The following is a 56,106-nucleotide window of genomic DNA, read 5'->3' as shown; positions in this document are numbered from 1 at the left end:
ACCTCGTCGGACCGGCTGTCCGTGACCGTTCCCTCGGTCTCGCTGTAGTAGCCGGAGGTCTTGGCCTCGTCCACGCTCTGGGCGCTGTCCGCCGTGCTGTCCAAGGCGACCGGCGCAAGGGCCTCCGTGAGGTATTCGGTGGCCTGGTACTGGTTGCCGGCTGCGTCTTGAAGCACCATCGTGCGCACGAGAGGGTCGGAGTCGTCTGTGGAGAGCACAGTGACCGGACGACCGTCTACCGTGATGCGTACGTCATCGCCGGAGTAGGTCGCGCTCAGGCCCTCCTCATTCGCCGTGGCCGGGAGGCCGAGCCCCGCGATCGAGCCAGTGAGAAGTGTTGCGGTGGTGAGGAGCCTCAGGGCGGTGCTGGGACGCATGATCGTCTCTCTGATTGGCGCACTGTCGGCGCGGATGGAAGAAACTTATGGTTCTCGGTCTCCGCAGGGTCTCCACCCGGGGGGGGATATGGGGGTACTCGGTGCGGGCGGCTTGCCGCCTCGCCACCGGCCGCTGATCCAGCCGCCCTTCCGTGCGAGGGTGGGGTGCATGACCTCGCCCCTCGTGCAGCGGATGCAGCCTTTCGGTACGTCGATCTTCGCTGAGATGACCCAGCGGGCCGTCGCGGCTGACGCGGTGAACCTTGGCCAGGGTGCCCCGGATTCCGGCACGCCGCGGGAGCTGGTCGAGTGGGCGCACGAGGCGATGCTGGAGGGCCGTAACCAGTACCCGCCGTTCTGGGGCGTGCCGGCGCTGCGCGAGGCGGTCGCCGCGCACCAGGGGCGCTTCCACGGGCTCGCTGTCGACCCGGCGCAGGTGCTGGTGACCGTCGGCGCCACCGAGGCGCTGACGGCATCGATCCTGGCCCTCGTCGAGCCCGGCGAGGAGGTTGTCGTCATCGAGCCGGCCTACGACTCCTACGCCGCGGCCGTGGCGCTGGCCGGGGGTGTGGTGCGCCCGTTGCCGCTGGCGCTGCCCTCGTTGGAGCTGGACCTCGAGGCGCTGGGGGCGGCCTTCTCCGACCGCACCGCGATGGTGGTGGTCAACACCCCGCACAACCCGACCGGTGCGCAGTTCAGCCGCGAGGAGCTGGTGGCCGTCGGGCGCCTGGCCGAGCGCCACGACGCGGTGATCCTCTCCGACGAGGTGTACGAGCACCTGGTGTACGACGGGGGTTCCCACCTGGGCCCGGCGATGGTGCCGGAGTGCGCCGACCGGACGCTGACGGTGAGCTCGGCGGGCAAGACGTTCGCGGTTACGGGGTGGAAGGTGGGGTGGGTGCACGGCCCGCAGGCGTTGGTGGATGCGGTGGCGAAGGTCAAGCAGTTCACCACCTTTGGCGTGGGGACGCCCTTCCAACCGGCGGTCGCACGCGGGCTGGCGCTGCCGGACGCGGTGTTCAGCGACCTGGCTGCGCTCCACGAGTGTCGGCGGGACAGGCTCGTGGCCGGCCTGCGCGATGCGGGGTTTGCCTGCGAGGTGCCGCCGGCGGGGTACTTCGTCATCGCCGACGCGGCCCCGTTGGGTGTCACGGACGCGTTGGCGTGGTGCCGCGCGATCCCGGAGGAAGCCGGGGTGGTGGGTGTTCCGGTGCAGGCGTTCTGCAGTGATCCCGAGCACGCGCCGAGCTACGTGCGGTTCGGGTTCTGCAAGACCGAGGACGTCATCGCCGAGGGCGTGGCGCGCCTGAAGGCCTGGTCCGAGCGCCAGGGCTGACACCAGCCGCTCACGCCGACGCCCCGGGAGCCGTGGTGGCTTCCGGGGCGTCGGCGTGAGGAGGACCGCTCGTCAGGCGCGGTCGGGCGTCGCGCCCGCGCTCCCGGCATCGGCGCCGGCGGTGGCACCCGGGCCGCGGCCGTGGCGTGCCAGCACGTCGTCCCACACCGGGGCGTTGTCGATGCCGATGTCGCGCGGGTTGAACACCGGGTCCACGCCCTCCTTGCGCTGACGGTCGTAGTCGCGGAACACCTTGAGCACCACCGGGCTGAGCATCACCAGGGCGATGAGGTTGACCCACGTGTAGAAGCCCAGGCCCAGGTCGGCCCACGCCCACGCGGTCTCCGAGCTGCGCAGCGAACCCAGCACGATGGAGACGGCCAGCAGCGCGCGCGCCACCGCGATGGCCACCGGCTGCCAGCGGTGCTCCTTGAGCAGGTAGGCCACGTTGGTCTCGGCGTAGAACCCGAAGGACAGCAGCGTGGTGAACGCGAAGAAGAACATGGCCACGGCCACGAACGCCGGCCCGAACCCGGGGAACACCGAGTCGATGGCGGCCTGCGTGTAGTTGGCGCCCGGGTTCTCGCCGGGCATGTACTCCACGATCATCTTGCCGTCCGGGTCGGCCACGTTGTAGCTCTTGGTGAGCAGGATCATCAGGGCCGTGATGGTGCACACGAACAGCGTGTCCACGTACGCCGAGAAGCCCTGTGCCAGACCCTGCTTGACCGGGTGCGAGACCTCCGCGGCGGCCGAGGCCTGCGCGGCCGAGCCGGTCCCCACCTCGGAGGAGTAGATGGCGCGCTTGACGCCCCACATGATGACCGCGCCGAGCATGCCGCCGAACATCGCCTCACCGCCGAAGGCACTGCGGAAGATGAGGCCGAACATGTCGGGCACGTCGCCGGCGCGCAGCACCATCATCGCCAGGCCCACGAGGATGTAGGCGCCCGCCATGAACGGCACCACCATCTCGGTGACGCGGCCCAGGCGGTGCATGCCGCCGAAGGTCACCAGGCAGAACAGCGCGGCCACCACGGCGCCGCTGACCCACATCGGCACGTGGAAGGCGGCCAGGTTGGAGTCCGAGATGCTGAACGACTGGATGGACGGGCCGGTGATGGTGGTGGCGAAGATCGTGCCGATGGCGTACAGCACGGCCAGCCACTTCCAGCCCAGCCCCTGCTCGATGTAGTAGGCCGGGCCACCGCGGTACTCGCCGTTGACCTCGCGCTTCCAGACCTGCGCCAGGGAGCTCTCGGCGATGGCGACGGTGGCGCCCAGGAAGGCGGTCACCCACATCCAGAACACGGCGCCGGGGCCACCGAAGTGGATGGCCGTGGCCACACCCACGATGTTGCCGACGCCCACGCGCCCACCCAGGGCGATGGCGAACGACTGGAACGGGGAGAGGCCGCGCTTGGAGTCACCACCCTCCTTGAGGGCGGTGATCATGTCCGGGAGGCGTCGGAGCTGCGGGAAGAGCAGCAGCAGACTGAACCCCGCGCCGAGCGCGAGGATCAGGAAGATCATGTACTGGGACCACAGCCACTCGTTGGCCGTGGTGAGGAAGGACTCCATGGTGTGCCTTTCGTCAGGTACCGAACGACCCTAGCCACGAGGGGCGCCGATGTCCGGGGGTTCGGCCGGGGTGATGCCGGTTCCGGCGGCGGATGCGGCTGTGGCACGGGAGGTTCTGCGGCCCCTCGCGATCCGGCCGGACGGACTCCGGGAGCCCGGCCGGTTGCGGGAGGTCCTGCACCGGGGCCCCGGGGACGCCCGGGCGTGTGCGTACGATCGCGGTAGACCGAGGGAGAGGGGCGACGGGGTGGAGTCGACGGTGCAGGGGCCCGTTGCGGGGGAGGCCGTGCCGGGACACCGCCGCCGGGGCTGGCGCCGGGGAGCAGCTGCCGTCCTGGCCGCGCTCGTGGGGCTGGCCCTCGTGGCCGCCGCGGTCCTCGTGTGGTGGCCGTCCGTGGGCTTCTCCCGGTGGTTGAGCACCCGCACTCTGGTGGCGCACGCGCTGTCCTTCCCGGTCCCTGCCGGGGTGGCCCTGGGGCTGGCGGGCCTGGTGCTCCTGGCCGTGGGGGTGTGGGCGTGGCGCCGCCGGCACCGGGCCTGGTGGTGGTGGCTCGCGGCGTCCGTGCCCGGCCTCGCTGCCGCGTTGGGTCTGGTCCTCGCGCCGGCCGGTCCGCCGTGGGCCGCGCCCGCGCCGGACACGGGCAGTGCATCGGCTGACGGCACCACTCTCACGGTGGTGACCTTCAACAGCCTCGGCGCGTTCACCGCCGCGGACCTCACGGCCCTGGAGACCCGCTTCCACCCCGACGTGGTGGTGCTGCCGGAGACCTCCCACGCCCGGGCGCAGCGGGCCATGCGCGCCGCCGGCTGGCGCGGCACCCTGCACACCAGTGACGCCTCAGGCCGCTGGGCGCCGGAGGACTCCGGCATCGAGGCCACGTCGGTGCTGCTGCGCGAGGGGCTGCCGGAGTACACCCCGCGCTCCGTCACCCCCTCGATGCAGGGGAGCGTGCGCCTGGAGCCCACCGACCCCGCGCACCCGCTGCTGCTGGCGGTCCACCCGGCGGCGCCCGTGCCCGGCTGGATGGACGAGTGGCGCCGCGACCTGGACGGGCTGGTGACCGAGGCCGAGACGGCAGCAGAGGAGGGGCCGGTGCTTCTGGTGGGCGACCTCAACGCCACGGTCCGCCACGGTGGGCTCGCGGGGATGGAGGGCCTCGCCGACACGGCCCGGCGGTGCGGTACGCCGCAGGGCACGTGGCCGGTCGGGTGGCCCGCCTGGGGGCGCAGCGCCATCGACCACGTCATCGTGAGCCACACGGCGACCGTCGACTCCTGCGAGGTGCTGGAACTGGGCGTCTCGGACCACCTGGCCTACGCGACCACGGTGCACCTGCCACCTGCGTGACGGGCCCTGGTGCGCGAGGCGGGACTCGAACCCGCACGCCGGAGCACACGGACCTAAACCGTGCGTGTCTGCCAGTTCCACCACTCGCGCGCGGCGGCCATTGTGCCCCGTCAGACGGCGCTGGTGAGCGGCAGCCCCAGCTCGTTCTTGCCCAGCGACGCCACGTGCCCCTTGGCCCGCACGTTGTACCGCGCGTGCTCGATGCGCCCCTGCTCGTCGATGACGAACGTGCTGCGGATGACGCCCTGCACCACCTTGCCGTAGTTCTTCTTCTCGCCGTACGCGCCGTAGGCCTTCAGCGTCTCCAGCTCCGGGTCGCAGAGCAGCGGGTAGCCCAGCTCGTACTTCTCCGCGAACTTCGTGTTCTTCTCCACCGTGTCCTTGCTCAGGCCGTAGACGGCGTACCCGGCATCGGCCAGGGCGGCGGCGTTGTCACGGAAGTCACAGGCCTCCGTGGTGCAGCCCGGCGTGGAGGCCGCGGGGTAGACGAACAGCACCACCTTGCGTCCGCGCAGGTCAGACAGCGAGACGGTGCCTCCCTCGGTGCTGGCCAGGGTGAAGTCGGGGGCGGCGTCGCCGGGCTCGAGGCGGGTCATGACGGGTCTCCTTCGGGTCGCTTCTGGGTTAGAGTTTCAGGGAGTTTCCCAAGGAAAGGCAATCTCGTGGCCAAGCAGCCCAAGGACACCCGTTCCGTCGAGCAGATCACGCGCGACATCGACGCCTCCCGCCTTCGCCTTGCGGGCGACGTCGACGAGCTCGTGTACCGCGTGCACCCCAAGGAGGTGGCACGCCGCGCCCAGGAGGACGCGCAGATCAAGTTCAACCAGACCATGTACGACGAGGGCGGCCAGCTCCGCGGTGACCGCGTGGCCATGGGCCTCGGCGGCGCCGGTGCCACCGTCTTCACCCTCGGCCTGCTGCGCCGCCTGTTCCACAAGGGCTGACGCGCGCCACACCGAGAGCCCCCACGACCGGTCGGTCGTGGGGGCTCGGCCGTTCCCGGGGCCGACGCGTCCGCTCAGACCACGCGCAGGATCGCGATGTCGTCGTGCACCTTGTGTCCGCCGGCCCGCAGCCGCTCGGCGTGCTCGGTCTCGTGCGCCCGGATGCCGTGCGCCAGCGCCCACGGGTCGCGCGCCACGGCCTCGGCCCAGGCGGGTGCGTCCAGGGTGCGGAACATCTCGATCGGCCGCGTCGCCCCGTCGGTGGCGAGCCAGGCGGCCTCCACCTCCTCCAGCGCGAACGACCCGGTGAGTCCCTCGTCGGCGGCGCGCACGTCGGCGCGGGCGCTCCACCACCCGCCGGGGGTGTTCATGACCGATGCGGGGGAGGGCCCGGTGCCGGCCCAGCCGCCCACCAGCGCGTCGAGCCGCCCGTCGATGACCTGCAGCACCTGGCCGTCGGTGAAGCGCACCACCAGCGAGGAGTCGCACAGCACGAAGTACTCCAGTCGGTCGCCCACGGCGCGGGCCACGGCGAGAGTGGCCCACGGTCCGGTGTCGGCGTCGCAGCCGGGGTGGGCGCCGCGCACGCACTCCAGGGCGCCGGCCACCGCATCGGCCAGGGTGGGCGGCTCGCCCACCACAGGCCCGAGGGCGTCCGCCGGTGCGAGGCGTGCGAGCACGGCATCGACCAGGCGGGTGCTGAACCAGTCCACGGGGTGCTCGCAGCCGGGGCGCAGCTCGGGGCCCACCCCGGCGCCGTCGGCCACCACACCCACGGCCGCGCGCCCGCCCGCGGCGGGCAGCGCGCGCCACGCGGCGGCGTCCTGGCAGTCGATGGCGGTGTGCGCCGCCCAGCGGACCCGCCCGCCGGGCTCCAGGGGCGCCCCGTGGCTGGGCCCCACCTCGGGGGAGACAGGACCCAGCATGCGGCGGTCGATGCCCATCAGGCGCCCGCGACGGCCTCGCGGGAGTCGACGAAGGCCTGCACGCAGGCGCGCACGTCCTCCTCGGAGTGGGCCGCCGAGAGCTGCACGCGGATGCGCGCCTCGCCCTTGGGCACCACCGGGTAGCTGAACGGGATGACGTACACGCCGCGCTCCAGCATCGCCTCGGCCACCTGGCCGGCCTGGCGGGCGCCGTCCTCGCCGGGGAACATCACCGGGATGATCGGGTGGCTGCCCTCGAGCAACTCGAAGCCGGCCTCGGTCATGAGCTCGCGGAAGAGCTTCGCGTTGCGCTCCAGCTGGGCGCGCAGCTCGTCGGAGGACTCCACCAGCTCCAGGGCCTTGAGCGAGCCGGCGGCGGTGCTGGGCGCCACGGCGTTGCTGAACAGGTACGGGCGGGAGCGCTGCTTGAGCAGGGCCACCACCTCCTTGGGGCCGGCCACGAAACCACCGGAGGCGCCACCCAGGGCCTTGCCGAAGGTGCCGGTCACCACGTCCACGCGGTCGATGACATCGAACTTCTCCGCGGTGCCGCGGCCCTTCTCGCCGGTGAAGCCGGTGGCGTGGGAGTCGTCCACCACCACCATGGCGCCGAACTCCTCGGCCAGGTCGCAGATCTCCTCCAGCGGGGCGTAGTAGCCGTCCATGGAGAACACGCCGTCGGTGACGATGACGGTGCGGCGCGCGCCGGCGTCCTTCGCGGCCTGCAGCTGGGTGCGCAGGTCGTCCATGTCGCGGTTGGCGTAGCGGTAGCGCATGGCCTTGCTCAGGCGCACGCCGTCGATGATGCTCGCGTGGTTCAGCGCGTCGGACACGATGGCGTCCTCCTTGCCGAAGAGCACCTCGAAGAAGCCGCCGTTGGCGTCGAAGCAGGAGGCGTACAGGATCGCGTCCTCGCAGCCCACGAAGGCGGCGATCCTCTGCTCCAGCTCGGTGTGCAGGGTCTGGGTGCCGCAGATGAAGCGCACCGAGGCCATGCCGAAGCCCCACTCGTCGAGGGCGGACTTGGCGGCGGCCTCGACCTCCGGGTGGTCGGCCAGCCCGAGGTAGTTGTTGGCGCAGAAGTTCAGCGCTTCGGCCTTCTTGGTGGTGACGTGGGCGGACTGCGGGGAGGTGAGCTCGCGCTCGTCCTTCCACAGGCCGGCGTCCTTGATCTCGGTGAGCTCGGAGGTCAGCTGGTCCTTGAACGCGTACATGCCGGCAGTGTCTCAGGGGGCGGGGGTGCCGCGTGACCCAGTCCCGCCGGGCGCGCGGGGACGGCCTCCGCGCCGCGAGGAGTGGGAGCTCAGGCGATGTCGAACACGCGGCCGACGTGGCTCTTGCGGTAGCGGGTCGGCAGGGACGTCGCCGCATCGAGGGCGTGCACGTCGTCGCGCATGGCCACGACGCCCCGCTGGTCGGTCGAACGGCTCACGGGGTCCACGGCGTCGTCGAGGGCGGTGCCGGAGACCTCGTCACGCAGCAGGCTGGACGCCACCACGTCGACCCGCCGCCCCAGAGCCATGCTCAGTTCCTCCCCGATGGCGGCGAGTCGCATCAGTTCGTTCCCGCCACCCGGAACGAGCTCCACGAGCAGGTCGATGTCGCTCGATGCCGTGGCCTCCCCCCACCGCGCGGGAGCGGCCACCCCCTCGGTGGCCGCTCCCTCACCCCTCCTGACGGGGTCGTCGCTCAGTCCGCGCCGTACTCCATCGCCGCGGCGTCCAGGGCGTCGTCCTGGGCGTCCAGGTCCTTCCACTGCGGGTTGCTGGCGATCTGCTGCGCGCCGCCGGGCTCCAGGGTGCCCAGCAGGTTGCCCTCCTGCACCACCACGTGGCCCTCGTCGTGCGGCTGCTTGGCGTACATCTCCAGCATCGAGCGCGAGTCGGCGATGTCCAGGTTGCGCATGGTCAGCTGCCCGATGCGGTCGGTGGGCCCGAACGCGGCGTTCTCCGTGCGCTCCATGGAGAGCTTGTCCGGGTGGTACGAGAAGTTCTCGCCCTCGGTCGCAAGGATCGTGTAGTCCTCACCACGCCGCAGGCGCACGGTCACCTCGCCGGTCACCAGCGAGGCCACCCAGCGCTGCAGCGCCTCGCGCATCATGAGCGCCTGCGGGTCGAGCCAGCGGCCCTCGTACATGAGGCGGCCCAGGCGGCGGCCGTCGGCGTGGTACTGCGCGATGGTGTCCTCGTTGTGCACCGCGTTGAGCAGCCGCTCGTAGGTCAGGTGCAGCAACGCCATGCCCGGCGCCTCGTAGATGCCGCGCGACTTCGCCTCGATGATGCGGTTCTCGATCTGGTCGCTCATGCCCAGGCCGTGGCGCCCGCCGATCTTGTTGGCCAGCAGCACCAGCTCCACCGGGTCCAGCCGCTCGCCGTTGATGGCCACGGGGCGCCCGCCCTCGAAGCGCACCGTGACGTCCTCGGTCTCGATGGCCACCTCGGGGTCCCAGAACTTCACGCCCATGATCGGCTCCACCGTCTCCAGGCTGACGTCCAGGTGCTCCAGCGTCTTGGCCTCGTGGGTGGCGCCCCAGATGTTGGCGTCGGTCGAGTACGCCTTCTCCTGGCTGTCGCGGTAGGGCAGGCCCCGCTCGGTGAGCCACTGGCTCATCTCGGTGCGGCCGCCCAGCTCGCCCACGAAGTCGGCGTCGAGCCACGGCTTGTAGATGAGCAGGTTGGGGTTGGTCATGAGGCCGTAGCGGTAGAACCGCTCGATGTCGTTGCCCTTGAAGGTGGAGCCGTCGCCCCAGATGTCCACCCCGTCCTCCTGCATGGCGCGCACCAGCAGGGTGCCGGTCACCGCACGGCCGATGGGGGTGGTGTTGAAGTAGGTGCGGCCGCCGGAGCGGATGTGGAAGGCACCGCAGGCGATGGCGGCGAAGCCCTCCTCCACGAGGGCGCGGCGGCAGTCTACGTGGCGGGCCAGCTCGGCGCCGTACTCCATGGCGCGGGCGGGCACGCCGGCGATGTCGTCCTCGTCGTACTGGCCCAGGTCGGCGGTGTACGTGCAGGGCACGGCGCCCTTCTCGCGCATCCAGGCCACGGCCACGGACGTGTCCAGGCCGCCGGAGAAGGCGATGCCGACGCGCTGGCCGGAGGGGAGGGAGGTCAGGACCTTGCTCATGGGGGTCTCCTCGGGGTTCTGCGGTCAGGGGGTCTCGGGTGGTGGGGGAGCGGCGCCGGGTCAGTCGGCGCGGTGCTCCCACAGCCAGGTCAGGATCGCCTTCTGGGCGTGGCGGCGGTTCTCGGCCTCGTCCCAGACCGCGCTCTGTGGGCCGTCGATCACCTCGGCGGCGATCTCCACCCCACGGTAGGCGGGCAGGCAGTGCATGACGATGGCGTGGTCGGCCGCGTGGGCGAGCAGCTCGGGGGTGAGCGCCCACGGGCCGAAGGTTGCCACGCGCTCGGCCTTCTCGTCCTCCTTGCCCATGCTCACCCAGGTGTCGGTGACCACCACGTCGGCACCGGTCACGGCCTCGACGGGGTCGTCCACGAGGGTGACCGAGCCGCCGGTGGTGGCGGCGATCTCCTGCCCACGGGCCACCACGTCGGGGTCCGGCAGGTAGCCCTCGGGGCCGGAGAGGCGCACGTGGAGCCCGGCGGTGGCGCCGGCGAGCACCCACGAGTTGCCCATGTTGCAGGCCGCGTCGCCGAGGAAGGCCACCGTCTGCCCGTGCAACCCGTCCTGGTGCTCGGCGATGGTCTGCAGGTCGGCCAGCAGCTGGCAGGGGTGGAAGTCGTCGGTCAGGGCGTTGACCACCGGCACGCCGGCGTACCGGGCCATCTCCTCCACGTCGGCCTGCATTGGCGTGCGCCACACCATCGCGCCGGCCTGACGTCCGATGACGCGGGCCACGTCCGCGATGGACTCGCGGGTTCCGGCGGCGGCCAGTCCGGCGTCGATGGCGAACTCGTGGCCGCCCAGCTCCGCGACGCCGGCTGCGAAGGACAGCTGCGTACGGAGGGTGGGTCGGTCGTAGATGGTCGCGACGGTCACCGGGCCCGCGAGCGGCTTGGGTCCGAAGGGGTCTGCCTTCAGGGTCGCGGCGAGGGCCAGCACCTCGGCCTGCTCGGCCGGGGTGAGGTCGTCGTCGCGGAGGAAGTGGCGGGTCATGACGCATGACCTTACATGGCATGGCATGAACATTCACAATCCGGGTGCGCGTCCTCGGTCACGCGCTCGCGTCCACCGGGCGGCGGGGCTCGTGCGCAAGGAGCGGCACACCGAGTGCCGGCGTGCCGCTCCTTGGCGATGGGGGTGGCGCTCAGTCCACCTGGATCTCGCCCATGGGGCCCCAGCCCTCGGACTCCACCTGCTCGCTGACGATCTGCGGGGTCGCGGCGAGGTACTGCGGGAACTCGGCCTGCATCTGCTTGAAGTGCTCGGAGTTCACGTGCGGCTCGGCGCCCTCGTCGGTGAACGCCTCGATGAGCACGTAGGTGTTCGGGTCCTCCACGCTGCGCGACCACTCGAACCACTTGTTGCCCGGCTCGGCACGCGTGGCCTCGGTGAACGGGCGGCTGATCTCCGGCCAGTCGTCGGCGTGCTCGGGCTTGACGGGGAACTTCACGTTGATGAGGATCATGCGCCCCATTCTGGCCCCGCACTGCGGGCTGTGTCGGGCCGGGGGAGCCGGTACGGGGGTCGGTAGGATCGCCGGTGGCCGCCACCACACGGGCGCGGCCGGTTGACCACACTCGCACCACGAAGGACGGGACACGACGTGACCAACAGCGCATCCGAGCACCAGCAGAAGTGGGCCGCCCAGGAGGGCGCGGCGGAGGACCTGGTCCCCGTCGCCGGGCGCCTGGCCCGCACGAACGGTGTGGACGCCCGCGTGAACGGCCGTTCCCTGGCCCGTCAGAGCGCCACCGGCATCCTCGGCGCCCACGCCGAGGCCGGTGAGGGTGCCGACGTCACCGAGACCCTCGCCCTGCTCCAGGCCGTCGAGGGCATCGAGGCCGGCGCCTCCGTGCTCGACGTCGTGGCCCTGCAGAAGGCGTACAAGGACTCCGGCTCCTCCGACCTCGAGGGCTTCCTGCGTGAGCAGCTGTCCGAGGTCGCCGGCCAGGCCGGTGGCGAGAAGAAGACCCAGGACGTCGTGCTCTACGGCTTCGGCCGCATCGGCCGCCTGCTGGCCCGCATCCTCGTGGGCCAGGACCACGGCACCGGCCTGCAGCTGCGCGCCGTCGTCGTGCGCAAGGGCAAGGCCGCGAACGACCTGGTCAAGCGCGCCGACAACTTCCGCGTCGACTCCGTGCACGGCCCCTTCGACGGCACCGTCGAGGTCGACGAGGCTGCCGAGACGCTGCACCTCAACGGCACCGCCGTCAAGGTCATCTACTCCAACTCCCCGGCCGAGGTGGACTACACCGCCCACGGCATCACCGACGCCGTCGTCATCGACAACACCGGTGTGTGGCGCGACGCCGAGGGCCTCTCGCAGCACCTGCAGTCCAAGGGCGTCAAGCGCGTCGTGCTGACCGCCCCGGGCAAGGGCGACATGGTGAACGTCGTGACCGGCGTGAACGACGAGATGATCGGCGACGCCGAGATCGTGTCCGCCGCCTCCTGCACCACCAACGCCATCACCCCGGTGCTCAAGGTCCTGGCCGACGAGTACGGCATCGTCGGTGGCCACGTGGAGACCATCCACAGCTACACCAACGACCAGAACCTCATGGACAACTACCACAAGGCCGACCGCCGTGGCCGCGCCGCCGCCATGAACATGGTGCTCACCGAGACCGGTGCCGCCAAGGCCGTGGCCAAGGCCCTGCCGGAGCTCAAGGGCAAGCTGTCCGGCAACGCCATCCGCGTCCCCACCCCGGACGTGTCCATGGCCGTGCTCAACCTGACCCTCGGCAAGGCCGTGGACCGCGAGACCCTCAACAAGGTCCTGCAGGACGCCGCCGCCTCCGGCCCGCTGGCCGACGCCATCGGCTACGTGGACCACCCCGAGGTCGTCTCCACCGACCTCGTGGGCGACACCCACGCCGGCACCGTGGACGGCCGCGCCACCATCGCCGGCGGCGACGAGCGCGTCGTGGTCTACGTCTGGTACGACAACGAGTACGGCTACTCCTGCCAGGTGGTGCGCATGGTCGAGCGCATGACCGGCGTCGAGCTGCCCGCCTTCCCCAAGGCCTGACGCAGCGCACGCGAGAGGGGGCCAGTCACCTGGTGGTGGCCGGCCCCCTTCGTCGTGCCCGGTGGGGTGCCCCTGCGGTCGCGCGCCCGGTGGGTGCCCCTCAGAGCTCGTAGTCCACGACCACCGGCGCGTGGTCGCTGAGCCGCTCCGCGCGGCTGGGCTCCTTGTCCACACCCGCGGTCACGGCGGCACGGGCCAGGGCGGGGGAGGCCAGGTGGTAGTCGATGCGCCACCCGGTGTCGCGCTCGAAGGCCTGCCCCATCCACGACCACCACGCGTACGGGCCCTCGGTGTCCGGGTGCTTCGAGCGCACCACGTCCACGAGGGTGCGCGGCGAGAGGATCGAGCCGAACCACTCGCGCTCCTCGGGCAGGAAGCCCTCGGAGTTCTTGTTGCCCCGCCAGTTCCTCACGTCGAGCTTCTCGTGGGCCACGTTGAAGTCGCCCATCACCAGGAACTCGCGCCCGGCGGCCTTCGCGGCCCTCCGGGAGCGGTCCAGCTGCTTGGCGAACCCGGCCAGGAAGCGCATCTTGCGCTCGTACTTGGCACCGCCGTCGGGCTCCTCGCGCATGCGGCCGGCCATCTTCTCCTGCAGGTCCGCCGGCAGGCCGCCCTTGGGCAGGTAGAGCGAGGCCACCGTCAGCGGCGCGTCGGCCAGGTCCACTTCCACGTACCGGCCCTCGCCGGCGAACTCCTTGAGCTCCCGCGGCAGGGTGGGCCCGGCATCGGCCGGCACGAGGTCCACGTGGTCCTCACCCGGGGCGCGCTGCAGCACGGGCTCGCCGAAGGTGCGCACGGCGGCCGGACGCACCCGCGTCAGCAGGGCCACGCCGTTGCGGCCGGCGGCGGTGCCGGCGTCGTAGGTCAGGTACCGGTCGCCGAACACCTCCAACGGCAGCTGGGCGACCGGGCAGCGCACCTCCTGCAGCGCCACCACGTCGGGGTCGCGGCGTTCCAGCCACCCCTCGAAGCCGCGCTTCTGGCAGGCCCGGATGCCGTTGACGTTGAAGCTCGCGATGCGCAGCGCCACGGCTCAGCTCCAGTCCAGCAGGACCTTGCCGCACTTGCCCGAGCGGGCGGTGGCGAAGGCCTCCTGCCAGTCCTCGGCGGCGAACTTGTGGGTCACCACGCTGCGCACGGCGGTCACCAGCTGCTCGTTGTCCTGCAGCAGCTGGGTCATCTTGTACCAGGTCTCGAACATCTCGCGGCCGTAGATGCCCTGCAGGGTGAGCATGTGGGTGATGACCTTGCCCCAGTCCACCTCGTAGCCGGTACCCGGCAGGCCCAGCATCGCGATGCGGCCGCCGTGGTTCATCGTGTCGATGGCCTCCTGCACGGCCGAGCCGAAGCCGGACATCTCCAGACAGACGTCGAAGCCCTCCTTCATGCCCAGCGGCTTCATCGCGTCGGCGATGCGCTCGTGCGACACGTTCACCACGCGGTCGGCACCGGCCGCCTTGGCCAGCTCCAGGCGCTCGTCGCTGATGTCGGTGGCCACCACGTAGCGGGCGCCCACGGCCTGGGCCACGGCCACCGCCATCACGCCGATGGGGCCGGAGCCGGTCACGAGCACGTCCTCGGCGGCCAGCGGGAACTTCAGGGCGGTGTGCACGGCGTTGCCCAGCGGGTCGAACAGGGCACCCAGGTCGGCGTCCACCCACTCGGGCTGCACCCACGCGTTGTCGGCGGGGATCACCACGTAGTCGGCGAACGCGCCGTCGCGGTTCACCCCCACGCCGATGGTGTTGCGGCACAGGTGGCGCGCGCCGGCCCGGCAGTTGCGGCACACGCCGCAGACGATGTGGCCCTCGCCGGAGACCTTGTCGCCGACCTTCAGGTCGCCGCGGGCCTCCACGCCGTCGCCCAACTCCACGATCTCGCCGTAGAACTCGTGACCGATCACCTGGGGCAGGTTCATGGCGCCCTCGGCCCACTCGTCCCAGCCCTCCAGGTGCAGGTCCGTGCCGCACAGGCCGGCGCGCTCCACGCGGATCTTCACCTCACCCGGGCCGGCGGTGGGCTCCGGGGCGTCGATGAGCTGCAGCCCGGGTCCGGGCTCGGTCTTGGCCAGTGCACGCATGGCGACTCCTTGGGATCGAGGGGGTGTGCTCCCCATCCCATCACGCCGACCGGCCCGCCCCGGAGCCCCGCCTGCTCAGCCGGGGAACCTGTGGATGCTGGGTGTTACACCGACGTCCCTGGGGATACCCTGAGGGCATGCCCACCACACGTCCGCGCCACCTCGTCACCGAGTCCGACGAGCTCGGTCAGGCCCTCGACCACGCCGCCCGCCGCTGGCCGGACCTGTCCCGCGGGCAGCTCGTGGCGCGTCTGGCGGTGGAGGGCGGGCGCCGCCTCGCGGTGGACGAGGGGGTGGAGGCCGAGCGGCGGCGACGCCTGCTGGAGGTCGCCGGCGGTCACCTGGCCGGGGTGGGGGACAGCAGCCGGCTCAGGACCCAGCGCGATGCGGAGTGGCCGGAGTGATCCTCGACGCCAACGTGGTCATCGCTGCCCTCAATGCGGAGGACGCCCACCACGCCGACGCCGTGGACGTCCTGGCCGAGGCGGCTGGTGAGCCGCTGCGGATGCCGGAGCTGACCCTCGCCGAGGCGTTCGTGGCCCACGCTCGGGCCGGCACCGCGGCCCGCGCGGCGGCCGTCCTCGACGAGCTGGGGGTCGAGATGGCGCCCGCGGCGGGCGACCCGATGGCGCTCGCGCGGCTGCGCGCCGAGTCGGGCCTGCGGATGCCGGACTGTGTGGTGCTCCAGTGCGCCGAACGGCAGGGCGAGCCACTGGTCACCTTCGACCGACGGCTCGCCCAGGTGGCCGTGGAGCGCGGTGTGCGGGTCCTGCCTGCCTGACGCTCAGCCCTCCAGGGCCCAGGCGCGCACGGCCTCGGCGTCGGCGTCCAGGGCCGGGGGTACGGTGTGCGTGGTCCGCGTGGTCTCCACCTCGCGACGCGCCTCGCCCTCGCCGGTGACGTCGAAGAAGCGCAGCGGCGGGCCGGGCAGCTCCACCTCGCCCAGCACCGGGTGGTCCACGGTGGCCACCAGGCCCTGCGAGCGGGTCTGCTCCCAGGCGTACACCTCGTCCAGCGTGCGCACCTTGCCGCTGGGCACGCCCGCCGCGCCCAGGCGGGTCAGCAGCTCCTCGCCGGTGTGCTCGGCGAACGCTGCCTCCACCGCCTCGATGACGGCCGGGCGGTGCGCGTTGCGCTCGGCGTTGGTGGCCATGCCCTCGGCGGCCGGGTCGAGCCCGAACTCGGCGCACAGCTTCTGCCACAGGTTCTCGTTGCCGCAGCTGATCTGCACCGCACCGTCCTTGCAGCGGAACAGGCCGTACGGGGTGATGCTCGGGTGGTGGTTGCCCTGCGCCGCGGGCACCTCGCGACCGACGGTCCAGCGCGTGCCCTGGAAGGCGTGCACCCCCACGATGCTGGCCAGCAGCGAGGTGCGCACCACCTGCCCGCGGCCGGTCCGCTCCCGCTCGAACAGTGCCGTCATCACGCCGTAGGCGCCGTGGATGCCGGCCAGCAGGTCGCCGATGGGGGTACCGACGCGCTGCGGGTCGTCCGGCCCGGACCCGGTGAGGCTCATGAGCCCGGCCTCGCCCTGCGCGATCTGGTCGTAGCCCGGCCGCCCGCCCTCGGGGCCGTCGTGGCCGAACCCGCTGATGCTCAGCACCACCAGCCGTGGGTTGAGCTCCAGTAGCCGCTCCATCGAGAAGCCCAGGCGGTCCATCACCCCGGTGCGGAAGTTCTCCATGAGCACGTCGGCCTTGCGCACCATGCCCTCCAGCACGGCCTTGTCGGCCTCGTCCTTGAGGTTCAGCGCCACGGACTGCTTGTTGCGGTTGCACGAGAGGTAGTACGTGCTGATGTGCTCCTCGCCGCCCACGAACGGCGGGCCCCACGAGCGCGTGTCGTCGCCGGTGCCGGGGGTCTCCACCTTGATGACCCGCGCACCCTGGTCGCCGAGCATCTGCGCGGCGTGCGGGCCGGCTAGGGCCCGGGTCAGGTCGATGACGGTGATGCCCTGCAGTGCGCCGGTCACGGAGTGCCTCCTGGGTGCTGGGGGACGGTCTGTGTCGCGGGTCACGCTACGTGGCGCGCTCCCACGCCGGCCGCCCGGCCCCGCGACAGGCGCCGTGGGTGCCTCTGCCACACTTCCCTGCGACGCACGTCACACCCCGGCGACCGGCGGGCCGAGCCCGCGGAAGGAGCTCCCATGGCCGAGCTGCAGGACCTCTCCACCCTCGAGGTCACCCCGTACAAGATGTTCATCGGCGGCGAGTGGGTCGATGCCGTGGACGGCGCCACGGTGGACGTCATCACCCCCATCGACCGCACTGTCACCATCGCCACCACGCCGCGTGCCCAGCAGGCCGATGCCGACCGCGCGGTCGAGGCGGCCCGTGCGGCCTTCCCCGCGTGGGCGGCCCTGCCCTCCGCCGAGCGCCAGAAGGCCCTGCTGAAGTGCGCCGACGCGCTCGAGGCCGCCAGTGAGGATCTGGCCCAGCTGACCGCCCTGGACACCGGTAACGCCATCCGCACCCAGGCCCGCCCGGAGGCCGCCACGCTGGTGGCGCTCTTCCGCTACTTCGCCGGTGTGGCCGGGGAGGTCAAGGGCGTCACGCTGCCCGGCGGCGACGGCTCCCTCCAGTACACCCAGCGCGTGCCGCTGGGTGTGGTGGCCGGCATCCTGCCGTGGAACTCGCCGCTGCTCATCGCCGCGTTCAAGACCCCGGCCGCTCTGGCGGCGGGCAACACCATCGTGCTCAAGGCGGCCGAGGACGCCCCGCTGACCATCCTCAAGATGGCCGAGGTGTGCGCCGAGTTCCTGCCCGCGGGTGTGCTCAACGTGGTCACCGGCTACGGCGCGGAGATCGGCGAGGCCCTGGTCACCCACCCGGGCGTCGACAAGGTCTCGTTCACCGGCTCCTCGCTGGTGGGCAAGATGGTGGGCGGCAAGGCGGCCAACCGCATGGCGCACCTCTCGCTGGAGCTGGGCGGCAAGTCGCCGTGCATCGTGTTCCCGGACTCCTGCACCGACGAGGTCGTGGACCAGGTGATGCTGGCCACCCGCTTCGCGCGCCAGAGCCAGTCCTGCACCACGGGTTCGCGGGTGTTCCTGCACGAGGACATCGCCGGGGAGTTCCTCGCCAAGATGGTGGAGCGCACCCGCGCGATGACGGTGGGCGACCCGCGCGACGAGGCGTCCGACATCGGCTGCATCATCAACGCCAAGCAGTACGACCGCGTGCAGGGCTTCATCGACGAGGCCCTGGCCGAGGACGGCGTCAAGGTGGAGTACGACGGCCGGGAGGACCTGCAGGTCGGCGAGCCGGGCTTCTTCCACGCGCCCATCATCATCAGCCAGGTGGACCCGTCCTGGCGCGTGGCCCGCGAGGAGGTCTTCGGCCCGCTGCTCAGCGTCATCACGTGGAAGGACGTGGACGAGGTGGTGGCCATGGCCAACGACTCGCACTACGGTCTGGCCGCGTACGTGTTCAGCAAGAACCTCGACGACGCGCTCACCACCGCGCACCGCATCGACTCCGGCTGGGTGCAGGTCAACCAGGGCGGCGGGCAGATCCCCGGCCAGTCCTACGGCGGCATGAAGGAGTCCGGTGTGGGCCGTGAGGCCTCCCTGGAGGGCATGCTCGAGGGCTTCACCCAGATCAAGCAGGTCAACGTGAAGCTGGGCTGAGCCCTGTGGATGCATGGTGAGGCCTCGCGGAGTCGCACTCCGTGGGGCCTCACCATGCACCGGGCGTGGGCGGAGCGGTCGTCAGCCCTGGAACCCGATGAGCCAGCGCACCCCGTACCGGTCGGTGACCTGACCGTCGTGGTCGCCCCAGGGGCGTTGCTGCAGTGGGTCGATTTCGCTCCCGTCGGCGGCCAGGGCGTCGAACCATCCCCGCTTCACGTCGGATCTTGGTCGTGGTCCAACGTGACCTGACGATCATCGCCTGTTCATGGGGCGCCGTCAGGACGATGCTGCCAAGACCAAGATGAGAGAACGTGATTCGTGAGGACTCTTTTAGCGCCGGTCGCAAAGAAGTCTCCGGTGCGGGCCACCCCTAGGGTGACCCATCACAATCCTCGTCGTTATCAGATCGTCACGCGTCAGGGCTTGCTCGTGGCTAGACTCGTGAGGGAGGGGTCCCCCTCTGCACACAACGGAATGAGAAGGATGATCACTCATGAGAACAAAGTTGTTTGCTGCGCTGGCTGTAGTAGCGGCATGGGCGGCGGCCCCTGTCGGCGCCCATGCCGCATGTGCGCCAATGGTCGAGCCACGTCACGCGGAGGCACCGCCCTCGGTCACGGCTCCGGCTGAACGGCCTGTCCCTCTGATGACAAGTCCGGGTCGTCAAATGAATCGCGACGAACCGGCACCTGCGGACCTGCGGGAACAGGAAGTGCCGACTACCTACGAATCTTGGGCCGGTCGGTCGGAGGGTGACGACGTATGGGTGCAGTGTGGGAGTTACAAGAAGTTCACTGGTGGGAATTTCCCTCACAACCTCGGAGTCAGGGCCGGCACCGGGAACATCTCATCACCAAAAGGTTACCATGCGCACCATAATCTGCCTCAGAAGTTTCAGGGTTACTTTTCTTCTCGGGGGTTGAATATTCACAATCCCAAATACGGCTGATGGGTGTGGTCAAGCAAGCATTTGGCGGATGCGCGTAGGTTCAATGCGCACTGGGAGTGGTTCCGTACCACGTATCCACACGCCTCGATGTATCAGATCGAGCAATATGGACGGTTTCTGGCTCGCGAGTTTGGGTACAGGATCTACTTCTGATGCAACAGCGCACTGAACCTCACTTCTTCCTCGTGGACCTGGACCCCGGTAGCGGGTTGAAGATCACTGTGGAGGGGTTGACGCCAGTCAGTCGGTCGTCGGCCGCGCTGGATATGACGACGGTTAGTGCCGGGCCGGTGCCCGAGGTGGCGGGTCACGAGATGTGGACGGTGGTTCACGACGATCTCCGTCAGGTGGTCGAAGCGACCGGTGCCACCGGCGTCAGGTTTCATGCCGCGCCCGAGCCGAGCCCTGCATTGCAGGAGATTCACCCAGGTTACTGGTATCACCTCGAGGTGACGGGGACCTCGCCGGGGGTGAGCCGTGGCTTCCATGACGACCACGTGTCCTTCGAGCGCATGCCGGGCGGGATGTTGAGCCTGGTTCACCCCTGCATGGACCCCTCCCCGCAGGGGTGGGACGGGTCGGACGTCTACATGCCGGCCGGTACGCGGCTCATCGTGGTCACCGAGCCCGTGGCGCGAGCGATCCAGGATGCCGGGTGCTCGGTCGAGCTGGTCGAGGTCGGCCGAGCCCGCACCCCGGGTGGGATGGACGTCGTCATGGAGCTGTCGGATCGTCTCGGCGAGGAGGAGGCCAGCCGGATCCTTGAGCAGATGACGCCCGAGGACCTCTGGGAGCAGCGGACCGGGCGAGACCGTGAGACGTGGGAGGGACCCGGCTACTGCCCTGACGTCGTCCGTTGACGGGACCGGCGCCCTCTCGGGGGGCCGCTTCGGTCTGCGCTGCGACGGTCAGAACAGGCCGGCGCCCTCGGCGATGAGGACCAGCCCGAACAGCGCGAAGAGCGCCGCGGCGCCATAGGTGATGACCTTCTCGGGGAGCTTCCTGCCCAGCACCGCGCCCACGACGATGGCCAGCGCGTCGGCGGCCACCATGCCCAGCGTGCTGCCGATCCACGTGCCCAGCCAGCCCTCGCGGGTGGCCAGGGTGATGGTGGCCAGCATCGTCTTGTCGCCCAGCTCGGCCAGGAAGAACGCCGTTCCCACGGCCAGGATGGCGGCGCCGGTGGCGTGGCGGGCCTTGTCGGCCTCCTCGTCGGTGAGTTCGTCGCCGCGCAGGGTCCACAGGGCGAAGCCGAGGAACGCCACACCGGCGGCGACGGCGATCCAGTGCTGGTAGTTGGCGAACGCGTCGCCGATGAAGTAGCCGATGCCCACGCTGGCCAGGTGGACGATCGCGGTGGCCACGGTGATGCCGATGAGCACGTCGCGGGCCTTGTAGCGGGCGGCGAAGGTCATGGCCATGAGCTGGCTCTTGTCGCCCAGCTCGGCGATGAAGATCACCGCGGTGCTCAGGAGGAAGGCTTCCATCAGGGGGTCTCTTTCCGCCCGGTCAAAGGCGGTGGACGCTGTCCCGTGGACGCCTTCGACCGGGCACACGTCTCAGGCCCCGTCGGGCGGGGGAGGGGTGCGTCGTTCCGGTCGAAAGTCTCGTCCGCCACCGGTGGTGGCCTCCTGCGCCGGGCCGATGGTGCTGGCCAGTCTGTCGACGCAGGTGTTGGGGACTACTCCCTTTCAGGGGTGAAGGGTACCAACCGTCGGGCCCCCTGCGTGACGGAGCCGGTCGGGCTCACCGTCTGCTGCTGCCGGTACGGCCTGCCCTCAGGCCTCGCGGCGGAAGACCGGTTCGTCGCGGGTGGAGACCTCCGGCGCGTAGGCGTAGCCGGCCGCGTCGAAGCGGGTGAGCGCCTTCACGCTGCGGGCCCGCTGCTGCACCATCCACGCCGCCATGGCGCCGCGGGCGCGCTTGGCGTGGAAGGAGATGACCTTCCACTCGCCGGCCGGGGAGCGGTCCTCGAAGCGCGGGGTGACCACGCGGGCGTCGAGGCGGCGGAGGTCCACCGCCTGGGAGTACTCGCCGGAGGCCAGATTGACCACCACGTCCGGGCCGGGGGAGTCGGCCAGGTCGGCGGCCACCTGCTCGGTGATGGCGTCGCCCCACCAGGCCACGAGGCTGGACCCCCGGTCGGTCCGCAGCCGCGTACCCATCTCCAGGCGGTAGGGCTGCATGAGGTCCAGCGGCCGCAGCACGCCGTACAGCCCGGAGAGGATGCGCACGGTCTTCTGCGCCTCGGTGAGGTCGCGGGTGTCCAGGCGGGCGGCGTCGAACCCCTGGTAGACGTCGCCGGCGAAGGTGAACACCGCCGGTCGGGCGTTCTTGTGCGTGAACGGCGTGTGGAAGTCCGCGTAGCGCTTGGCGTTGAGCTGCCCCAGCTCGGCGGAGATCCCCATCAGCTCGGAGAGGTCCTCCGGCGACTTGGCCCGCATCACCTCCACCAGCTGCTCGGCGTGCTCCAGCAGCCGGGGCTGGGTGTGCACCCGGGTGGGCAGGCGGGAGTCGAGGTCGAGGGACTTGGCGGGGGAGAGCAGGGCCAGCACGCCCCGGACCGTATCCCAGCCCGCCCAGGTGGGCCGCGGGGTCTCGGCTCGGGCGTCAGCCGGCGGCCCAGGTCACTGGGCCGTCCAGCCGCCGTCGATGACGAGGTTCGCCCCCGTCATCGAGGACGAGTGCGGACCGCAGAGGAACAGGGCGGCATCGGCGATGGCCTCCACGGACGCGAACTCCTTGAGGGCCTAATTCTTCAGCAGCACCTTCTCCGCCACCTCGTCCTCGCTCATGTGGTGGCTGGCGGCCTGGTCGGCGATCTGGGCCTGGATCAGCGGGGTCCACATGTAGCCGGGGTTGATGCAGTTGCTCGTGACGCCCTTGCCGGCGCCCTCCAGGGCGGTCACCTTGCTCAGGCCCTCCAGGCCGTGCTTGGCGGCCACGTAGGCGGCCTTGTACTCGCTCACCCGCAGGCCGTGGGCGCTGGAGATGTTGACGACGCGGCCCCAGCCGGCGTCGTACATGTGGGGCAGGGCGGCGCGGGTCAGCAGGAACGGTGCGGTGAGCATGAGCTGCTGGATGAGCTGCCACTTCGCCACGTCGAACTCGTGCAGGGGCTGCACGTGCTGGATCCCGGCGTTGTTCACCAGGATGTCGATGTCCAGGGACAGCGCCGCCAGGGCGTCGGCATCTGAGAGGTCGAGTTCCCAGGCCTCGGCGCTGCCGCCGGCGTCCTGCACCTTGCCCACCACGCGCTCCAGGCCCTCGCCGTCGATGTCGGCGAGCACCACGTGCGTGCCGGCTCCGGCCAGGGCGCGCCCGATGCCGGAGCCGAGCCCGCCGGCGCCGCCGGTGGCCAGGGCGCGCTTGCAGGCGAGGTGGGTGGGGGAGGTGTTCGAGGTGTCCATGCGGTGACTCCAGGAAGGCCCACCGACGACGTCGCCGGCTGCTCCGGCACGCCCGGGAAGGTCACGAGATGGCGTCGGCTTGGCAAGGATTTGGTCAACGCCGGCGGGCCCGTTGGCGTGGTGGAGGGCCGGGTTCCAGTCCGTCCTCCCGGGAAATCGCGTTCCCGGGAGGCTGCCAGCACGCCCCCGCTGCCCGTGGGTGAACGGGCCATAACGATCCGCCCAGCAAACGTTCAGGGTGGCTCTCGGGGCCTGTGGACAACGGCGGACGCGGGGGTGCGGTCCTTCCGTAGCGTGCCCCACGTTCCCCTCACATCACCACCGGAGCCGAACCGGAGCCGCCATGCCGCACACCCTGCAGGACGTCGCGCCCACCCCCGCCGGGCCCGTCGCCGAGGACCGTCCCACGTTGCGTTCCCTGGAGGACCGCGTGCGCGACGTCGTGCGTCGACGGGAACTCGACCCGGACACCGACGTGCAGGAGGTGCGCGACCTCGTTGACGAGGTGGTCGAGGCCCACCAGCAGGCTGCCGGTGCGGGGCGTGGGCGCCTCATCGTCGACGAGCCCGCGGTCCGCCGACACCTCGTCGATGCCGTGAGCGGCCTGGGCGAGCTGCAGCAGTACCTCGACGACCCCGAGGTGGAGGAGATCTGGATCAACTCGCCCCAGCACGTGTTCGTCGCGCGGGGTGGACGCTCGGAGCTCACCCCGGTGCTGCTCACCGACCAGCAGGTGCAGGACCTCGTCGAGCGCATGCTCAAGTCGAGCGGCCGCCGCATCGACCTCAGCTCGCCGTTCGTGGACGCCTCCCTGCCCGGAGGTGAGCGCCTGCACGTGGCCATCCCGGACATCACGCGCCGCCACTGGTCGGTCAACATCCGCAAGTTCGTCTCCCGCGCCCACCACCTCGAGGACCTCGTGGCCCTGGGCAGCCTCACCGCACCGGCGGCCTCCTTCCTGCGGGCGGCGGTCGCCAGCGGACTCAACGTGCTCGTCTCCGGCGGCACGCAGGCCGGCAAGACCACGATGCTGAACTGTCTCGCCGCGGCCATCCCTCCCCACGAGCGGGTGGTCACCGCCGAGGAGGTCTTCGAGCTCCACGTGCCCCTGCGGGACACCGTGGCGATGCAGTGCCGCCAGCCGAGCCTGGAGGGCACCGGGGAGATCACGCTGCGGCGCCTGGTCAAGGAGGCGCTACGCATGCGGCCCTCGCGCATCATCGTCGGCGAGGTGCGGCAGGAGGAGGCGCTCGACCTGCTCATCGGCCTGAACTCGGGCCTGCCGGGCATGGCCACGGTCCACGCCAACGGCGCCCGAGAGGCCGTGCTCAAGATGTGCACGCTGCCGCTGCTCGCTGGTCCCAACGTGGCCAGCTCGTTCGTGGTGCCCACCGTGGCCAACGCGGTCGACCTCGTCGTCCACTGCGCGCTGGAGCGTGACGGGCGCCGCCGGGTGCAGCAGATCTGCGCCCTCCCGGGTCGCGCGGAGGGGGACGTCATCGAGATCGCCGACATCTTCACCCGGGTGGAGGGCGAGCTGGTCCGCGGTGACGGCTTCCCGCCCCACACTGAGCGCTTCGCCCGAGCGGGCTTCGACGTGCGCGAGATCCTGGGGGCGTCGTGACCGGATGGCTGGTGGGGGCGCTCGCGGGTCTCGGGCTCGCGCTCGTGTGGGACTCGTTCTGGCCGGCGCGCCCCCGGCAGGCGGTCACGCGCACGACCTGGCGGGACCGGGTGGCCGACGACCTCGCGGTCGCCCGCTGGACGGGCGTCACCCCGAACGGCCTGGTGCTGGCCACGCTCGCGGCGGGGTTCGTCGTGTTCGTCCTGGTGGCCGGCCTCACCGGCGTCCTGCCAGTGGCCCTCGCGTTCGGCATCATCGCGGTCGCCACGCCGTGGATGGTGCTCTCCGGGGCGGCGGGTCGCCGCCGCACGCGCCTGCGGGACGCCTGGCCCGACTGCGTGGACCACGTCGCCAGCGGTGTCCGGGCCGGCATGGCGCTCCCGGAGGCCCTCGCGCAGCTCGCGGTCCGTGGTCCCGAGGAGCTGCGTCCCGCCTTCGCGGCCTTCGCCCACGACTACCGGGCCACGGGTCGCTTCCACGTGAGCCTGGACGCCCTCAAGGAACGCCTGGCCGACCCTGTGGGCGACCGTCTGGTGGAGGCCCTGCGCATCGCCCGCGAGGTGGGTGGCAGCGACCTGGGCGTTGTGCTGCGGACCCTCAGTGCCTTCCTGCGCGAGGAGGCCCACACCCGGTCTGAGATGGAGGCCCGCCAGAGCTGGACGGTCAACGCGGCCCGGCTGGGCCTGGCCGCCCCGTGGGTGGTGCTGGCGCTGCTCGCCACGAGGGGCAGCTCACTGGCGGCCTACGAGTCGGTCACGGGCGTCGTCGTCCTCGTGACCGGGGCCGGGGTCTCCCTGGGGGCCTACGCCCTGATGATGCGGCTCGGGCGCATCCCGCAGGCCGAGCGGGTGCTGCGATGAGCTGGTCGTGGCCGGGCGCCGCCGTGGGCATGCTCGTGGGACTCGGGCTCCTGCTGGTGCTGTACGGAGTCCCACGGTGGCGCACCCCCTCCCTCGCGATGCGGGTGGACCCCTACGTCCGGGACGAACCCGCGCCGGTGCGCCTGTTCAACCTGGCCCCGCACGAACAGCTCACCGTGCACCATGTGGTCGACCCGGTCACCCGGCGGCTGGGGGCGCGGCTGGGGGAGTGGCTCGGCGGCGAGGAGGTGCTGGTGCGGCGCCTGGAGCGGGCGGGGCTCGTCCCGGACGTCCCGGGGTACCGCGCCCAGCAGGCCGTCCTGGCCTGCGTGTTCGCCGCGGCGGGCGCGGCGCTCGGTGTCCTCCTGTGGAGCACGGGCCGGGCGGCGCCCCTGCTGGCGCCGGCGCTGGGGCTCTCCGGGGCCGTGGCCGGCGTGCTGCTCCGCGACCACCTGCTCTCCCGGCGACTGGCCCGGCGCGAGCGACGTGTGGTGGAGGAGTTCCCGGCCATCGCCGAGCTCCTGGCGCTGGCGGTGGCGGCCGGTGAGTCCGCCTCGGCCGCCCTGGAGCGGGTGGCGCGCCTGAGCCGCGGTGAGCTCTCGCGGGAGCTCACCCAGGCGCTCGCGGAGGCACGGGCGGGGGCGAGCCTGCCCGTCGCGCTCGAGGGCATCGCCGACCGCACCGGCGTCCCCAGCGTGGCGCGTTTCGTGGACGGCGTCATCATCGCCGTGGAGCGCGGCACACCCCTGGCCGAGGTGCTCCGTGCCCAGGCCACCGACGCCCGGGAGGCCGCACGCCAGGCGATCATCGCCGAGGGCGGCCGGCGCGAGATCCTCATGATGATCCCGGTCGTCTTCCTCGTGCTCCCCGTCACCGTGGTCTTCGCCATGTTCCCGGGCCTGGCCGCACTGCAGGTGAACCTCTGATGCGCCGCCCGCCTGCCCCGCACCGGGGCCCCACGAGCTCGGTCACCGTCCCGGTGGCCGTGGGGAGCCACGGCTCCCTTCCCGTTCCCTGCGGGGGACCCCTCGACGGGAACCGTTCCCGTTCGCAGCACACACCCAAGGAGACCAGGCATGACCACCTTCCAGAGCATCTACGCCCGTCTCGTGACGGCGTACACGCGGATGACCCAGGACACCGAGCGCGGCGACGTGCCCGGCTGGGTGCTCATCACCATGATGACGGCGGGCCTCGTGACGGCGCTGTGGGCCGTGGCCGGCCCCACGCTGAACGGTCTGTTCACCAGTGCGGTGAACGGGGTCCAGGGCCCGTGAGCCGGTGGAGGGCCGGTGAGCGTGGCTCCGCGACCACGGAGTTCGTACTCACCAGCGGGCTGGCCCTCCTGACGGTCATGGCCGTGCTGCAGCTGGCCTTCGCCCTGCACGTCAAGAACTCGCTCACCGCCTTCGCCGTCGAGGGGGCCCGCCACGGTGCCCGCGCGGGGGCCGCGCCCGGTGACGGGGTGGCCCGCACGCACTACCTGGCGGACCAAGCCCTCGTCGGCCGGGCGGTGAGCGAGGTCTCCGAGCACCACGAGGTCGTCGGCGGGAGGCAGGTGGTGGTCGTGGACGTCCGCGCCGACCTCCCGCTCGTCGGCCCGTGGGGCATCGGCCAGGACCTCGAGGTCCGGGGCCGTGCCCTCCGGGAGGGGACGTGAGCCGCCATCCGTGGGCGCGCGTCGTCCTCCGTCGCACCCGGGGAGGCACGGACCCCGAGGTCGGCAGCGCGATGGTGGAGTACCTCGGCGTGGTGGCCTTCGTCCTCCTGCCGGTGCTCTACCTCATCGTGCTCCTGGCAGAGATCCAGTCCGCGGCCTTCGCCTCCACCGCGGCCGCGCGGGAGACCGCGCGCGTCGCCGTGGCCGGCATCGCCACCAACGCGCCCGACGCCGAGGCCAGTGCCCTGGCCGCAGGCGACCTGACTGCGGAGGACTTCGGTCGTACGGGGGAGTTCACCGTCGCCTGCAGCGGCTGCGGCGACCCGGAGGCGGACGCCGCCGTCACCGCCACTGCCGAGGTGGTGGTGGAGCTCCCCGCGGTGGCCAGCTTCGGCATCGACGCCCCGTCGGTGATGACCTTCACCGCCACCCACACCGAACCCGTCGACCGCTACCGGGAGCAGCAGTGAAGCACCCTCTCCGCTCGCTCCTGCGACCGTGCTCCGTCGGGCGTCCCACGCCCGCCGGCCCCCGGCACGACCGCTCCGAGCACGGCGGCATGCTCGTGATGCTCATGGGCTTCGTCGCCGTCATCGTCTCGATGGTGATGGTGGGCATCGACAGCACCAACGTGTACCTGGCCCGCATCGAGACGCTCAACGTTGGCGACGCCGCGGCCCGCGGTGCGGCCGACGCGCTCTCCGAGGAGGGCTACTACGCCGACGTCGACGCGCCGCTGGACCCCCAGCAGGTGCAGCGCGAGGCCCGCGACGCCATGGAGCGTCAGGTCCCCTCGCGCCGCATCGAGGCGTGGACCCTCGATGCGGCGACGCCCAGCGGCGATGGCCGCCAGGCCACCGTCCGGGTCACCAGCCAGGTGCACTTCCCGGTCACCGACGTCGTCCGGGCCTGGGTGCCGCACGGCACCACGGTGACCGTGGAGTCCACCGCCCGCGGCAGCACCGGCAGCGAGCGCTGACCGTCCGGCATCCCCGCCCCTCCTGGTCGCCGCGTTCACATCCCGCGTGCGCACCGAGACGCGCCACACCCCGCTACCGTGGGAGGCCCGCCGGGGACCACGGACGCCACGGGGGTGGGGGAGCAGCAGACGATTCCCGCGGCGTCCGGACACAGACTGGGAGGACACCATGACCACCATCAGCCGCCGGGAGCTCGCCGGTCTCACCGCCGGGGCCGTCGCCGCCGGCGTCGCCGCTCCTGCACCCACCCTCGCCGCACCGCTCGACACCCCCGCGGGCGATGCCGTGCGTGCCCGCCTGCGCGCCCTCATCGGCCACACCGCCGTGGGTGCGGTGGTCTCCGTGCGAGGGCGCCACGGGGCGCTCGACGCCGCGGCCGGTCGCCAGTCGGTCTCGGGGGCCGCGGCCACCATCACCTGCCGCGGCCGCGTCTCCAGCATCACCAAGATGCTCGTCACCACCGCGGTCATGCTGCAGATCCAGAAGCGCACGTGGACCCTGCAGACCACCATCGACGACGTGCTCCCGGGCCTCTGGCCGGGCCGCGGCCGGGTCACCCTGCGCCAGCTGCTCAGCCACACCTCGGGCATGCCGGACGTGCTGGACGTCATCACCCCGGGCAACAACATGTACGAGCAATCCCCGGCGGCGCTGGAGGAGGCCTGCTCGCGCCAGTACACCGATGCCCAGCTCGTGCGCATCGCCCGCGGCATGACCTGGCGCTTCACGCCGGGCGAGGGCTACTCCTACTCCAACACCGGCTTCGTGGTCGTCGGCATGATGCTGGAGAAGGTCACCGGAAAGCGGCTGGAGAACCTGCTCCGCACGCAGGTCTTCCGCCGCACCGGCATGGGGCAGACCAGCCTGGAGCGTGGGTTCTCCGTGCCCAGCCCGCAGCTGTCGGACTACATCGTGGAGCCCGAGGGGCGCTACCGGCTGGAGCGCGTCAACCTGAGCACCTTCTCCGGCGCCGGCGCAGTCATGGCCACCTCGGCCGACGTCACCGACTTCATGTACAACCTCTTCCGCGGCAACATCATCAGCCAGTACCTGGTCGACAAGATGTGCACCCCCTACGGCGCCGCCAAGGAGTACTCCTACGGCCTGGGCCTGCGCGTCGTGCCCGATGACGTGGCGGGCACCGGCAACCTCTACGGCCACACCGGGGCCGGTTGGGGCTCGGTGGCCCACGCTCTGTCCACCCGGGACGGGCGGCGCCGGATGGCCTACGTCGCCACCGGGCGTCCCTACTGGTGGGGCGGCAAGGGCACGATGGACCTCAACCGTGAGGCCCTCCGCAAGGCGGCGCTGCGGGCGACCTCCCACACCGCTGCCCGGGCCACGGCCGGCGGCCTGGACCCCGTCGTGGTCCGTGGCGCGGCGCGCTACGACGCCGAGGTGGCGCCCTTCTTCGGCTGAGGCCCCACGCGGCCGGGTGCCCCCGTGGTCCCCTCGGCAGGGGCGGCGGGGGCGCCCGATCTCATCCCGTGGGCGGGTGGTGCGCGCACCGGCGCACTGATGAGGATGGGTGCGGCCCACACGGGCCAGGACCTTGATCCCACGACACAGGAGAACGCCATGAGCACCGCCCTGTCCCGCCGCCAGTTCGCCGGCCTGGCCACCGCCACGGCCGCGACCGCTGCGATGACCGCTCCCGCCGGTGCGGCGACCGTCACGCCGCAGACCATCGCCACCGGCCCCAACGCGGTCGCCCTCAAGAAGGCGCTCCAGAGCACCATCGGCCGCCCGGTCGTCGGTGCCGTCTGCTCGGTGTCCGGCAAGTACGGCCGCATGGACATCGCCGCCGGCCGCTTCTCCCTGGGACGCAAGGAGCTGGCTCGCGAGAACGCCCGCGCTCGCATCTCCTCCATGACCAAGCCGCACGTGGCCACCGCGGTGCTGGAGCTCGTGGAGAAGGGCACCTGGACGCTCAAGACCACCATCGACGACGTGCTGCCGGGCCTGTGGAAGGGCCGTGGCCGCGTCACCATCGGTCAGCTGCTCAACCACACCTCCGGCATGCCGGACCACATCAACGACTACGTGACCCGCTACGTCGAGGAGCACGGCTTCACCCTCGACTGGTGGGAGGACTTCACCAACGACCAGTGGACCCACGCCAAGATCATCCGCGAGGCCAAGAAGCTGCCCTGGCACTTCGCGCCGGGCACCGGCTGGTCCTACTCCAACACCGGCTACGTGGTGCTGGGCATGATGCTGGAGAAGGTCTACCGCAAGCCCATCGACAAGGTCCTGCGTGAGCGCATCTACACCCGCATGAACATGAACCAGACGTTCCTGTTCAACTCCGCCAAGGTCGAGAACCCCAAGCTCCAGCTGGAGGACGTGGCCATCCTGGGCAAGCGCAAGGAGCGTCTGGAGAAGAACAACCTCTCCATCTTCTCGGCCTCGGCCGCAGCGATGGCCACCTCCGCGGACATCACCGACTTCTGGGCGCTGCTCATGCGTCACAGGGTGCTGTCCAAGACGATGGTGGACCGCATGATCACCCCGGTGGGTGCGGCCAAGGAGGCCCAGGCCGGTTACGGCGTGTTCGTGCTCGACGACGTCTGGACCGGCAAGGGCAAGGTGTACGGCCACGACGGTGGTGGCTTCGGCTCCACCGCCATGTCGTTCACCTCGCGTGACGGCTGGCGTCGCATGGCGTTCATGATGACCGGGCGCCCCTACGACGAGCAGAGCAACCTGCTCCTGGACGGCCAGGCGAAGGTCATGGACGCCTGCATGGCCGTCTCCACCAACCGTTCCGGCCGCCCGAAGGGCTACTCGGCCGCCGCCGTGCAGCGTGAGGTGCTCCCGATGCTGCAGCGCTCCGCCTTCCGCATCGGCTGACCGACCTCCACGGCCCTCGGGCCGTGTCCCCACCGGGGCCCGCACCACTGGTGCGGGCCCCGGTTCGTACTCGGTGGGCCGGGGCCGGTGACAGCGCTACGGTCGGAGGAGGTGGTCCGTGGGGGCCACCGTCCACCCACCAAGGGAGAGTGCTGTGAAGGCTGCCGTCGTCCCCGCCCTGAACGCCCCGCTGGAGATCCGTGAACTCGACCTCCCCGAGCCCACCGCTGGGCAGGTGCGGGTCCGCATCGAGGCCAGCGGGCTGTGCCACACCGACATCCACGCCGCGCGCGGTGACTGGCCGGTCAAGCCCAAGACGCCGCTCATCCCCGGCCACGAGGGGGTCGGCATCGTCGAGGAGGTCGGCGAGGGCGTGGACTCCGCGATGGTGGGGCAGCGCGTGGCCCTGCCCTGGCTGGGGCGGGCCTGCGGCCGGTGCCGTTACTGCATCGGCGGGCACGAGACCTACTGCACCTCCCCGGAGTACATGGGTTACACCATCGACGGTGGGTACGCCGAGTACGCGATCGGCTACGCCTCCCACGTGGTGCGCGTGCCCGAGGGGGTGAGCGCCTTCGACGCCGCGCCCATCACCTGCGCGGGCGTGACCACCTACGCGGCCCTGAAGTCGGCCCGTCCGCAGCCGGCGGAGTCCGTGCTCGTCGTGGGCACCGGGGGTCTGGGCCACCTGGGGCTGCAGTACGCCAGGACCTTCGGGTGCCGGGTGATCGCCGCGGACGTCACCGACGAGAAGCTGAACCTGGCCACCGAGCAGCTGGGCGCCGACCACGCGGTGGACGCCCGTGGTGACCTCGGGCAGCAGGTGGGTGCGCTGGGTGGTGCCGACATCGCCCTGGTGACGGTGCCCAGCCCGGCGGCGATGGCGGCCGCGCACGCCGCCCTCAACCCCACCGGTCGCCTGGTGCTGGTGGGGCTGCCGGCTGACAACCAGCTGACCCTGCCGGTGTTCGAGACGGTCCTGCGGGGCATCAGCGTGCACGGCTCGCTGGTGGGCACCCGCAACGACCTGGCGGAGTGCTTCGAGCTGCACGCCATGGGGCGCACCCAGGTCATCGCGGAGTCGCGGCGCCTCGAGGACGTCAACGAGTGCTTCGAGGAGGTTCTCTCCGGGTCGGTGCCGGCGCGGCTGGTCTTCGAGTTCTGAGGGACCGACCCCCCATCCGACGCGTCCCGGGAGCACCCACCCCGACATGCTCCCGGGCCGCGCCGTCGTTCGTCGGGGGAGGGGCGGCAGCGCACCGCGTAGACTGCCCCACTGTGGCTGTCGACTTTGCGCAAGAGATCCGGGAACTCCGCACGACCATGGAGTCGGTGCGGGAGGTCATCGACCTGCCGAAGCTGAAGGAGCAGCTGGCCGACCTGGAGGAGCAGTCCAGCGCGCCGGACCTCTGGGACGACCCGGAGAACGGTCAGAAGGTCTCCTCGGCCATGTCGCGCGTGCGCGGTGAGGTCGAGCGCGTGGAGGGCATGGACGCGCGCATCGACGACCTCGAGGTGCTCGTCGAGATGGCCGAGGAGGAGTCCGACGCCGAGACCCGCGCCGAGGCCGAGAAGGAGCTCGCCTCCATCCAGGCCGCGGTGGAGAAGCTCGAGGTGCGCACCCTGCTCTCCGGCGAGTACGACGAGCGCGAGGCGGTCATCACCATCCGCGCCGGCGCCGGCGGTGTGGACGCGGCGGACTTTGCCGAGATGCTCATGCGCATGTACCTGCGCTGGGCCGAGCGCCACGAGTACCCCACCAAGGTGCTGGACACCTCCTACGCCGAGGAGGCCGGCCTGAAGTCGGTCACCTTCGAGGTGAACGTGCCCTACGCCTACGGCAACCTCGCCGTCGAGGGCGGCACGCACCGCCTCGTGCGCATCTCGCCCTACGACAACCAGGGCCGCCGGCAGACCTCCTTCGCCGCGGTGGAGGTGGTGCCCGTCATCGAGCAGACGGACTCCATCGAGATCCCGGAGAACGAGATCAAGGTGGACGTGTTCCGTTCCTCGGGCCCCGGTGGGCAGTCGGTGAACACCACCGACTCCGCCGTGCGCATGACCCACATCCCCACCGGTGTGGTGGTCTCGATGCAGAACGAGAAGTCGCAGATCCAGAACCGCGCCGCCGCGCTGCGCGTGCTGCAGTCGCGCCTGCTGCTCATCCGCAAGGCCGAGGAGGCCGCGGAGCGCAAGGAGCTGGCCGGTGACATCAAGGCCAGCTGGGGCGACCAGATGCGCTCCTACGTGCTGCACCCCTACCAGATGGTCAAGGACCTGCGCACCGGCCACGAGGTGGGCAACACCCAGAACGTGTTCGACGGCGACATCGACGGCTTCATCGAGGCCGGCATCCGCTGGCAGCGCGGCCAGGACAAGCAGGCCGACTGACGCGGCGCCCGGCCACCCGGCCGTGACGAGGAGGGGCGCACACCACGTGGTGTGCGCCCCTCCGACCTGTGCGGTCCCGGTCAGACGGCCACCGGCTCGGCCGGCACCGCCGGAGCGGTCTCGCTGGCCGCGGCCGCCCGGTTCACCGCGCAGGTGATGGCCCGCAGCGAGGCCGCCGTGGTGTTGGGGTCGATGCCGGCGCCCCAGAACACCTGCCCGTCCACCTGGCACTCCACGTATGCCGCGGCGCGGGCGTCACCGCCGGTGGACAGCGAGTGCTGCGAGTAGTCCACCACCTGCACGTCCGTACCGGCCCGGCACAGTGCGTCCAGATAGGCCATGACCGGCCCGTTGCCGTGGCCCTCCAGGGTCTGCTGCGCCCCGCGCAGGGTCACCGAGGCCCGCAGCGCCACCTGCCCGTCGTCGCCGGTGCGCGTGTCGGCGTCGTGGAACTCCAGCGGGCCGGTGCGCGCCAGGTACTCCGCGTCGAAGCACTCCTTGATGGCGTCCGGCGTCATCTCGCCACCCTGGCTGTCGGTGCGCTGCTGCACGGCGCGGGAGAACTCGATCTGCATGCGCCGCGGCAACTGCAGGGAGTGCTCGGTGCGCAGCACGTAGGCCACGCCACCCTTGCCGGACTGGCTGTTCACCCGGATCACCGCGTCGTAGCTGCGGCCCACGTCGCGCGGGTCCACCGGCAGGTAAGGCACCGCCCACGGGTGCTGGTCCACCGGCACGCCCGCCGCGGCGGCCTCGGCCTCCAGGGCGGTGAACCCCTTGTTGATGGCGTCCTGGTGCGATCCGCTGAACGCGGTGAACACCAGGTCGCCGCCGTAGGGGTGGCGCTCGGCCACCGGCAGCTGGTTGCAGCGCTCCACCGTGGCCCGGATGCGGGGCATGTCCGAGAAGTCGACCTCCGGGTCCACCCCCTGGCTGAACAGGTTCATGCCCAGGGTCACCAGGCAGACGTTGCCCGTGCGCTCGCCGTTGCCGAACAGGCAGCCCTCGATGCGGTCCGCGCCGGCCAGGAAGCCCAGCTCGGCGGCGGCCACGGCCGTACCGCGGTCGTTGTGCGGGTGCAGGCTCAGCACCACGTCCTCGCGGTGGTCCAGGTGGCGGCTCATCCACTCGATCGAGTCGGCGTACACGTTGGGCGTCGACTCCTCCACCGTGGCCGGCAGGTTGACGATCAGCGGCTTCTCCGGCGTCGGCACCAGCACCGTCATCACCGCGTTGCACACGCGGACCGCGAACTCCAGCTCGGTGCCGGTGTAGCTCTCCGGGGAGTACTCGTAGGTCACCTCGGTGCCCTCGGGCAGGCGCGCCTCGGCCTCCTTGCACCAGCGGGCGCCCTGCAGGGCGATGTCCACCACCTCGTCCTGGGTGGCGCCGAAGACCACGCGGCGTTGCAGGGTGGAGGTGGAGTTGTACAGGTGCACGATGGCGTTGTGGGCGCCGCTGATGGCCTCGTAGGTGCGGTCGATGAGGTGCTTGCGCGCCTGCACCAGCACCTGGATGCGCACGTCGGCGGGCACCAGGTCGTTCTCGATGATGTGGCGCACGAAGTCGAAGTCGGTCTGGCTGGCCGCGGGGAAGCCGACCTCGATCTCCTTGTAGCCCATCTCCACCAGCAGCTGGAACATCTCCAGCTTGCGCTCCGGGCTCATCGGGTCGATCAGGGCCTGGTTGCCGTCGCGCAGGTCCACCGCGCACCAGCGGGGCGCACGGGTGGCGCGGCGGTCCGGCCAGGTGCGGTCCGGCAGGTGCACGGCCGGGGCGGGGGAGTAGCGGCGGTGCGGCATGGCGCTGGGCCGCTGCGGCCACCGGGCCTCCACGGCCTCGCGGGAGGGGGTGGTCACCGTGCCGCGCGTGGTGGGCCGGTGGGTGGGGCGGCGCGCCTCGTGGGCGTCGATCTCCTCGGCGTGGTCCAGGGTGACCGCGATGGCGTCCTTGCCCTCGGCCAGGCGGCGGGCCACGTGGTCGTCCACCTCGAAGGTGGTGCTCACCGCCCCGCAGGTGACGGTGCGGGCGGGCAGGTCGACGGTGACCTCGCGGCCGGGCTCGGCCTCCAGCTCCGCCCAGATCGCCTCGACCTCGGCCGGCGCGACGACGGCGGCCAGCAGGCCCTGGTTGCCGGCGTTGGCGCGGAAGATGTCGCCGAAGCGGGGGGCAAGCACGACGCGGATGCCGTACTGCATCAGCGCCCAGACGGCGTGCTCGCGGGAGGAGCCCGTGCCGAAGTCCTCGCCGGCCACCAGCACGGAGCCCTCTCGGTAGCCCTCACGGTTCATGACGAACTGCGGGTCCTCGCGCCAGCGGGCGAACAGGCCCTCCTCGAAGCCGTCGCGGCGCACGCGCTTGAGGTAGGTGGCGGGGATGATCTGGTCGGTGTCCACGTTGCTGCGACGCAGGGGGATGCCGGCGCCGGTGTGGGTGGTGAAGGTCTGCATGGCGGATCTCCTCCTCAGGCGGTCAGGTCGGCGGGGGCGGCGAAGTGGCCGGCCACGGCGGTGGCGGCGGCGACGCCGGGGGAGACCAGGTGGGTGCGACTGCGGGCCCCCTGGCGTCCCTCGAAGTTGCGGTTGGAGGTGGAGGCGCAGCGCTCGCCGGGTGCGAGGGTGTCGGGGTTCATCCCCAGGCACATCGAGCACCCGGCCAGGCGCCACTCGCCCCCGGCCTCGGTGATGACGCGGTCCAGGCCCTCGGCCTCGGCCTGCAGGCGCACCCGGGTGGAGCCGGGCACCACCAGCATCCGCACGCCGTCGGCCACTCGGCGCCCGCGCAGCACGTCGGTCACGGCGCGCAGGTCCTCCATGCGTCCGTTGGTGCAGCTGCCCACGAACACCGCGTCCACGGGTACCTCGCGCACCGGGGTGCCGGGCTGCAGGTCCATGTAGGCCAGGGCGTCGGCGGCGGCCTCGCGGGCGGCGCCCTCGAAGGCCGCCGGGTCCGGCACGGCCTGGTCCAGCGCCACGGACTGGGCCGGGTTGGTGCCCCAGGTGACCTGCGGGGAGACCTCGGAGGCGTCCACGTGCACCACGGTGTCAAAGGTGGCGCCCTCGTCGGTGCGCAGCCGGGCCCAGTCGGCCACGGCGTCCTCCCACGCGGCGCCGGCGGGGGCGTGCTCGTGGCCGCGCACCCAGTCCAAGGTGGTCTCGTCCGGCGCGATGATGCCGGCGCGCGCCCCGGCCTCGATGGACATGTTGCACACCGTCATGCGGCCCTCCATGGAGAGCGCCTCGATGGCCGGGCCCCGGTACTCGATGACGTGGCCCTGGCCGCCGGCGGTGCCGATGCGGCCGATGATCGCCAGCACCAGGTCCTTGGCCGTCGCGCCGGCCGGCAGCTCGCCGGTGACCTCCACCGCCATCGTGCGGGGGCGGGTCAGCGGCAGCGTCTGGGTGGCCAGCACGTGCTCCACCTCGGATGTGCCGATGCCCATGGCCAGGGCGCCGAAGGCCCCGTGGGTGGAGGTGTGGCTGTCGCCGCAGACGATGGTCATGCCCGGCTGGGTCAGCCCCGTCTCGGGGCCGATGACGTGGACGATGCCCTGGCTGGTGGACCCGCGGCCGTGGTGGGTGATGCCGAACTCGGCGCAGTTGGCGCGCAGGGCGTCCAGCTGCTCGGCGCTGGTGGGGTCGGTGACCGGGCCGGCCTGGGTGGGGACGTTGTGGTCCTCGGTGGCCACGGTCAGGTCGGGGCGGCGGACGGTGCGTCCGGCGGCGCGCAGGCCGTCGAAGGCCTGGGGGCTGGTGACCTCGTGCACCAGGTGCAGGTCGATGTGCAGCAGGTCCGGTGCACCGTCGGTGCCGGCGCGGACGACGTGGTCGTCCCAGAGCTTGTCGGCCAGGGTGCGGGGGGTGGTGGGGGTGTGCTCGCTCGTCACGGGGGCTCCTCGCTGGGTCTGTGCGTCCGGGGTGCACGACGACTCCGCAGCGAGGGGCCCGGACTAGAGGGCCTCGCTGCGGCAGCGAAGGAGGAGCGACACGAAGTGCATGGGCGGCACACTACCCACGGCTCGCGCCGACACAACAGCCTGTGAGGAAGCGCACAACACCGTGTGCGGGGCACCGGTCGTCCCCGTGCGGTGGAAGCATGCGCCCATGGCACACCACGACCTGGCGATCATCGGTGGCGACGGCATCGGTCCGGAGGTGACGGAGCAGGCGCTCCGCGTGCTCGACCTCGCCGAGCAGCGGTTCGGCTTCACCACCACCCGCACCGAGTACCCCCTGGGCGCCGAGCACTACCGCGCCACCGGCGAGCTCCTCACCGACGAGCTGGCCGAGCGCATCCGGCAGCACGACGCCATCGTGTTCGGGGCCGTGGGGCACCCGGACCTTCCCTCGGGCGTGCTGGAGCGCGGCATCATCCTGGCCCTGCGCCGGGAGATGCGGCAGGCGGTCAACCTGCGCCCGGTGCGGCTCTACCCCGGCGTGACCAGCCCGATCGCGGGCCTGCGGCCCGAGGACTGCGACCTCGTGGTGGTGCGGGAGAACACCGAGGGGGCCTACGCCTCGGCCGGGTCCGCCGTGCACCGCGGCACCCCCGCGCACACGGCGGTGCAGGACGCCACCACCACCTGGTTCGCCACCGAGCGCGCCGTGGAGTACGCCTTCGCCCTGGCCGCCCAGCGCCGCCGCAAGGTGAGCCTCTGTCACAAGACCAACGTGCTCGTGGAGGCCGGGCGGCTGTGGCTCGACGTCATGGAGGCCGTGTCCGCGCGGTACCCGGACGTGGAGTGGGACTACGTGCACGTGGACGCCCTGTGCATGCACCTGCCCACCGACCCCAGCCGGTTCGACGTGGTGGTCACCGACAACCTCTTCGGCGACATCGTCACCGACCTCGGCGCGGTGGTGCAGGGCGGGCTCGGAATGGCGGCCTCGGGCAACCTCACCCTGGACGGCTCGGCACCCAGCATGTTCGAGCCCGTGCACGGCTCGGCGCCGGACATTGCGGGGAAGGGCGTGGCCAACCCGGTCGGCGCCGTGCTCTCGCTGGCGCTGTGCCTGGCCCACCTGGGCGAGGGGGAGGCCGCCACCGCCGTGGAGCGCGCGGCCGTGCACGTCATCGGGCAGCTGCCGGCCCTGGCCAACCCGGCCATGGGGAAGTCCACGGCTCAGGTGGGCGATGCCGTGCTCGAGGCGCTGGAGTCCGGGGCCGGGGCGGACCTGCCCGAGGGTCTCATGCGGTAGATGGCGGCCCTGCGCGCCTGAACCGGCTCGCTCGCGCCGACGTGGGGCGCACCCGGGGAATCCGGGTGCGCCCCCTCCTGTCTGGCGACCTGACGACGATCGGTCCGGCAGCGGGCGCGAAATCGTGACCAAACTGTTACCGGAATGAGCGGTTGGCGACTGTTGCATGAGTCACTATTCGGGGCGATCGGGGCGATCGGGGCGATCGGGGCGATCGGGGCGATCGCCCCGGCATCCACACACAGAAGGGGGCGTGATTCGTCATGCTCAAGAAGATCATCTCCGCCACCGTCGTCGCGGCGGCCCTCGTGTCGGGCCCCGTGGCTGCGTCCGCGGACCTGAAGCTCTACAAGGACGTGAACTACCAGGGACTGCTGGGCACGCGGTCCACCACGGGCTCGTGGAACATGTCGACGGTGGCCAACGACGAGCTCAGCTCGATGAAGAACGAGACGCGCTGGGGCGTGGCGTTCTGGCACGACATCAACCGGTCGGGCAAGTGCTGGCAGTCGGGGCCCTACACGTACGACCCCAGCTTCTCGTGGAGAGACAATGACGAGGTGTCCTCCTACGCCCTCGGTCGGGGCTGCTGACACCCATCAACCGGTGAGGTGGCGCTGCCCTCGGGGTGGCGCCACCACCGTGTCCAAGGAGGACGAACAGTGATCGACGTGGAACGGCTTGAGAAGTCGTTCGTCTCCCCGGGGGAGACGGTGCGGGTTCTGGACGGCGTCACCTTTTCGGTGGAGTCAGGGGAGTGTGTGGCCCTGACGGGTGCCAGCGGGTCGGGCAAGAGCACCCTGTTGAACATCTTGGCCGGTCTGGAGCAGGCCGACGCCGGCAGTGCCCGGGTGGCGGGGGTGGACGTGGTGGCGGCGTCCGAGGCCGATCGGGCCCGGATGCGGTTGGAGAAGGTGGGACTGGTCTTCCAGGACCACAACCTGGTGCCGGACTTCACCGTGCTGGAGAACGTGGAGGTGGTGCTGCGGGCCCGGGGCATGGACGGGCGCGCTGCTCGACGTGCGGCCCTGGACGCCTTGGACCGGGTGAGTGTGGCCGACCTGGCCGGCCGGGTGCCGGCCCGGATCTCCGGTGGTCAGGCCCAGCGGGTAGGCATCGCGCGGGCCATCGCCGGGGGCAAGCAGGTGGTGCTGGCCGACGAACCCACCGGTTCGCTGGACAGCCGCACCACCGAATCCGTCTTCGAGTTGCTGGCCGACCTGGCCCGTGACGGGGCCGCGGTGGTGGTCTGCACCCACGACCTCTCCGTGCGTGACCACGTGTCCCGTGAGTACCACCTGGTGGACGGGAGCTTCCGGTGAACGGCGCCGTGGGGGCACTCGTACCCCTGCTGTTGCGCACCCGCTCCTTCCGTGCGGCGATGGTGCCGTTGCTGGTCGCGGCACTCCTGGGGTGGACGGCCTACCTCTCTCTGGAGGCCCGCCACCTGAGTCCGGACCAGAAGGTCACGGCTGCCCTGGGCGGCAGCGACGGGGCCACCACCGTGCCGGCCCTGCTCGACCCCGGCCAGGCCGGTCCAGACCTCCCCGTGACCTTCCGCGGCGTGCACGTCGACGCGGTGCGCATCCTCTCCGTCATCGACCTCGAAACCCCCGCCGGTCAGCAGGGGTTCACCTACCAGGAACAACCCCTGCCCAACGCGTCCATCGAGGGTGTCCTCGAGCTGCGCGAGGGACGGTGGCCCGCTCGACCGGGTGAGGTGGTGGTCAGTGCGGCCTCCGGGCTGCGGGTCGGTGACCGGCTGTCGGCTGTTCACGGCAAGCTGAACCTCACCCCGGTGGGTGTGGTCAGCCCGGTCTGGGAACGCACGGCACCTCTGGTGGTGGCCGCTCCGGGAACGTGGGCCCGCTGGAAGGTGACACCGCAGGAGGCGCAGGAGTCCGGCCTGCAGGGCTACCGCGAGGTCTTCTGGAGCAGCTCCGACCCCGCCGGTGCGGTGACGAGGCTCGATCGCCACGTGGAGTCCGGCGAGCTCGACCCGTCCCACACGGCTGCGGAGGTCCGGGCCCAGGCCACGGCCTTCAGTGGCCGGGCCTGGCTGGAACGGCGGCTCCCGGCTGTCCTGGCCGTCTGGATGGGTGCCCTCGCCACCGGCGGGCTCCTGCTCCGTGCGGTACGCCGCACCACCCTCCCGTTGCGCCGGGTGGGGCTCCCCACCAGGGACCTGCACAGGGCGACGGTGCTGGCCGCCGGACTGGCGACCGGTGTGGTACTCGTGGTGGCGTGGCTCGGGGCCCTGGCCGCCACAGCCGTGGTGCGGACCACCGTGCTGGCGGACGGGGACGCGCCGCTGCCCCCGTTCCGGTGGTGGGGCCCTCCCCTCTGGATCGGTGCGCTCACGGCTGCCTTCGTGGTGCTGGTGCTGGCGGCCCTGCCGGTGGAGCAGCGTCGTCGCAGGAGCCGGCGTCGTGCCCTCTCGGCGCGTGTTATGGCCGTCGCCGGTGCCGCTCTGTGCGCCTTGGCGCTCGTGGGGACCCTGCAGGGCAAGGGGTTCACTGGCATCCTGCTGGTGCTGGCGGCCAGCTGCCTGGGCACTGCCCTGCTCGCCGGTGCCGCACTCGGGCTCGTGCGGGCTACCGGACCCGTGGGTTCCGGCCTGCTGGCCCGCCGGCTGGTCGCGCGGCAGGCCGTAGGGCTCACGAGTCTGGTCGTGGTGGTCGCCCTGCTCAGCGGTGTGGTCGGTTCGACCTTCGCCGTCGCCGCCGGGCTGATCACCCACCTCAACGCGAGCAGCAGCACCGGCATGCCCCCGGGCATGGCGGCTATCAGGCCTCTCGAGCCGGGTGAGCGCCCGCCTGAGGACCTTGCCGGGCAGTTCCGGCAGGATCTCGGGCTCGGGGAGCCGGTGACGGTGTGGTATGGCTTCACGCCTGGCGAGGAGGGTCGTGAGGTGCCGTGGTGGGCCGTGGCGCAGGTGGCGGACGCAGAGAGACTGTTCGGGGATCTCACACCGGACCAGGAGAAGGCACTGGCCTCCCGGGCGGGTCTGCCGGTGGTGACGGACGCGTCGGACGCCCACGGCCCCGTGCTGGTGGTCGGTCAGAACCTGAAGTGGCTCCAGGCCGTGAAACTCGGTGAACCGAAGAGCTCGGCGGACACCGAGGTGCTGTGGGTGCACAGCGGCCTCACCCCCGAACAGGACCGGCAGGCGGCGCACTGGGCCGAGGATCACGGGAGGTCGCCGTACGCCGTGTGGGCCACTCATGTCGCCGATCCCATCCCCATCGCTACAGGGGTGCAGCTGGCGGCGGGCGCGTTCACGCTGCTCACGATGTTGGTCTGCGGACTGGGCATGCGTGGGCTGGTGCGCAGCCTCATGCCCCTGCTCGCAGGTCTCCGGGCCAGTGGGCTGGGTGCCCGGTGGCTGCGCGCAGCCGTGCTGCAGGTGGCCCTCCTCGTGGGGTGCGTGGCCGCGGCAGGTGGGCTGGCCGGGGTCCTGCTCTCCGTGGCCGGGGCCAACCCGCTGGTGAACCACACGATCTCCCTGGGCAGCTTGCCATGGCTGGCCCTGGGGCTGGTGGTGGTGGGCGGCCCGCTGGGTGCCGTGCTGGGCGGGCTGCTCGCCAGCCGACGGGTCCGGGTGCAGGAGCGGCGCGCCTGAGGGGCCCGACGTCACCGTGCGTTGGGCGCACCCCGGGAATCCGGGTGCGCCCCACGTCGTTGCCCGTGTACGGTTCAACGTCCCCCGGCCGGGGGACGGGTGCCCCGCAGGGCGGGCGCACCGCTGACGACGCACCACGCACGTACGCCGACGGGAGGAGGAACGGTGGCCGGCAAGAAGAAGGTCAAGGACGACCCGCGCAACAAGGTCATCGCGACCAACCGCAAGGCGCGGCACGACTACCTGATCCAGGACACCTACGAGGCGGGTCTGGCCCTGCTGGGCACCGAGGTGAAGTCCCTGCGCATGGGGCGCGCCTCCCTGGTGGAGGGCTTCGTCAACGAGCTCCGCGGCGAGCTGTGGCTGGAGAACGTGCACGTGCCGGAGTACCTCAACGGTTCGTGGACCAACCACGCCGCGCGTCGGCGTCGCAAGCTGCTGCTGCACCGCCACGAGATGGACAAGCTCATCAGCCGCTCCAGCGAGGCGGGGCACACCATCGTGCCGCTGCAGCTGTACTTCAAGGACGGCCGGGTCAAGGTGGAGATCGCCCTGGCCAAGGGCAAGAAGCAGTACGACAAGCGCCACGCCCTGCGCGAGAAGCAGGACGAGCGCGAGAAGCAGGCCCAGATGAGCTTGCGCTACCAGATGCAGCGCGGACGCTGAGCCCCGCGCGCCCCGGGCGGCCGGGAATGCGCTGGCCGGCCCCCACGTTGGACCGGTACGATGCACGACACCCGCCTCGGCGGGGAGTTCCTTGACAACTCCACAGCGACGACGTGACCCCATGGGGATGATCGGTTTCGACGTCGATCATGGTTCCAGGGGAAGCGGGCCGAGAAGGCAAGGTCATCTCGTAAACGTTCCTTGCACACCAATAGGTGCCAATTCCAAGCGCACCGACTTCGCCCTCGCCGCCTGAGCGAGCCCGAAGTCTGTCAGCCTGAGCTAGTTCCCGGCTCAGTGCCTGGCATCAGCTAGGGGACTTGCTGCGCAGCATCGCCGAGGTGTTGCGCGGGACTCCAACTCGGCTGGGCCTGTCGGAGGACGTGTGCGTGCGAGCTCCGGGGCCGAGAAAAGCCACAGCGCACTGCGCCCGGAGAAGCCCTGGTTGTGTGACGACGGACGCGGGTTCGATTCCCGCCATCTCCACCACCAGTGTCACGTCATCGATGTGGGGCAGGAGCCAGCGAAGGCCGCCACCGGTTCGTCCGGGGCGGCCTTCGTCATGCGTGGGGGAAGGTGTGTCCGGGAAGCGGCTCAGGCCTGTCCGGCGGTGTCGCCCTCGATCCCATAGAGGCGGCGCTGGGTGCGGGCGATGTCGGCCGTGACGTCCTCCCGGCGCAGGGCGCACAGGGTGTCCACGGTCGAGCGGAGCGTCGCGGCGACCTCGGCGGCCGCCGACGCTCCCAGCTCGGTGGGCCCATCGGGGGCCCGGCCGAGGCGGCGGGGCGCCGTGGGCAGGTCGGTCTCCAGGAGCAGCCGGTCGGCGGGCACCTGCCGCACGTACGCCCGGCCCTTCTTGGTGCCCAGCATGGCCGGGTGCACGGAGACGCAGCCGCCCATCCGCACGAGGCGGGTCAGGTCGTCGCTCGTGCCGCCGAAGCGGTGGAGCACCGGGACCACCCGCTCGCCGCCGTCGCCGTGTCCCTCCAACAGGTCGAGCACCACGTCGGCCGACCGCACGGCGTGCACGGACAGCACGTACGGCTCCGGGGTGTCCGCGGCGGCCCGGTGCACGGCGTCCAGGACGGCGGCCAGGACGCGCACCTGCCGGTCCCGGGGCACGGCCTCTGCGCGCCGTGGGCTGAGGTCGAGACCGATCTCGCCGACGAACCGCGTGCTGCGCACGGCCCGCTCGAGGACGGCCAGCTCGGCGTCCGCGTGGTCGTCCTCGCCGATGAACCACGGGTGGAAGCCCACGGAGAGCAGCGCGTGCGGCTCCGGCCACTCGCCCGCCTCGGCGGCGAGTTCCCGATGGCCCGAGGGGATCAGCGTCTGCGCCACGACCCGCACGCCCCGCTCCCTCGTCCCGGCCAGAAAGACTCCTCGGGCCGAGGGTGGGAGGAAGTCCAGGTGGTGGTGGGTGTCCAGCAGCACCCCGGCCCCCTCGACGGGGGCGGCGGCGCCGGTCCCGGCCGAGGGATCAGGCCCCACGAGCGACCCACCGCGGCGGCTCGACCATCGCCTCCAGCCCGGCCAACCGCCGGATCGCCAGCCCCGCCAGCATCTGCCCCATGATCGGCGGCTGGTAGCTCATCGACCCCAGGGTCTGCGCCTTCGTGCGGCCCGGGCCGGCCACCTGGACCGGGCGCTCGTCGGAGAAGAGCACCTCCAGTCCGGTGATCCCGCGGCGCCGGCACTCCCGGCGGATGACCTGCGACATCGGGCAGTTGCGCGTGTCCTGCACCTCGGCGAAGGCCAACCGGGTCGGGTCCAGTTTGTTGGCCGCCCCCATCGACGACAGCAGCGGCAGCCCCCGCTCGGCGCACCACTGGGCGATGGCCAGCTTCTGGGAGATGGTGTCAATGCAGTCGATGACGTAGGCGGGCCGCGGCAGGGGGTCCAGGTCCTCGGCCACGCGCTCGGGGCTGATGTACAGCTGCCGGGGCACCACACGGCAGTCCGGGTTGATGTCGGCGACCATCTCGGCCATCACCTCGGCCTTGACCCGCCCGATCGTCGAGACGAGGGCCACCGTCTGCCGGTTGATGTTGCTCGGCTCCACCACGTCCTCGTCGAGCACCACCAGCGAGCCCACCCCACCGCGAGCCAGTGCCGCTGCGCAGCTCGACCCCACGCCGCCGAGCCCCAGCACCAGCACGGTGGCCTCCTGCAGGCGCTCCAGCCCGTCGTCACCGAGCACCAGGCGCAGTCGGGACAGACGCTCGTTCACCACCATCGTCACGGTTCCTCTCGTCGGTCGAGCGGCGCACACTGTAGAAGGCCGCCACCGGGGCGTCCGGGGCGGCCTTCGTGGTGCCTGGTGCGGGGGAGGGGTCAGTCCTGCCCGATGACGGTGGTGCCCTGCTCCTCGACGGCGTGGCGCATCTCCTCGAGGTCGGCCTCGGCGAAGAGGTGCACGAGCTTCTCGAGGTTCTCCTCGGTGTGCGTGCCCGAGTCCAGGTGCAGCAGCATGCCCTCACGGAAGACCACCGTGGTGGGCACCTGGGTGACCCCGCTGGAGGCGAAGACCTCGGGGGCCGACTCGCGGGTCACCCGGAAGAACGAGGCCTGCCCCTGCAGGCGGCCGGCCACGGTCTCCACGACCTCGCCGTAGGAACCGCACGACGCGCAGAAGTCGTCGGAGAGGATCACGATCGCGACGTCCGCGGAGGTGAGGGCGCTCTCGAAGGTCTCGTCCGTGAGGGTGGTCACTGTCATGCCGGCCACAGTAGCGGACGGATTTGGCCGTACGCCGCCGGTTCGGGGTGATCCTCGCAACGTCCGTGCGCGGCGACTACCCGCCGGGGCCCGCGGCGGGTGTCCATGGGCCACAATGGGGAACATGAGTGCTGTGCCTTCGGCGTCCAATGCCCTGACCATCCGCCTGTCCGCCCCTGCGCGAGCGACCACCATCGGCGAGCTGACCAGCGCCGTCGCCGAGGCCGGTGGCATGACCACGGCCCTGGACATCAGCGACTCCACCCCGGAGGCGCTCACCATCGACCTCACGGTGGCCGGCACCAGCACCGACCACAACGACGAGATCATCCATGCCCTGCAGGGCGTGCGGGGCGTGGAGATCGAGCGCATCTCGGACCGCACCTTCCTGGCGCACCTCGGCGGCAAGATCACCGTCGAGCCCAAGCACCCCATCCGCAACCGCGACGACCTCTCGCTGGTCTACACCCCCGGTGTGGCCCGCGTCTGCCAGGCCATCGCCAAGCGCCCGGAGGACGCCCGGCGCCTCACCATCAAGCGCAACACCGTGGCCGTGGTCACCGACGGCACCGCCGTGCTGGGCCTGGGCAACATCGGCCCGCTGGCCGCGATGCCGGTGATGGAGGGCAAGGCCGCCCTGTTCAAGCGCTTCGCCGACGTGGACGCCTTCCCCATCTGCCTGGACGCGCAGGGGGTGGACGAGATCGTGGCGCACGTGAAGGCCATCGCCCCGACCTTCGCCGGCATCAACCTGGAGGACATCTCGGCACCCCGCTGCTTCGAGATCGAGCGCCGCCTGCGCGAGGAGCTCGACATCCCGGTCTTCCACGACGACCAGCACGGAACCGCCATCGTGCTGGTGGCCGCGCTCACCAACGCCCTGCGCGTGGTGGACAAGAAGATCGAGGACGTGCAGATCGTGCAGTCCGGTGCCGGCGCGGCCGGCACGGCGATCATGCGCCTGCTCATGAAGGCCGGCGCCAAGCACGTGACGGTGGCCGACATCAACGGCATCGTGAACCCCGAGCGCGACGACATCAGGAACGGTGACGACGAGCAGCTCAAGTGGATCGCCGACCACACCAACCCGGAGCGCCACCGCGGCACCCTCAAGGACGCCCTCAAGGGGGCGGACGTGTTCATCGGCGTCTCCGCGGGCAACATCCTCACCGGCGACGACATCGCCACCATGAACGACGACGCCGTCGTGTTCGCGATGGCCAACCCGACCCCCGAGGTCGACCCGCACGAGGCCGCCAAGCACGCCACCGTGGTGGCCACCGGCCGCAGCGACTTCGCCAACCAGATCAACAACGTGCTCGTGTTCCCGGGCGTCTTCCGCGGCCTTCTGGACGCCCGCAGCGAGGTCGTCACCGACGACCTGATGCTGGCGGCCGCCCAGGCGCTGGCCGACGTGGTGACCCCCGACGAGCTCAACCCGACCTACATCATCCCGAGCGTCTTCCACAAGGACGTCTCGAAGGTGGTGGCCGAGGCCGTGAGCCGTGCCGTCGAGGCCGACGAGCGCGCCCAGGCCCCCGGCCCCAAGACGGAAGCGATTGCCCTCATGAACATCCCCACCCGCACTGGCTCGCAGCGAGTCGACCACTGATGCCGAGCAACGGTTCCCGCCGCACCGGAGCCAAGCAGCGCTGGACCAGCTCCCAGAAGGCCCAGGCGAAGGCCAAGCGCATCCTCAAGGAGGACGCGAAGGCCGCCAAGAAGGCGACCAAGAAGAAGCTGGACCGCAAGCGCGCCCAGCGCGACGCCGAGGCCGCCGAGTGGCGTGAGGACCGGCGGGGCGGGTTCGACCGGCGTGACGAGCGTCGTGACGGCCGCCGCGGCGCGCACCGCGAGGACCGCGGGGGGAACCGTTTCGAGCGGGACGAGCGTCGTGATGGTTTTCGTGGTCGCGACGACCGTGGGGGCGACCGCCGCTTCGGGCGGGACGACCGGCGCGACGACCGGGGTGGTCGCTACCAGCGGCGCGAGGACGACCGCTTCCAGCGTGACGACTGCCGCGGTGGCTTCCGCGACCGCGACGACCGCCGCGGTGGGTACGACCGCGACGACCGCCGCAGCGGGCCGCGTCACGAGCACCCGCGCCGCGACCAGCAGCGTGGTGCCCGCCCGCTGCGGGACCGCCGCGACGAGCGCTCGCCGCACGTGGAGCGTCAGCGCCGGTGGGAGGACCGCCCGCCGCGCCGTGACGACCGCTTCGGCCGGCGCGACCGGCACCCGGAGCGTGTCGAGCAGCCGGAGCCGGTGCAGCAGGAGCGTGTCGTCGCCGAGGTGACCCCCGAGGTCGCGCCGGCGGTCGAGGCCCCGCAGGCCGAGAGCGTGCAGGCCGAGGAGGCCCCGGCGGAGAAGCCCGGCCCCACCTTCGCCGAGCTGGGCGTGCCCGCGGTGCTCGTGGAGCGTCTGGCCCGCGACGGCATCCAGACCGCGTTCCCCATCCAGGCCGCCACGCTGCCGGACTCGCTGGCCGGTCGTGACCTGCTGGGCCGTGGCCGCACGGGATCGGGCAAGACCCTCGCGTTCGGTCTGCCCACCATCGCCCGCCTGCAGGGCGGCAGCGCGCAGCGCAACAAGCCCCGCGCGGTCATCCTCACGCCCACGCGTGAGCTGGCCATGCAGGTCTCGGACGCGCTGCAGCCCTTCTGCCACGTGACCGGTCTCAAGCACAAGCTGGTGGCGGGCGGCCTGCCGTACCCGCCGCAGATCTCCGCCCTGGAGCGGGGGCTGGACGTACTCATCGCCACGCCCGGCCGCCTCATCGACCTCATCGAGAAGGGCGCCGCGGACCTCTCGGCCGTGGAGATCGCCGTGCTCGACGAGGCCGACCACATGGCCGAGATGGGCTTCCTGCCCGAGGTCACCCAGATCATGGACCTCATGCCCTCGGGTGGTCAGCGGATGCTGTTCAGCGCCACGCTGGACCACGGCATCGACCAGCTGGTGGAGAACTACCTGGTGGACCCGGTGACGCACTCCACCGACGACGCCCAGGCGGCCGTGACCACCATGGAGCACCGTGTGTTCCTGGTGCAGCCGCAGCACAAGAAGCCGATCACCAACGAGATCAGCGCCCGCGACGGCCGCACCGTGGTCTTCGTGCGCACCAAGCTGGGGGCCGACCGCGTGGCCCTGCAGCTGCGCGAGGCCGGGGTGTTCGCCGCGGCCCTGCACGGTGGGCTCAACCAGGCGCAGCGCAACCGTGTGCTGGCGGCCTTCAAGGACGGCGGGCTGCCCGTGCTGGTGGCCACCGACGTGGCCGCCCGCGGCATCCACGTGGACGACGTCTCGCTGGTGCTGCAGGTGGACCCGCCGGCCGACCACAAGGACTACCTGCACCGTGCCGGGCGCACCGCGCGCGCCGGTGGCAAGGGCGTGGTGGTGACCCTGGCCCTGCCGCACCAGAAGCGCTCCGTGCAGCGGCTCATGGACTCCGCGGGCGTGGACGCCTCCCCGGAGGCGATGCAGCCCGGAACCGCCGAGCTGACGGCCATCACCGGCGCCGACAGCTCGGTGCGCGAGCCGATCGACGAGGCACGCCTGCGCCGCATGCTGGCCCCGCCGCGCCCCGCGCACCGCGGGGGCCGTGGTGGCCCGGGCGGCGGGCGTGGCGGCTTCGGCGGCCGTGGCCGCCAGGGTGGCTACCGCGGTGGCAGCGACCGTCGTGAGGGCAGCTCCCGCGGCGGCTCCCGGGGCGGCGGTCACCGCGGCCGCCGCGAGGACTGACACGCACCCCGCACCGAGCACCTGCTGACAGCGCCCCGACGGCTCCGGCCGTCGGGGCGCTGTGCGTGTGCTGACGGCCCGACGGTCGGTGGCCGGCAGTACGATGGGCGACATGCCTTGGACCTCCCGGACCCCCTCGCAGGACGCCTCCACCACCCTCACCGAGGTGGTGGCCATGAGCCAGCCGATGGACCCGGGCACGCCCGACGACCCGGGCGGCCTGTCCTCCCCGGGTACCTCCACGGGTCTGCTGGAGCGCACCGAGCAGCAGACGGCTCCCATGGAGCCGGGCGACCACGAGCGCTTCAGCCACTACGTGCGCAAGGAGAAGATCCTCGAGAGCGCCATGAGCGGCGAGCCCGTCACCGCCCTGTGCGGCAAGATCTGGGTGCCCGGCCGCAATCCGGACCGTTTCCCGGTCTGCCCGGTCTGCAAGGAGATCTACGAGGGCCTGCGTGACCCGCAGGACGGCGGGGACGGCGGCTCGGGCTCCGGCCAGGGTGGCTCCGGCGCGGGCTTCGGCAGCTGAGCCCGGCGGTCGATGAGCACCTCCGCAGCCGACCACCTCTCTCCCTCCTATCCCGACCGCGCCGCCTGGGGCACCGCCCCCAAGCTGCGCGCGTGGCAGGCCGAAGCCCTCGAGGCCTACCGGCAGACCGTCGCCGCGGGCGGCCGTGACTTCCTCGCGGTCGCCACGCCGGGTGCCGGCAAGACCACCTTCGCCCTGAAGGTGGCCGCCGACCTGCTGGCCGAGGGGGCCGTCACCCAGATCACCGTGGTGGCGCCCACCGAGCACCTCAAGACCCAGTGGGCCGATGCTGCCGCGCGCGTGGGCATCCACCTGGACCCGCGCTTCACCAACAGCCAGCGGGCCCACAGCGCCGACTACCACGGCATCGCCATGACCTACGCGGGCATCGCCGCCGACCCGGACCTCCACGAGCAGCGCACCAAGGAGGCTCGCACCCTGGTGATCCTCGACGAGATCCACCACGGCGGCGACGCCCGCAGCTGGGGCGACGCCATCCGGCAGGCGTTCACGCCCGCCGAGCGACGCCTCTCACTCACCGGCACCCCCTTCCGTTCGGACACCAACCCCATCCCGTTCGTGCGCTACGAGGAGGGGGCCGACGGCATCCGCCGCTCGTCGAGCGACTACGCGTACGGCTACCGCAACGCGCTGACCGACGGCGTGGTGCGCCCCGTGCTGTTCATGGCCTACGGCGGTGCGATGAAGTGGCGCACCAAGGCCGGCGACGAGGTGGCCGCGCGCCTGGGTGAGCCGCTCACCAAGGACCTCACCGCCCAGGCATGGCGCACCGCGCTGGACCCCGAGGGGGAGTGGGTGCCGGCCGTCCTGAGCGCCGCCGACAAGCGTCTGACGGAGGTGCGCCGCCACGTGCCGGACGCCGGTGGCCTGGTCATCGCCAGCAACCAGAAGAACGCCCGCGCCTACGCCCGCCACCTGGAGGCCCTCACCGGGGAGAAGCCCACAGTGGTGCTCTCCGACGACGCCGGAGCGAGCTCCCGCATCGAGGAGTACAGCAAGGGCGACTCCCGCTGGCTGGTGGCGGTACGCATGGTCTCCGAGGGAGTGGACGTGCCGCGCCTGTGCGTGGGCGTCTACGCCACGAGCACGCAGACGCCGCTCTTCTTCGCCCAGGCGGTGGGGCGCTTCGTGCGCACCCGCAAGCGCGGTGAGACGGCCAGCATCTTCCTCCCCTCGGTGACGCCCGTCCTGGCGCTGGCCGCTGAGCTCGAGGCCGAGCGCGACCACGCGCTGGACCGCCCCGGCCCCTCCGGCGAGGACGCCATCTGGGCGCCGGAGGAGGATGAGCTGGCCCGGGCCAACCAGTCCGAGCGCCTCAGCGACGAGCTCGGTCCGGGCTACGAGGCGCTGGAGTCCTCCGCGGAGTTCGACCACGTGCTCTTCGACGCCCAGCAGTGGGGCATGGGCTCGGAGGTGGCCAGCGAGGACGAGGCCGAGTACCTGGGCCTGCCCGGGCTGCTGGAGCCCGAGCAGATGACGCAGCTGCTGCGCGAGCGGCAGGCCAAGCAGGCGGCGCGCGGCAGGAAGGCCCAGAAGGAGCAGGGCGATCAGCCGATCGCCGCGCACCGGGCCCTGCAGGCCTCCCGCAAGGAGCTCAACAAGCTGGTGAGCGCCTACGCGCAGAAGAAGGGCGTGCCGCACGCCAACGTGCACATGGACCTGCGTCGTCAGTGCGGCGGGCCCGCCCTGGAGACCGCCACCCAGGAGCAGGTGACCCAGCGCATCGAGACCATCCGCCGGTGGTTCGTGGGCAAGCGCTGAGGCATGGACCTCGTCGTGGCGCGCGCCGGCGACCGCGTCGAGGTGGTGGCCGTCGACGGGGACGCGCCGGGGGAGCGGTGGAGTCTGCCGTGGGCCGAGCTCCCCGCCTGGGTGGCCGCGCGCGAGGCCGACCACCGATGGGTGTGGGCCGACTCCGCGGCCACCTACCTGCCGCTGCTCGAGGCGGGGGTGCGGGTGCGGCGGGGCGTGGACCTGGGGCTGCAGCGGGCCCTGCTGCGCCGGGCGCGGGCGGTGGCGCACACGCCGTACGCCGCGGCCCCCTCCACGGAGTGGGACGCGCAGCGCGCCGAGGCCGCCCTGGTCCCCGCCCCGCCGGTGGACACCGAGGCGACGCTCTTCGACGTGGCCGGGGGCGGCCCCAGCCTCGAGGAGTGCCTGGCCGAGCACCTGGCGCAGCGCGAGGCCTTGGCCGACGCCCGTGACGCCGGCGGCCTGGCGCTGCTGTGCCACGCCGAGTCCACCGGGGGCCTCATCGCGCAGGAGCTCAACCACGCCGGGGTTCCCTTCAGCACCGCCGTGCACGACGCGCAGCTCACCGCCCTGCTGGGGGAGCGGGACCGGCACGGTGGACGACCTCGCCGCATGGCCGAGCTCGTCGTGCAGATCCGCGGGGCGCTGGGCGCCCCGACGCTGAACCCGGACTCGGCCACCACGCTGGTCTCGGCCCTGCGTCGCGCGGGACTCGACGTCGCGAGCACCCGCAAGTGGGAGCTGCGCGGCATCGACCACCCCGTCATCGAGCCCCTGCTGGAGTACAAGGCGCTCAGCCGGCTGCACGCGGCCAACGGGTGGGCCTGGATGCGTCACTGGGTGCGCGAGGAGCGTTTCCGCCCCGACTGGGTGGCCGGCGGCGTGGTCACCGGCCGGTGGGCCAGCCGCGGGGGCGGGGCCCTGCAGCTGCCCCGGCAGATCCGCTCGGCCGTGCGGGCCGATGCAGGGTGGCGTCTCGTGGTGGCCGACGCCGCCCAGCTGGAGCCCCGCGTCCTGGCCGCGATGGCCGGCGACGCGGCGATGGCCGAGGCCGGAGCCGCCGGTGACCTCTACGCGGCGCTGGTGGACGACGGGGTGGTGGACACCCGCGACCACGCCAAGGTGGCCATGCTCGGTGCGATGTACGGCTCCACCACCGGTGAGGCCGGGGCGCTCATGCCACGGCTGCGGCGGGCGTACCCGCGGGCCATCGGACTGGTGGACGCCGCCGCTGCGGCGGGGGAGCGGGGCGAGGCGGTGTCCACCTGGCTGGGCCGCACCTCCCCGCCGCCACCACGCCGGTGGCACCGCGCCCAGGAAGCCGCCCAGCAGCCGGGCGCCTCCGCCGAGGTGGAGCGCCGCGCCCGGTCGATGGCGCGGGAGTGGGGGCGCTTCGCCCGCAACTTCGTGGTGCAGGGCACCGCCGCGGAGTGGGCGCTGTGCTGGATGGGGCACCTGCGGCGCCGCCTCGACGACGGGTACCGGCACCTGCCGGCCGACGAGCGGCCCCAGCTGGTGTACTTCCTGCACGACGAGGTGATCGTGCACGCCCCGGCCGACCTGGCCGACGAGGTGGCCGAGCACGTGCGGCAGGCCGCGCGCTCGGCCGGCGAGCTGCTCTTCCCGTCCAGCGCCGTGGACTTCCCGCTGTCGGTGGCCGTGGTGGAGTCCTACGACCGCGCGAAGTGACGGACCTCCCGCATCCGGCCGGCCCCGGGGTGCCTCAGCCCACGAGCGGCAGGGTGCGGTGCGCGATGCGGGTGGCCAGCGCGATGTTCGTGGAGGCGCGCACCACGTGCTCGTGGGCGGTCACCTCGTCGAGCACGTCCTGCAGGTCGGCGTTGCTGCGAGCCACCACCCGCACGAAGAGGTCCCCGTCACCGGTGATGGTGTGCACCTCCAGCACCTGCGGGATGCCGGCCAGGTGCTCCACCACGGCGTCGTGCCCCGCCACCTGGCGGATCTGCAGGGTGACCATGGCCGTCACGGGATGGCCGAGCGCCGCGGGGTCCAGGTGCGGCGCCCACGAGGCGATGACACCCGAATCGGACAGCCGGGCCAGGCGGGCGGTGACGGTGCCGCGGGCCACGCCGAGCTGGCGGGAGGCCGCGAGGACGCCCACGTGCGGGTCGTCGGTGAAGGTGCGGATGATCGCCCTGTCCAGATCGTCCAGCCTGTGGGTCGCCATGTGGTCACCCTGCCCTTGAGTATCGACGGTGGTGTGCAGAGTGCACAGTCTGACACGGCATCGAGCGCGCAGAGTGTGCTCTGTGTGCAGTCCGGGCGACGTTCGTTGCCATCGGGTGTGGCGTGAGGCACATTGGCGCGCATGACTGACACCACCCTCACCGCCCTGACCGACCAGGAGCAGGCCGAGAACCTCTCGGTCGAGCAGCTGAAGAAGCTCGTCGGCCTCGTGGAGTACGACTCCTCGGCCGACCCCTTCCCGGTGACCGGCTGGGACGCCATCACCTTCGTCTGCGGCAACGCCACGCAGGCCGCGCACTTCTACCAGTCGGCCTTCGGCATGGAGCTCATCGCCTACTCCGGCCCGGAGAACGGCAACCGCGACCACAAGGCCTTCGTGCTGAAGTCCGGCAACATCAACTTCGTGCTCAAGGGCGCCGTGGACCCGAAGTCCCCGCTCATCGAGCACCACGCCAAGCACGGGGACGGCGTCGTTGACATCTCCCTGGAGGTGCCGGACGTCGACAAGTGCATCGAGCACGCGCGCTCCGCCGGCGCCACCGTGCTGCAGGAGCCCACCGACCTCACCGACGAGCACGGCACCGTGCGCGTGGGTGCCATCGCCACCTACGGCGAGACCCGGCACACCCTCGTGCAGCGCGTGGTCGACGGTGAGCGCTACGCCGGCGTCTACCTGCCCGGCTACCACCCGCGCTCCAGCAGCTTCACCAAGCGCGAGGGGGCCCCCAAGCGTCTCTTCCAGGCCCTGGACCACATCGTGGGCAACGTGGAGCTGGGCAAGATGGACGAGTGGGTGGAGTTCTACCACCGCGTCATGGGCTTCACCGACATGGCCGAGTTCGTGGGCGACGACATCGCCACCGACTACTCCGCGCTCATGTCCAAGGTGGTGGCCAACGGCAACCACCGCGTGAAGTTCCCGCTCAACGAGCCGGCCATCGCCAAGAAGAAGTCGCAGATCGACGAGTACCTCGAGTTCTACTGTGGCCCCGGCGCCCAGCACCTTGCCCTGGCCACCAACGACATCATCCGCACCGTGGACTGCATGGTGGCCGAGGGCGTGGAGTTCCTGGCCACCCCGGACTCCTACTACGAGGACCCGGAGCTGCGTGCCCGCATCGGCGAGGTGCGCGTGCCCATCGAGGAGCTGCAGAAGCGCGGCATCCTGGTGGACCGCGACGAGGACGGCTACCTGCTGCAGATCTTCACCAAGCCCACCGGTGACCGTCCGACCGTGTTCTTCGAGCTCATCGAGCGCCACGGGTCGCTCGGCTTCGGCATCGGCAACTTCAAGGCGCTGTTCGAGGCCATCGAGCGCGAGCAGGAGCTGCGCGGCAACTTCTGATCCGCCGAGGCGGTGCGCGACGCGGCCCGGGGAGGACGTCCTCCCCGGGCCGCGTCGTCGATGTGGTCAGGCGCCTGCCCGGCGGCCCCTCGCGGTGAGCACGCCCCCGGCCGTGAGCAGCGCCAGCCCCGTGGCCGCAGCGGCCTCGCGGGAGCTCAGACCGCCCTGCTCGGGCGCCGACCAGCCGGTCTCCACCGGCGGGCCGTCCGGACGCGGGTTCGGGCCGTCGGCGGGGCCGTCGACCACCGGGTAGGAGTGCACGTCCACGGACCCGTCGCGGCCGGTGGACACGTCGCTCTCGAGCTCGAAGCGGTGCACCTGGCCGTCGGGGGCGCAGTACGCCCCGTAGACCATCACGCGGTCGGTGCCGGCGGGGATTCGGCGCCCGCCCAGGTGGCGGCTGTCCGACGAGACCTCGTCCCCGCTGGCGCGCTCGGCACCGGGACGGCAGACCGGGTCGGCCACCGCGCCCTCGGCCACCGTCACCGGCATCGCGCCCGTGGCCGGTGCGTAGGTGTCCACCACCCACTCGATGCGGGGGTTGCCGTCCGCCGGCTGCAGGTGCGCGCCGTCGAAGCGGACGTCCCACGCGTGCCCCTGCCCGCCGGCCGCGGGGTGCACCTCCAGGGTGACCCGGGGGTTGGTCCCCCCGGCGCCGCTGACCTCCCGGGGGTCGGCCTGGGCCGCGTTCTGCAGGCTGACGAGGGCGGTGCCCACGAGGACGGCGGTCGCCGCGCCGCGGCGGATCGGTCGGGGGAGTGAACGCATGCTGCTCCTGGGTCGGGGACGGGTGCGAGGGCTCCAGCGTAGGCGTCGAGCGCGCTCGTTCACGACCGGACCAGCCGGGCGATGGCCGCCGAGGCCTCCCTCACGAGAGCCTCGGCCTCCTCGTCACCGGCGCGTGCGGCGTCGACCACGCAGGTGCGCAGGTGGTCCTCGAGCAGCCCGAGCGCGACCTTCTCCAGGGCGCTGCTCACCGCGCTCACCTGCGTGAGGACGTCGATGCAGTACGCGTCCTCCTCCACCATCCGGGCCAGGCCGCGGACCTGTCCCTCGACGCGGCGCAGGCGGCGCAGGTAGGCGTCCTTGTCCGTCACGTATCCGTGGACGTGACCGTGCTCCACCGGGTGGGCCGGGCCGGCGGCCGCGACCACGGGCTCCTCCGGTCGTTCGCCGGCGCTCACCGCGCCTCCGCCCTGAAGCCC

At 71.9% G+C, this 56,106-nt stretch carries 53 protein-coding genes, 1 tRNA gene, 1 other RNA gene and 2 pseudogenes (2 of these 57 only partly in view); 31 read left to right on the top strand and 26 right to left on the bottom strand.

The window, feature by feature from the left end:
- Positions 1-377: the 5' end (the start) of a DUF3238 domain-containing protein gene (locus ACFFHC_RS02660; protein WP_141494584.1), read on the bottom strand. 913 nt of this gene lie to the left of the window's left edge; 377 of the gene's 1,290 nt are visible here — the first part of the coding sequence; its start codon is at positions 375-377; the stop codon falls past the left edge of the window.
- Positions 378-546: 169 nt separating this feature from the next.
- Here ACFFHC_RS02660 and ACFFHC_RS02655 point away from each other — a divergent pair, with 169 nt between their 5' ends.
- A complete protein-coding gene (locus tag ACFFHC_RS02655) occupies positions 547-1,713 on the top strand; it encodes an aminotransferase class I/II-fold pyridoxal phosphate-dependent enzyme (protein WP_141494585.1) in 1,167 nt (388 codons plus the stop codon).
- A gap of 72 nt (positions 1,714-1,785) precedes the next feature.
- Here ACFFHC_RS02655 and ACFFHC_RS02650 read toward each other — a convergent pair whose 3' ends face one another.
- Positions 1,786-3,294: an alanine/glycine:cation symporter family protein gene (locus ACFFHC_RS02650; RefSeq protein ID WP_070703866.1), complete on the bottom strand. Its 1,509-nt coding sequence runs from the start codon at positions 3,292-3,294 to the stop codon at positions 1,786-1,788.
- A 259-nt stretch (positions 3,295-3,553) separates the two neighbouring features.
- Here ACFFHC_RS02650 and ACFFHC_RS02645 point away from each other — a divergent pair, with 259 nt between their 5' ends.
- Positions 3,554-4,642, top strand: a complete 1,089-nt coding sequence (locus tag ACFFHC_RS02645) for an endonuclease/exonuclease/phosphatase family protein (protein ID WP_168168424.1) — start codon at positions 3,554-3,556, stop codon at positions 4,640-4,642.
- 7 nt (positions 4,643-4,649) lie between these two features.
- Here the strand turns inward: ACFFHC_RS02645 and ACFFHC_RS02640 are convergent.
- Together ACFFHC_RS02640 and ACFFHC_RS02635 are read right to left on the bottom strand one after the other, a co-directional pair.
- Positions 4,650-4,732, bottom strand: a tRNA-Leu gene (locus tag ACFFHC_RS02640).
- A gap of 20 nt (positions 4,733-4,752) precedes the next feature.
- Complete coding sequence (locus ACFFHC_RS02635; RefSeq protein ID WP_070703870.1) at positions 4,753-5,238, bottom strand: peroxiredoxin; 486 nt, start codon at positions 5,236-5,238, stop codon at positions 4,753-4,755.
- A 66-nt stretch (positions 5,239-5,304) separates the two neighbouring features.
- On the opposite strand from ACFFHC_RS02635, the gene ACFFHC_RS02630 reads away from it, so the two are divergent.
- Positions 5,305-5,586: a DUF3618 domain-containing protein gene (locus ACFFHC_RS02630; protein ID WP_070703872.1), complete on the top strand. Its 282-nt coding sequence runs from the start codon at positions 5,305-5,307 to the stop codon at positions 5,584-5,586.
- A gap of 74 nt (positions 5,587-5,660) precedes the next feature.
- Here ACFFHC_RS02630 and ACFFHC_RS02625 read toward each other — a convergent pair whose 3' ends face one another.
- From ACFFHC_RS02625 to ACFFHC_RS02600, 6 genes are all read right to left on the bottom strand, one after another.
- Positions 5,661-6,530 (bottom strand): protein phosphatase 2C domain-containing protein, encoded by an 870-nt coding sequence (locus ACFFHC_RS02625; protein ID WP_141494589.1) that lies wholly within the window; start codon positions 6,528-6,530, stop codon positions 5,661-5,663.
- Complete coding sequence (locus tag ACFFHC_RS02620; protein ID WP_070703237.1) at positions 6,530-7,726, bottom strand: glycine C-acetyltransferase; 1,197 nt, start codon at positions 7,724-7,726, stop codon at positions 6,530-6,532. Before ACFFHC_RS02620 ends, ACFFHC_RS02625 begins: the two co-directional genes overlap by 1 nt.
- An 89-nt stretch (positions 7,727-7,815) precedes the next feature.
- Complete coding sequence (locus ACFFHC_RS02615; RefSeq protein ID WP_070703236.1) at positions 7,816-8,157, bottom strand: nucleotidyltransferase family protein; 342 nt, start codon at positions 8,155-8,157, stop codon at positions 7,816-7,818.
- A 44-nt stretch (positions 8,158-8,201) separates the two neighbouring features.
- Positions 8,202-9,635, bottom strand: coding sequence for an argininosuccinate synthase (gene argG, locus ACFFHC_RS02610; RefSeq protein WP_070703235.1), 1,434 nt, complete (start codon positions 9,633-9,635; stop codon positions 8,202-8,204).
- A 60-nt stretch (positions 9,636-9,695) separates the two neighbouring features.
- Positions 9,696-10,625 carry an ornithine carbamoyltransferase gene (gene argF, locus ACFFHC_RS02605; protein WP_070703234.1) on the bottom strand — a complete coding sequence of 310 codons (930 nt, stop codon included), beginning with the start codon at positions 10,623-10,625 and terminating at the stop codon, positions 9,696-9,698.
- 151 nt (positions 10,626-10,776) lie between these two features.
- A complete protein-coding gene (locus tag ACFFHC_RS02600) occupies positions 10,777-11,097 on the bottom strand; it encodes a putative quinol monooxygenase (RefSeq protein WP_070703233.1) in 321 nt (106 codons plus the stop codon).
- 138 nt (positions 11,098-11,235) lie between these two features.
- On the opposite strand from ACFFHC_RS02600, the gene ACFFHC_RS02595 reads away from it, so the two are divergent.
- Positions 11,236-12,663 carry a glyceraldehyde-3-phosphate dehydrogenase gene (locus ACFFHC_RS02595; protein WP_070703232.1) on the top strand — a complete coding sequence of 476 codons (1,428 nt, stop codon included), beginning with the start codon at positions 11,236-11,238 and terminating at the stop codon, positions 12,661-12,663.
- A 100-nt stretch (positions 12,664-12,763) separates the two neighbouring features.
- Here ACFFHC_RS02595 and ACFFHC_RS02590 read toward each other — a convergent pair whose 3' ends face one another.
- Positions 12,764-13,687, bottom strand: coding sequence for an exodeoxyribonuclease III (locus tag ACFFHC_RS02590; RefSeq protein WP_070703238.1), 924 nt, complete (start codon positions 13,685-13,687; stop codon positions 12,764-12,766).
- 9 nt (positions 13,688-13,696) lie between these two features.
- Positions 13,697-14,743 (bottom strand): L-threonine 3-dehydrogenase, encoded by a 1,047-nt coding sequence (gene tdh, locus ACFFHC_RS02585; protein ID WP_379802781.1) that lies wholly within the window; start codon positions 14,741-14,743, stop codon positions 13,697-13,699.
- Positions 14,744-14,880: 137 nt separating this feature from the next.
- On the opposite strand from tdh, the gene ACFFHC_RS02580 reads away from it, so the two are divergent.
- Both ACFFHC_RS02580 and ACFFHC_RS02575 read left to right on the top strand, forming a co-directional pair.
- A complete protein-coding gene (locus ACFFHC_RS02580; protein WP_070703230.1) occupies positions 14,881-15,147 on the top strand; it encodes a hypothetical protein in 267 nt (88 codons plus the stop codon).
- Complete coding sequence (locus ACFFHC_RS02575; protein WP_379802777.1) at positions 15,135-15,524, top strand: type II toxin-antitoxin system VapC family toxin; 390 nt, start codon at positions 15,135-15,137, stop codon at positions 15,522-15,524. The genes ACFFHC_RS02580 and ACFFHC_RS02575 overlap by 13 nt, the downstream gene beginning before the upstream one ends.
- Before the next feature lie 3 nt (positions 15,525-15,527).
- Here the strand turns inward: ACFFHC_RS02575 and ACFFHC_RS02570 are convergent, their stop codons facing one another.
- Positions 15,528-16,715, bottom strand: coding sequence for a CaiB/BaiF CoA transferase family protein (locus tag ACFFHC_RS02570; RefSeq protein WP_379802775.1), 1,188 nt, complete (start codon positions 16,713-16,715; stop codon positions 15,528-15,530).
- A gap of 174 nt (positions 16,716-16,889) precedes the next feature.
- On the opposite strand from ACFFHC_RS02570, the gene ACFFHC_RS02565 reads away from it, so the two are divergent.
- Entirely contained in the window at positions 16,890-18,371 is a 1,482-nt protein-coding gene (locus ACFFHC_RS02565; RefSeq protein WP_379802772.1) for an aldehyde dehydrogenase family protein, read from the top strand.
- Positions 18,372-18,452: 81 nt separating this feature from the next.
- Here ACFFHC_RS02565 and ACFFHC_RS02560 read toward each other — a convergent pair.
- Positions 18,453-18,578: pseudogene (locus tag ACFFHC_RS02560) on the bottom strand (VOC family protein); the annotation flags it as partial.
- An 897-nt stretch (positions 18,579-19,475) separates the two neighbouring features.
- Here ACFFHC_RS02560 and ACFFHC_RS02555 point away from each other — a divergent pair.
- Complete coding sequence (locus ACFFHC_RS02555; RefSeq protein ID WP_379802769.1) at positions 19,476-20,183, top strand: hypothetical protein; 708 nt, start codon at positions 19,476-19,478, stop codon at positions 20,181-20,183.
- Between the two features lie 48 nt (positions 20,184-20,231).
- Here ACFFHC_RS02555 and ACFFHC_RS02550 read toward each other — a convergent pair whose 3' ends face one another.
- The 3 genes and pseudogenes from ACFFHC_RS02550 to ACFFHC_RS02540 all read right to left on the bottom strand — a co-directional run bounded on the left by ACFFHC_RS02550 (position 20,232) and on the right by ACFFHC_RS02540 (position 22,733).
- On the bottom strand, positions 20,232-20,810 hold the full coding sequence (locus ACFFHC_RS02550; RefSeq protein ID WP_379802766.1) for a TMEM165/GDT1 family protein: 579 nt from the start codon (positions 20,808-20,810) through the stop codon (positions 20,232-20,234).
- A gap of 291 nt (positions 20,811-21,101) precedes the next feature.
- Positions 21,102-21,878: a peroxide stress protein YaaA gene (gene yaaA, locus ACFFHC_RS02545; protein ID WP_379802763.1), complete on the bottom strand. Its 777-nt coding sequence runs from the start codon at positions 21,876-21,878 to the stop codon at positions 21,102-21,104.
- Between the two features lie 72 nt (positions 21,879-21,950).
- Positions 21,951-22,733: pseudogene (locus ACFFHC_RS02540) on the bottom strand (3-hydroxybutyrate dehydrogenase).
- A gap of 343 nt (positions 22,734-23,076) precedes the next feature.
- Between ACFFHC_RS02540 and ACFFHC_RS02535 the strand changes: the two are divergent.
- The 11 genes from ACFFHC_RS02535 (at position 23,077) to prfB (ending at position 33,101) form a co-directional block, all read left to right on the top strand.
- Positions 23,077-24,357, top strand: a complete 1,281-nt coding sequence (locus ACFFHC_RS02535; protein ID WP_379802760.1) for a TadA family conjugal transfer-associated ATPase — start codon at positions 23,077-23,079, stop codon at positions 24,355-24,357.
- The gene (locus tag ACFFHC_RS02530) at positions 24,354-25,217 is read left to right on the top strand and encodes a type II secretion system F family protein (RefSeq protein ID WP_379802758.1); all 864 of its coding nucleotides are present in this window, start codon (positions 24,354-24,356) and stop codon (positions 25,215-25,217) included. Before ACFFHC_RS02535 ends, ACFFHC_RS02530 begins: the two co-directional genes overlap by 4 nt.
- Positions 25,214-26,143, top strand: coding sequence for a type II secretion system F family protein (locus ACFFHC_RS02525; protein WP_070703934.1), 930 nt, complete (start codon positions 25,214-25,216; stop codon positions 26,141-26,143). Before ACFFHC_RS02530 ends, ACFFHC_RS02525 begins: the two co-directional genes overlap by 4 nt.
- A 150-nt stretch (positions 26,144-26,293) precedes the next feature.
- Entirely contained in the window at positions 26,294-26,494 is a 201-nt protein-coding gene (locus ACFFHC_RS02520; RefSeq protein WP_070703936.1) for a hypothetical protein, read from the top strand.
- Positions 26,491-26,877, top strand: coding sequence for a TadE family protein (locus ACFFHC_RS02515; RefSeq protein WP_070703938.1), 387 nt, complete (start codon positions 26,491-26,493; stop codon positions 26,875-26,877). The genes ACFFHC_RS02520 and ACFFHC_RS02515 overlap by 4 nt, the downstream gene beginning before the upstream one ends.
- Positions 26,874-27,347: a hypothetical protein gene (locus ACFFHC_RS02510; protein ID WP_070703940.1), complete on the top strand. Its 474-nt coding sequence runs from the start codon at positions 26,874-26,876 to the stop codon at positions 27,345-27,347. The genes ACFFHC_RS02515 and ACFFHC_RS02510 overlap by 4 nt, the downstream gene beginning before the upstream one ends.
- Positions 27,348-27,436: 89 nt before the next feature.
- A complete protein-coding gene (locus ACFFHC_RS02505; protein ID WP_379802753.1) occupies positions 27,437-27,856 on the top strand; it encodes a hypothetical protein in 420 nt (139 codons plus the stop codon).
- A 169-nt stretch (positions 27,857-28,025) separates the two neighbouring features.
- Positions 28,026-29,276, top strand: a complete 1,251-nt coding sequence (locus tag ACFFHC_RS02500) for a serine hydrolase domain-containing protein (RefSeq protein ID WP_379802751.1) — start codon at positions 28,026-28,028, stop codon at positions 29,274-29,276.
- 159 nt (positions 29,277-29,435) lie between these two features.
- Entirely contained in the window at positions 29,436-30,710 is a 1,275-nt protein-coding gene (locus ACFFHC_RS02495; RefSeq protein WP_379802748.1) for a serine hydrolase domain-containing protein, read from the top strand.
- Between the two features lie 154 nt (positions 30,711-30,864).
- Positions 30,865-31,875: a zinc-dependent alcohol dehydrogenase gene (locus ACFFHC_RS02490; RefSeq protein ID WP_379802746.1), complete on the top strand. Its 1,011-nt coding sequence runs from the start codon at positions 30,865-30,867 to the stop codon at positions 31,873-31,875.
- Positions 31,876-31,988: 113 nt separating this feature from the next.
- The gene (gene prfB, locus ACFFHC_RS02485) at positions 31,989-33,101 is read left to right on the top strand and encodes a peptide chain release factor 2 (RefSeq protein ID WP_070703950.1); all 1,113 of its coding nucleotides are present in this window, start codon (positions 31,989-31,991) and stop codon (positions 33,099-33,101) included.
- Positions 33,102-33,181: 80 nt separating this feature from the next.
- On the opposite strand, the gene leuA is transcribed toward prfB, so the two are convergent.
- Positions 33,182-35,551, bottom strand: coding sequence for a 2-isopropylmalate synthase (gene leuA / locus ACFFHC_RS02480; RefSeq protein WP_512700358.1), 2,370 nt, complete (start codon positions 35,549-35,551; stop codon positions 33,182-33,184).
- Between the two features lie 14 nt (positions 35,552-35,565).
- Positions 35,566-36,987 carry a 3-isopropylmalate dehydratase large subunit gene (gene leuC / locus ACFFHC_RS02470; RefSeq protein ID WP_379802743.1) on the bottom strand — a complete coding sequence of 474 codons (1,422 nt, stop codon included), beginning with the start codon at positions 36,985-36,987 and terminating at the stop codon, positions 35,566-35,568.
- A 217-nt stretch (positions 36,988-37,204) separates the two neighbouring features.
- Between leuC and ACFFHC_RS02465 the strand changes: the two genes are divergently transcribed.
- The 6 genes from ACFFHC_RS02465 to ssrA all read left to right on the top strand — a co-directional run bounded on the left by ACFFHC_RS02465 (position 37,205) and on the right by ssrA (position 43,076).
- Positions 37,205-38,299: a 3-isopropylmalate dehydrogenase gene (locus ACFFHC_RS02465; RefSeq protein ID WP_141494146.1), complete on the top strand. Its 1,095-nt coding sequence runs from the start codon at positions 37,205-37,207 to the stop codon at positions 38,297-38,299.
- 263 nt (positions 38,300-38,562) lie between these two features.
- Positions 38,563-38,892, top strand: coding sequence for a hypothetical protein (locus tag ACFFHC_RS02460; protein ID WP_202820452.1), 330 nt, complete (start codon positions 38,563-38,565; stop codon positions 38,890-38,892).
- Positions 38,893-38,970: 78 nt separating this feature from the next.
- Positions 38,971-39,621 (top strand): ABC transporter ATP-binding protein, encoded by a 651-nt coding sequence (locus ACFFHC_RS02455; protein WP_237769769.1) that lies wholly within the window; start codon positions 38,971-38,973, stop codon positions 39,619-39,621.
- A complete protein-coding gene (locus ACFFHC_RS02450) occupies positions 39,618-41,921 on the top strand; it encodes a hypothetical protein (RefSeq protein ID WP_141494147.1) in 2,304 nt (767 codons plus the stop codon). Before ACFFHC_RS02455 ends, ACFFHC_RS02450 begins: the two co-directional genes overlap by 4 nt.
- Before the next feature lie 165 nt (positions 41,922-42,086).
- On the top strand, positions 42,087-42,587 hold the full coding sequence (smpB, locus tag ACFFHC_RS02445; RefSeq protein WP_101849403.1) for an SsrA-binding protein SmpB: 501 nt from the start codon (positions 42,087-42,089) through the stop codon (positions 42,585-42,587).
- A 123-nt stretch (positions 42,588-42,710) separates the two neighbouring features.
- Positions 42,711-43,076, top strand: a transfer-messenger RNA (tmRNA) gene (gene ssrA, locus ACFFHC_RS02440).
- A gap of 105 nt (positions 43,077-43,181) precedes the next feature.
- Here ssrA and ACFFHC_RS02435 read toward each other — a convergent pair.
- The 3 genes from ACFFHC_RS02435 to ACFFHC_RS02425 form a co-directional block, all read right to left on the bottom strand.
- Entirely contained in the window at positions 43,182-44,078 is an 897-nt protein-coding gene (locus tag ACFFHC_RS02435; RefSeq protein ID WP_202820453.1) for a TatD family hydrolase, read from the bottom strand.
- Positions 44,068-44,823, bottom strand: a complete 756-nt coding sequence (locus ACFFHC_RS02430; protein WP_141494155.1) for a tRNA threonylcarbamoyladenosine dehydratase — start codon at positions 44,821-44,823, stop codon at positions 44,068-44,070. Before ACFFHC_RS02430 ends, ACFFHC_RS02435 begins: the two co-directional genes overlap by 11 nt.
- A gap of 98 nt (positions 44,824-44,921) precedes the next feature.
- Positions 44,922-45,305, bottom strand: coding sequence for a thioredoxin family protein (locus tag ACFFHC_RS02425; protein ID WP_070705176.1), 384 nt, complete (start codon positions 45,303-45,305; stop codon positions 44,922-44,924).
- Positions 45,306-45,429: 124 nt separating this feature from the next.
- On the opposite strand from ACFFHC_RS02425, the gene ACFFHC_RS02420 reads away from it, so the two are divergent.
- The 5 genes from ACFFHC_RS02420 (at position 45,430) to ACFFHC_RS02400 (ending at position 53,037) form a co-directional block, all read left to right on the top strand.
- The gene (locus ACFFHC_RS02420; protein WP_070705184.1) at positions 45,430-46,917 is read left to right on the top strand and encodes an NAD-dependent malic enzyme; all 1,488 of its coding nucleotides are present in this window, start codon (positions 45,430-45,432) and stop codon (positions 46,915-46,917) included.
- Positions 46,917-49,046, top strand: a complete 2,130-nt coding sequence (locus tag ACFFHC_RS02415) for a DEAD/DEAH box helicase (protein WP_379802732.1) — start codon at positions 46,917-46,919, stop codon at positions 49,044-49,046. Before ACFFHC_RS02420 ends, ACFFHC_RS02415 begins: the two co-directional genes overlap by 1 nt.
- Before the next feature lie 112 nt (positions 49,047-49,158).
- Complete coding sequence (locus tag ACFFHC_RS02410) at positions 49,159-49,575, top strand: DUF3039 domain-containing protein (protein WP_083323516.1); 417 nt, start codon at positions 49,159-49,161, stop codon at positions 49,573-49,575.
- Positions 49,576-49,587: 12 nt separating this feature from the next.
- Positions 49,588-51,357: a DEAD/DEAH box helicase gene (locus ACFFHC_RS02405; protein ID WP_101849405.1), complete on the top strand. Its 1,770-nt coding sequence runs from the start codon at positions 49,588-49,590 to the stop codon at positions 51,355-51,357.
- A gap of 3 nt (positions 51,358-51,360) precedes the next feature.
- Positions 51,361-53,037 (top strand): bifunctional 3'-5' exonuclease/DNA polymerase, encoded by a 1,677-nt coding sequence (locus ACFFHC_RS02400; protein WP_379802729.1) that lies wholly within the window; start codon positions 51,361-51,363, stop codon positions 53,035-53,037.
- Between the two features lie 34 nt (positions 53,038-53,071).
- Here the strand turns inward: ACFFHC_RS02400 and ACFFHC_RS02395 are convergent, their stop codons facing one another.
- Positions 53,072-53,536: an Lrp/AsnC family transcriptional regulator gene (locus ACFFHC_RS02395; protein ID WP_070704348.1), complete on the bottom strand. Its 465-nt coding sequence runs from the start codon at positions 53,534-53,536 to the stop codon at positions 53,072-53,074.
- 141 nt (positions 53,537-53,677) lie between these two features.
- Here ACFFHC_RS02395 and hppD point away from each other — a divergent pair, with 141 nt between their 5' ends.
- Entirely contained in the window at positions 53,678-54,901 is a 1,224-nt protein-coding gene (gene hppD / locus ACFFHC_RS02390; protein WP_070704351.1) for a 4-hydroxyphenylpyruvate dioxygenase, read from the top strand.
- 66 nt (positions 54,902-54,967) lie between these two features.
- Here hppD and ACFFHC_RS02385 read toward each other — a convergent pair whose 3' ends face one another.
- The 3 genes in view from ACFFHC_RS02385 to ACFFHC_RS02375 are tightly spaced (at most 59 nt apart) and all read right to left on the bottom strand, a layout consistent with a single transcriptional unit that may run on beyond the window.
- Positions 54,968-55,669 (bottom strand): hypothetical protein, encoded by a 702-nt coding sequence (locus ACFFHC_RS02385; protein WP_070705716.1) that lies wholly within the window; start codon positions 55,667-55,669, stop codon positions 54,968-54,970.
- A 59-nt stretch (positions 55,670-55,728) separates the two neighbouring features.
- Positions 55,729-56,055, bottom strand: coding sequence for a metal-sensitive transcriptional regulator (locus ACFFHC_RS02380; RefSeq protein WP_070705721.1), 327 nt, complete (start codon positions 56,053-56,055; stop codon positions 55,729-55,731).
- 26 nt (positions 56,056-56,081) lie between these two features.
- On the bottom strand, positions 56,082-56,106 hold the 3' end of the coding sequence (locus tag ACFFHC_RS02375; RefSeq protein ID WP_070705717.1) for a heavy metal translocating P-type ATPase. The gene runs 2,246 nt beyond the window's last position; only the last 25 of its 2,271 coding nucleotides appear in the window; the start codon falls outside the window, past its right edge — the gene reads right to left on this strand; the stop codon is at positions 56,082-56,084.

Source organism: Kytococcus schroeteri, assembly GCF_042433515.1.
Lineage (GTDB): Bacteria > Actinomycetota > Actinomycetes > Actinomycetales > Dermatophilaceae > Kytococcus > Kytococcus schroeteri.
This window is presented reverse-complemented; position numbering and strand designations above follow the sequence as displayed.

Bases quoted from the DNA above. Each gene is read 5' to 3' on its own strand.
- ACFFHC_RS02650 (WP_070703866.1), bottom strand. From the start codon at position 3,294: ATGGAGTCCTTCCTCACCACGGCCAACGAGTGGCTGTGGTCCCAGTAC.
- ACFFHC_RS02525 (WP_070703934.1), top strand. From the start codon at position 25,214: ATGAGCTGGTCGTGGCCGGGCGCCGCCGTGGGCATGCTCGTGGGACTC.
- ACFFHC_RS02655 (WP_141494585.1), top strand. From the start codon at position 547: ATGACCTCGCCCCTCGTGCAGCGGATGCAGCCTTTCGGTACGTCGATC.
- ACFFHC_RS02635 (WP_070703870.1), bottom strand. From the start codon at position 5,238: ATGACCCGCCTCGAGCCCGGCGACGCCGCCCCCGACTTCACCCTGGCC.
- ACFFHC_RS02550 (WP_379802766.1), bottom strand. From the start codon at position 20,810: ATGGAAGCCTTCCTCCTGAGCACCGCGGTGATCTTCATCGCCGAGCTG.
- hppD (WP_070704351.1), top strand. From the start codon at position 53,678: ATGACTGACACCACCCTCACCGCCCTGACCGACCAGGAGCAGGCCGAG.
- ACFFHC_RS02430 (WP_141494155.1), bottom strand. From the start codon at position 44,823: ATGGTGGTGAACGAGCGTCTGTCCCGACTGCGCCTGGTGCTCGGTGAC.
- argF (WP_070703234.1), bottom strand. From the start codon at position 10,625: ATGACCCGCCACTTCCTCCGCGACGACGACCTCACCCCGGCCGAGCAG.
- ACFFHC_RS02600 (WP_070703233.1), bottom strand. From the start codon at position 11,097: ATGATCCTCATCAACGTGAAGTTCCCCGTCAAGCCCGAGCACGCCGAC.
- ACFFHC_RS02395 (WP_070704348.1), bottom strand. From the start codon at position 53,536: ATGGCGACCCACAGGCTGGACGATCTGGACAGGGCGATCATCCGCACC.
- tdh (WP_379802781.1), bottom strand. From the start codon at position 14,743: ATGCGTGCACTGGCCAAGACCGAGCCCGGACCCGGGCTGCAGCTCATC.
- ACFFHC_RS02620 (WP_070703237.1), bottom strand. From the start codon at position 7,726: ATGTACGCGTTCAAGGACCAGCTGACCTCCGAGCTCACCGAGATCAAG.
- ACFFHC_RS02420 (WP_070705184.1), top strand. From the start codon at position 45,430: ATGAGTGCTGTGCCTTCGGCGTCCAATGCCCTGACCATCCGCCTGTCC.
- ACFFHC_RS02400 (WP_379802729.1), top strand. From the start codon at position 51,361: ATGGACCTCGTCGTGGCGCGCGCCGGCGACCGCGTCGAGGTGGTGGCC.
- ACFFHC_RS02520 (WP_070703936.1), top strand. From the start codon at position 26,294: ATGACCACCTTCCAGAGCATCTACGCCCGTCTCGTGACGGCGTACACG.
- ACFFHC_RS02625 (WP_141494589.1), bottom strand. From the start codon at position 6,530: ATGGGCATCGACCGCCGCATGCTGGGTCCTGTCTCCCCCGAGGTGGGG.
- ACFFHC_RS02385 (WP_070705716.1), bottom strand. From the start codon at position 55,669: ATGCGTTCACTCCCCCGACCGATCCGCCGCGGCGCGGCGACCGCCGTC.
- ACFFHC_RS02535 (WP_379802760.1), top strand. From the start codon at position 23,077: ATGCCGCACACCCTGCAGGACGTCGCGCCCACCCCCGCCGGGCCCGTC.
- ACFFHC_RS02505 (WP_379802753.1), top strand. From the start codon at position 27,437: ATGCTCGTGATGCTCATGGGCTTCGTCGCCGTCATCGTCTCGATGGTG.
- ACFFHC_RS02460 (WP_202820452.1), top strand. From the start codon at position 38,563: ATGCTCAAGAAGATCATCTCCGCCACCGTCGTCGCGGCGGCCCTCGTG.
- ACFFHC_RS02410 (WP_083323516.1), top strand. From the start codon at position 49,159: ATGCCTTGGACCTCCCGGACCCCCTCGCAGGACGCCTCCACCACCCTC.
- leuA (WP_512700358.1), bottom strand. From the start codon at position 35,551: ATGCAGACCTTCACCACCCACACCGGCGCCGGCATCCCCCTGCGTCGC.
- ACFFHC_RS02465 (WP_141494146.1), top strand. From the start codon at position 37,205: ATGGCACACCACGACCTGGCGATCATCGGTGGCGACGGCATCGGTCCG.
- ACFFHC_RS02580 (WP_070703230.1), top strand. From the start codon at position 14,881: ATGCCCACCACACGTCCGCGCCACCTCGTCACCGAGTCCGACGAGCTC.
- ACFFHC_RS02405 (WP_101849405.1), top strand. From the start codon at position 49,588: ATGAGCACCTCCGCAGCCGACCACCTCTCTCCCTCCTATCCCGACCGC.
- ACFFHC_RS02565 (WP_379802772.1), top strand. From the start codon at position 16,890: ATGGCCGAGCTGCAGGACCTCTCCACCCTCGAGGTCACCCCGTACAAG.
- ACFFHC_RS02500 (WP_379802751.1), top strand. From the start codon at position 28,026: ATGACCACCATCAGCCGCCGGGAGCTCGCCGGTCTCACCGCCGGGGCC.
- ACFFHC_RS02425 (WP_070705176.1), bottom strand. From the start codon at position 45,305: ATGACAGTGACCACCCTCACGGACGAGACCTTCGAGAGCGCCCTCACC.
- ACFFHC_RS02495 (WP_379802748.1), top strand. From the start codon at position 29,436: ATGAGCACCGCCCTGTCCCGCCGCCAGTTCGCCGGCCTGGCCACCGCC.
- argG (WP_070703235.1), bottom strand. From the start codon at position 9,635: ATGAGCAAGGTCCTGACCTCCCTCCCCTCCGGCCAGCGCGTCGGCATC.
- ACFFHC_RS02555 (WP_379802769.1), top strand. From the start codon at position 19,476: ATGCAACAGCGCACTGAACCTCACTTCTTCCTCGTGGACCTGGACCCC.
- ACFFHC_RS02415 (WP_379802732.1), top strand. From the start codon at position 46,917: ATGCCGAGCAACGGTTCCCGCCGCACCGGAGCCAAGCAGCGCTGGACC.